General features: G+C 46.7%; 69 protein-coding genes, 2 rRNA genes and 1 pseudogene. 69 read left to right on the top strand and 3 right to left on the bottom strand.

Features of this window, described 5'->3' with window-relative positions; genetic code table 11:
- Together BUA75_RS12465 and rrf are read left to right on the top strand one after the other, a co-directional pair.
- A 23S ribosomal RNA gene (locus BUA75_RS12465) occupies positions 1-321 on the top strand; the annotation flags it as partial.
- 42 nt (positions 322-363) lie between these two features.
- Positions 364-480, top strand: a 5S ribosomal RNA gene (gene rrf / locus BUA75_RS12460).
- A gap of 178 nt (positions 481-658) precedes the next feature.
- On the opposite strand, the gene BUA75_RS12455 is transcribed toward rrf, so the two are convergent.
- Positions 659-1,231, bottom strand: a complete 573-nt coding sequence (locus tag BUA75_RS12455; RefSeq protein ID WP_072874926.1) for a TetR/AcrR family transcriptional regulator — start codon at positions 1,229-1,231, stop codon at positions 659-661.
- A 410-nt stretch (positions 1,232-1,641) separates the two neighbouring features.
- Here BUA75_RS12455 and BUA75_RS12450 point away from each other — a divergent pair, with 410 nt between their 5' ends.
- From BUA75_RS12450 to ltrA, 67 genes are all read left to right on the top strand, one after another.
- Positions 1,642-2,133 (top strand): CtsR family transcriptional regulator, encoded by a 492-nt coding sequence (locus BUA75_RS12450; RefSeq protein ID WP_072874925.1) that lies wholly within the window; start codon positions 1,642-1,644, stop codon positions 2,131-2,133.
- A gap of 35 nt (positions 2,134-2,168) precedes the next feature.
- The gene (locus tag BUA75_RS12445; protein WP_072874924.1) at positions 2,169-2,693 is read left to right on the top strand and encodes a UvrB/UvrC motif-containing protein; all 525 of its coding nucleotides are present in this window, start codon (positions 2,169-2,171) and stop codon (positions 2,691-2,693) included.
- Positions 2,694-2,752: 59 nt separating this feature from the next.
- Positions 2,753-3,829: a protein arginine kinase gene (mcsB, locus tag BUA75_RS12440; protein WP_072874923.1), complete on the top strand. Its 1,077-nt coding sequence runs from the start codon at positions 2,753-2,755 to the stop codon at positions 3,827-3,829.
- Positions 3,830-3,831: 2 nt separating this feature from the next.
- A complete protein-coding gene (locus BUA75_RS12435; protein ID WP_072874922.1) occupies positions 3,832-6,261 on the top strand; it encodes an ATP-dependent Clp protease ATP-binding subunit in 2,430 nt (809 codons plus the stop codon).
- A gap of 145 nt (positions 6,262-6,406) precedes the next feature.
- Positions 6,407-7,780: a DNA repair protein RadA gene (gene radA, locus BUA75_RS12430; protein ID WP_072874921.1), complete on the top strand. Its 1,374-nt coding sequence runs from the start codon at positions 6,407-6,409 to the stop codon at positions 7,778-7,780.
- 4 nt (positions 7,781-7,784) lie between these two features.
- Positions 7,785-8,864 carry a DNA integrity scanning diadenylate cyclase DisA gene (gene disA, locus BUA75_RS12425; protein WP_072874920.1) on the top strand — a complete coding sequence of 360 codons (1,080 nt, stop codon included), beginning with the start codon at positions 7,785-7,787 and terminating at the stop codon, positions 8,862-8,864.
- A gap of 89 nt (positions 8,865-8,953) precedes the next feature.
- Positions 8,954-9,685, top strand: coding sequence for a CDP-diacylglycerol--serine O-phosphatidyltransferase (gene pssA / locus BUA75_RS12420; protein ID WP_072874919.1), 732 nt, complete (start codon positions 8,954-8,956; stop codon positions 9,683-9,685).
- A 257-nt stretch (positions 9,686-9,942) separates the two neighbouring features.
- Positions 9,943-11,061, top strand: coding sequence for a PIN/TRAM domain-containing protein (locus BUA75_RS12415; RefSeq protein ID WP_072874918.1), 1,119 nt, complete (start codon positions 9,943-9,945; stop codon positions 11,059-11,061).
- A 172-nt stretch (positions 11,062-11,233) separates the two neighbouring features.
- Positions 11,234-11,935: an IspD/TarI family cytidylyltransferase gene (locus tag BUA75_RS12410; RefSeq protein ID WP_072874917.1), complete on the top strand. Its 702-nt coding sequence runs from the start codon at positions 11,234-11,236 to the stop codon at positions 11,933-11,935.
- Complete coding sequence (gene ispF / locus BUA75_RS12405; RefSeq protein WP_072874916.1) at positions 11,932-12,411, top strand: 2-C-methyl-D-erythritol 2,4-cyclodiphosphate synthase; 480 nt, start codon at positions 11,932-11,934, stop codon at positions 12,409-12,411. Before BUA75_RS12410 ends, ispF begins: the two co-directional genes overlap by 4 nt.
- 65 nt (positions 12,412-12,476) lie before the next feature.
- Entirely contained in the window at positions 12,477-13,922 is a 1,446-nt protein-coding gene (gene gltX, locus BUA75_RS12400) for a glutamate--tRNA ligase (RefSeq protein WP_072874915.1), read from the top strand.
- Positions 13,923-14,314: 392 nt separating this feature from the next.
- Entirely contained in the window at positions 14,315-15,739 is a 1,425-nt protein-coding gene (gene cysS / locus BUA75_RS12395; RefSeq protein ID WP_072874914.1) for a cysteine--tRNA ligase, read from the top strand.
- Positions 15,736-16,149, top strand: coding sequence for a Mini-ribonuclease 3 (locus BUA75_RS12390; RefSeq protein WP_072874913.1), 414 nt, complete (start codon positions 15,736-15,738; stop codon positions 16,147-16,149). The genes cysS and BUA75_RS12390 overlap by 4 nt, the downstream gene beginning before the upstream one ends.
- A gap of 41 nt (positions 16,150-16,190) precedes the next feature.
- Positions 16,191-17,003, top strand: coding sequence for a 23S rRNA (guanosine(2251)-2'-O)-methyltransferase RlmB (gene rlmB / locus BUA75_RS12385; RefSeq protein WP_083574329.1), 813 nt, complete (start codon positions 16,191-16,193; stop codon positions 17,001-17,003).
- Positions 16,978-17,538 (top strand): NYN domain-containing protein, encoded by a 561-nt coding sequence (locus tag BUA75_RS12380; protein ID WP_072874912.1) that lies wholly within the window; start codon positions 16,978-16,980, stop codon positions 17,536-17,538. Before rlmB ends, BUA75_RS12380 begins: the two co-directional genes overlap by 26 nt.
- Positions 17,539-17,597: 59 nt before the next feature.
- Positions 17,598-18,245 (top strand): RNA polymerase sporulation sigma factor SigH, encoded by a 648-nt coding sequence (sigH, locus tag BUA75_RS12375; RefSeq protein WP_370541540.1) that lies wholly within the window; start codon positions 17,598-17,600, stop codon positions 18,243-18,245.
- 162 nt (positions 18,246-18,407) lie between these two features.
- The gene (rpmG, locus tag BUA75_RS12370) at positions 18,408-18,557 is read left to right on the top strand and encodes a 50S ribosomal protein L33 (protein ID WP_072874910.1); all 150 of its coding nucleotides are present in this window, start codon (positions 18,408-18,410) and stop codon (positions 18,555-18,557) included.
- 49 nt (positions 18,558-18,606) lie between these two features.
- Positions 18,607-18,834, top strand: a complete 228-nt coding sequence (gene secE, locus BUA75_RS12365; RefSeq protein ID WP_072874909.1) for a preprotein translocase subunit SecE — start codon at positions 18,607-18,609, stop codon at positions 18,832-18,834.
- 42 nt (positions 18,835-18,876) lie between these two features.
- Entirely contained in the window at positions 18,877-19,422 is a 546-nt protein-coding gene (gene nusG / locus BUA75_RS12360; RefSeq protein ID WP_072874908.1) for a transcription termination/antitermination protein NusG, read from the top strand.
- A gap of 71 nt (positions 19,423-19,493) precedes the next feature.
- Positions 19,494-19,646 (top strand): hypothetical protein, encoded by a 153-nt coding sequence (locus BUA75_RS15950; protein ID WP_207549760.1) that lies wholly within the window; start codon positions 19,494-19,496, stop codon positions 19,644-19,646.
- Positions 19,627-20,055, top strand: coding sequence for a 50S ribosomal protein L11 (gene rplK / locus BUA75_RS12355; protein ID WP_165612014.1), 429 nt, complete (start codon positions 19,627-19,629; stop codon positions 20,053-20,055). Before BUA75_RS15950 ends, rplK begins: the two co-directional genes overlap by 20 nt.
- Before the next feature lie 76 nt (positions 20,056-20,131).
- Positions 20,132-20,836, top strand: coding sequence for a 50S ribosomal protein L1 (gene rplA / locus BUA75_RS12350; protein WP_072874906.1), 705 nt, complete (start codon positions 20,132-20,134; stop codon positions 20,834-20,836).
- Positions 20,837-21,036: 200 nt separating this feature from the next.
- The gene (gene rplJ / locus BUA75_RS12345) at positions 21,037-21,540 is read left to right on the top strand and encodes a 50S ribosomal protein L10 (protein WP_072874905.1); all 504 of its coding nucleotides are present in this window, start codon (positions 21,037-21,039) and stop codon (positions 21,538-21,540) included.
- An 80-nt stretch (positions 21,541-21,620) separates the two neighbouring features.
- Complete coding sequence (gene rplL, locus BUA75_RS12340) at positions 21,621-21,992, top strand: 50S ribosomal protein L7/L12 (protein ID WP_072874904.1); 372 nt, start codon at positions 21,621-21,623, stop codon at positions 21,990-21,992.
- 90 nt (positions 21,993-22,082) lie between these two features.
- Entirely contained in the window at positions 22,083-22,670 is a 588-nt protein-coding gene (locus BUA75_RS12335; protein ID WP_072874903.1) for a class I SAM-dependent methyltransferase, read from the top strand.
- A 288-nt stretch (positions 22,671-22,958) separates the two neighbouring features.
- A complete protein-coding gene (gene rpoB / locus BUA75_RS12330; RefSeq protein ID WP_423219876.1) occupies positions 22,959-26,477 on the top strand; it encodes a DNA-directed RNA polymerase subunit beta in 3,519 nt (1,172 codons plus the stop codon).
- Between the two features lie 36 nt (positions 26,478-26,513).
- Positions 26,514-30,137, top strand: a complete 3,624-nt coding sequence (rpoC, locus tag BUA75_RS12325; RefSeq protein WP_072874901.1) for a DNA-directed RNA polymerase subunit beta' — start codon at positions 26,514-26,516, stop codon at positions 30,135-30,137.
- 58 nt (positions 30,138-30,195) lie between these two features.
- Positions 30,196-30,501 carry a ribosomal L7Ae/L30e/S12e/Gadd45 family protein gene (locus BUA75_RS12320; protein WP_242650321.1) on the top strand — a complete coding sequence of 102 codons (306 nt, stop codon included), beginning with the start codon at positions 30,196-30,198 and terminating at the stop codon, positions 30,499-30,501.
- Between the two features lie 109 nt (positions 30,502-30,610).
- A complete protein-coding gene (rpsL, locus tag BUA75_RS12315) occupies positions 30,611-31,030 on the top strand; it encodes a 30S ribosomal protein S12 (RefSeq protein WP_072874899.1) in 420 nt (139 codons plus the stop codon).
- A gap of 69 nt (positions 31,031-31,099) precedes the next feature.
- A complete protein-coding gene (gene rpsG, locus BUA75_RS12310) occupies positions 31,100-31,570 on the top strand; it encodes a 30S ribosomal protein S7 (RefSeq protein ID WP_072874898.1) in 471 nt (156 codons plus the stop codon).
- A 30-nt stretch (positions 31,571-31,600) separates the two neighbouring features.
- Positions 31,601-33,676 carry an elongation factor G gene (fusA, locus tag BUA75_RS12305; protein ID WP_072874897.1) on the top strand — a complete coding sequence of 692 codons (2,076 nt, stop codon included), beginning with the start codon at positions 31,601-31,603 and terminating at the stop codon, positions 33,674-33,676.
- Between the two features lie 22 nt (positions 33,677-33,698).
- Positions 33,699-34,886: an elongation factor Tu gene (tuf, locus tag BUA75_RS12300; RefSeq protein ID WP_072874896.1), complete on the top strand. Its 1,188-nt coding sequence runs from the start codon at positions 33,699-33,701 to the stop codon at positions 34,884-34,886.
- 263 nt (positions 34,887-35,149) lie between these two features.
- Entirely contained in the window at positions 35,150-35,458 is a 309-nt protein-coding gene (gene rpsJ / locus BUA75_RS12295; RefSeq protein WP_072874895.1) for a 30S ribosomal protein S10, read from the top strand.
- Between the two features lie 38 nt (positions 35,459-35,496).
- Entirely contained in the window at positions 35,497-36,126 is a 630-nt protein-coding gene (rplC, locus tag BUA75_RS12290; RefSeq protein ID WP_072874894.1) for a 50S ribosomal protein L3, read from the top strand.
- A 29-nt stretch (positions 36,127-36,155) separates the two neighbouring features.
- Positions 36,156-36,776, top strand: a complete 621-nt coding sequence (gene rplD, locus BUA75_RS12285) for a 50S ribosomal protein L4 (RefSeq protein WP_072874893.1) — start codon at positions 36,156-36,158, stop codon at positions 36,774-36,776.
- On the top strand, positions 36,776-37,063 hold the full coding sequence (gene rplW / locus BUA75_RS12280) for a 50S ribosomal protein L23 (RefSeq protein ID WP_072874892.1): 288 nt from the start codon (positions 36,776-36,778) through the stop codon (positions 37,061-37,063). Before rplD ends, rplW begins: the two co-directional genes overlap by 1 nt.
- A 35-nt stretch (positions 37,064-37,098) precedes the next feature.
- A complete protein-coding gene (rplB, locus tag BUA75_RS12275; protein ID WP_072874891.1) occupies positions 37,099-37,929 on the top strand; it encodes a 50S ribosomal protein L2 in 831 nt (276 codons plus the stop codon).
- 34 nt (positions 37,930-37,963) lie between these two features.
- A complete protein-coding gene (rpsS, locus tag BUA75_RS12270; protein ID WP_072874890.1) occupies positions 37,964-38,245 on the top strand; it encodes a 30S ribosomal protein S19 in 282 nt (93 codons plus the stop codon).
- Between the two features lie 29 nt (positions 38,246-38,274).
- The gene (gene rplV / locus BUA75_RS12265; RefSeq protein ID WP_072874889.1) at positions 38,275-38,616 is read left to right on the top strand and encodes a 50S ribosomal protein L22; all 342 of its coding nucleotides are present in this window, start codon (positions 38,275-38,277) and stop codon (positions 38,614-38,616) included.
- A 16-nt stretch (positions 38,617-38,632) separates the two neighbouring features.
- Positions 38,633-39,298, top strand: a complete 666-nt coding sequence (gene rpsC / locus BUA75_RS12260; RefSeq protein ID WP_072874888.1) for a 30S ribosomal protein S3 — start codon at positions 38,633-38,635, stop codon at positions 39,296-39,298.
- Between the two features lie 3 nt (positions 39,299-39,301).
- Positions 39,302-39,736, top strand: coding sequence for a 50S ribosomal protein L16 (rplP, locus tag BUA75_RS12255; RefSeq protein WP_072874887.1), 435 nt, complete (start codon positions 39,302-39,304; stop codon positions 39,734-39,736).
- A complete protein-coding gene (gene rpmC, locus BUA75_RS12250; protein WP_072874886.1) occupies positions 39,726-39,923 on the top strand; it encodes a 50S ribosomal protein L29 in 198 nt (65 codons plus the stop codon). The genes rplP and rpmC overlap by 11 nt, the downstream gene beginning before the upstream one ends.
- 31 nt (positions 39,924-39,954) lie before the next feature.
- The gene (rpsQ, locus tag BUA75_RS12245) at positions 39,955-40,215 is read left to right on the top strand and encodes a 30S ribosomal protein S17 (RefSeq protein ID WP_072874885.1); all 261 of its coding nucleotides are present in this window, start codon (positions 39,955-39,957) and stop codon (positions 40,213-40,215) included.
- 28 nt (positions 40,216-40,243) lie between these two features.
- Positions 40,244-40,612 carry a 50S ribosomal protein L14 gene (rplN, locus tag BUA75_RS12240; protein WP_072874884.1) on the top strand — a complete coding sequence of 123 codons (369 nt, stop codon included), beginning with the start codon at positions 40,244-40,246 and terminating at the stop codon, positions 40,610-40,612.
- 37 nt (positions 40,613-40,649) lie between these two features.
- Positions 40,650-40,961 carry a 50S ribosomal protein L24 gene (rplX, locus tag BUA75_RS12235; protein WP_072874930.1) on the top strand — a complete coding sequence of 104 codons (312 nt, stop codon included), beginning with the start codon at positions 40,650-40,652 and terminating at the stop codon, positions 40,959-40,961.
- A 26-nt stretch (positions 40,962-40,987) separates the two neighbouring features.
- Positions 40,988-41,530, top strand: coding sequence for a 50S ribosomal protein L5 (gene rplE, locus BUA75_RS12230; protein WP_072874883.1), 543 nt, complete (start codon positions 40,988-40,990; stop codon positions 41,528-41,530).
- Positions 41,531-41,557: 27 nt separating this feature from the next.
- Positions 41,558-41,743, top strand: coding sequence for a type Z 30S ribosomal protein S14 (locus BUA75_RS12225; protein ID WP_072874882.1), 186 nt, complete (start codon positions 41,558-41,560; stop codon positions 41,741-41,743).
- Positions 41,744-41,771: 28 nt separating this feature from the next.
- Positions 41,772-42,170 (top strand): 30S ribosomal protein S8, encoded by a 399-nt coding sequence (rpsH, locus tag BUA75_RS12220; RefSeq protein ID WP_072874881.1) that lies wholly within the window; start codon positions 41,772-41,774, stop codon positions 42,168-42,170.
- A 29-nt stretch (positions 42,171-42,199) separates the two neighbouring features.
- Positions 42,200-42,739 carry a 50S ribosomal protein L6 gene (gene rplF, locus BUA75_RS12215; RefSeq protein ID WP_072874880.1) on the top strand — a complete coding sequence of 180 codons (540 nt, stop codon included), beginning with the start codon at positions 42,200-42,202 and terminating at the stop codon, positions 42,737-42,739.
- Between the two features lie 24 nt (positions 42,740-42,763).
- Entirely contained in the window at positions 42,764-43,132 is a 369-nt protein-coding gene (rplR, locus tag BUA75_RS12210; RefSeq protein WP_072874879.1) for a 50S ribosomal protein L18, read from the top strand.
- An 18-nt stretch (positions 43,133-43,150) separates the two neighbouring features.
- Positions 43,151-43,648, top strand: coding sequence for a 30S ribosomal protein S5 (gene rpsE, locus BUA75_RS12205; RefSeq protein WP_072874878.1), 498 nt, complete (start codon positions 43,151-43,153; stop codon positions 43,646-43,648).
- A gap of 12 nt (positions 43,649-43,660) precedes the next feature.
- Positions 43,661-43,864 (top strand): 50S ribosomal protein L30, encoded by a 204-nt coding sequence (gene rpmD, locus BUA75_RS12200; RefSeq protein ID WP_072874877.1) that lies wholly within the window; start codon positions 43,661-43,663, stop codon positions 43,862-43,864.
- Positions 43,865-43,878: 14 nt separating this feature from the next.
- Positions 43,879-44,322 carry a 50S ribosomal protein L15 gene (rplO, locus tag BUA75_RS12195; protein WP_072874876.1) on the top strand — a complete coding sequence of 148 codons (444 nt, stop codon included), beginning with the start codon at positions 43,879-43,881 and terminating at the stop codon, positions 44,320-44,322.
- 1 nt (position 44,323) lies between these two features.
- Positions 44,324-45,607 (top strand): preprotein translocase subunit SecY, encoded by a 1,284-nt coding sequence (secY, locus tag BUA75_RS12190; RefSeq protein WP_072874875.1) that lies wholly within the window; start codon positions 44,324-44,326, stop codon positions 45,605-45,607.
- Between the two features lie 18 nt (positions 45,608-45,625).
- Positions 45,626-46,276, top strand: a complete 651-nt coding sequence (locus BUA75_RS12185; RefSeq protein ID WP_072874874.1) for an adenylate kinase — start codon at positions 45,626-45,628, stop codon at positions 46,274-46,276.
- Between the two features lie 10 nt (positions 46,277-46,286).
- Positions 46,287-46,595, top strand: coding sequence for a KOW domain-containing RNA-binding protein (locus BUA75_RS12180; protein ID WP_083574327.1), 309 nt, complete (start codon positions 46,287-46,289; stop codon positions 46,593-46,595).
- Positions 46,588-46,806 (top strand): translation initiation factor IF-1, encoded by a 219-nt coding sequence (gene infA / locus BUA75_RS12175; protein WP_021296639.1) that lies wholly within the window; start codon positions 46,588-46,590, stop codon positions 46,804-46,806. The genes BUA75_RS12180 and infA overlap by 8 nt, the downstream gene beginning before the upstream one ends.
- 107 nt (positions 46,807-46,913) lie before the next feature.
- Positions 46,914-47,027 carry a 50S ribosomal protein L36 gene (rpmJ, locus tag BUA75_RS12170; protein ID WP_021296640.1) on the top strand — a complete coding sequence of 38 codons (114 nt, stop codon included), beginning with the start codon at positions 46,914-46,916 and terminating at the stop codon, positions 47,025-47,027.
- Positions 47,028-47,158: 131 nt separating this feature from the next.
- Positions 47,159-47,527, top strand: coding sequence for a 30S ribosomal protein S13 (gene rpsM / locus BUA75_RS12165; protein ID WP_072874873.1), 369 nt, complete (start codon positions 47,159-47,161; stop codon positions 47,525-47,527).
- A gap of 15 nt (positions 47,528-47,542) precedes the next feature.
- Complete coding sequence (rpsK, locus tag BUA75_RS12160) at positions 47,543-47,956, top strand: 30S ribosomal protein S11 (RefSeq protein ID WP_072874872.1); 414 nt, start codon at positions 47,543-47,545, stop codon at positions 47,954-47,956.
- A gap of 97 nt (positions 47,957-48,053) precedes the next feature.
- Entirely contained in the window at positions 48,054-48,680 is a 627-nt protein-coding gene (rpsD, locus tag BUA75_RS12155; protein ID WP_072874871.1) for a 30S ribosomal protein S4, read from the top strand.
- A gap of 49 nt (positions 48,681-48,729) precedes the next feature.
- On the top strand, positions 48,730-49,668 hold the full coding sequence (locus BUA75_RS12150; protein ID WP_072874870.1) for a DNA-directed RNA polymerase subunit alpha: 939 nt from the start codon (positions 48,730-48,732) through the stop codon (positions 49,666-49,668).
- A gap of 107 nt (positions 49,669-49,775) precedes the next feature.
- A complete protein-coding gene (gene rplQ, locus BUA75_RS12145) occupies positions 49,776-50,141 on the top strand; it encodes a 50S ribosomal protein L17 (RefSeq protein ID WP_072874869.1) in 366 nt (121 codons plus the stop codon).
- Between the two features lie 130 nt (positions 50,142-50,271).
- Entirely contained in the window at positions 50,272-51,045 is a 774-nt protein-coding gene (truA, locus tag BUA75_RS12140; protein ID WP_072874868.1) for a tRNA pseudouridine(38-40) synthase TruA, read from the top strand.
- 81 nt (positions 51,046-51,126) lie between these two features.
- Entirely contained in the window at positions 51,127-51,564 is a 438-nt protein-coding gene (rplM, locus tag BUA75_RS12135; RefSeq protein ID WP_072874867.1) for a 50S ribosomal protein L13, read from the top strand.
- 17 nt (positions 51,565-51,581) lie between these two features.
- Positions 51,582-51,974 (top strand): 30S ribosomal protein S9, encoded by a 393-nt coding sequence (gene rpsI, locus BUA75_RS12130; RefSeq protein WP_072874866.1) that lies wholly within the window; start codon positions 51,582-51,584, stop codon positions 51,972-51,974.
- Positions 51,975-52,614: 640 nt separating this feature from the next.
- Positions 52,615-53,823 (top strand): group II intron reverse transcriptase/maturase, encoded by a 1,209-nt coding sequence (ltrA, locus tag BUA75_RS12120; protein WP_242650322.1) that lies wholly within the window; start codon positions 52,615-52,617, stop codon positions 53,821-53,823.
- A 27-nt stretch (positions 53,824-53,850) separates the two neighbouring features.
- Here ltrA and BUA75_RS12115 read toward each other — a convergent pair.
- Both BUA75_RS12115 and BUA75_RS12110 read right to left on the bottom strand, forming a co-directional pair.
- A pseudogene (locus BUA75_RS12115) lies at positions 53,851-54,986 on the bottom strand (IS256 family transposase).
- A gap of 96 nt (positions 54,987-55,082) precedes the next feature.
- Positions 55,083-55,323 (bottom strand): ATP-binding protein (locus tag BUA75_RS12110; RefSeq protein WP_165612013.1); only part of this gene is annotated, 241 nt, incomplete at its 5' end.

Genomic DNA, 55,323 nt, shown 5'->3' with positions numbered 1-55,323 from the left:
TGGGTTCAGAACGTCGTGAGACAGTTCGGTCCCTATCTGCCGTGGGCGGAGGATACGTGAGAGGGTTCGTCCTTAGTACGAGAGGACCGGGATGAACCGACCGCTGGTGGACCAGTTGTCCTGCCAAGGGCACAGCTGGGTAGCCAAGTCGGGGAGGGATAAGCGCTGAAAGCATCTAAGCGCGAAGCCTGCCTCAAGATAACGTATCCCATTCCGTCAAGGAAGGAAGACCCCTTATAGACGATAAGGTAGATCGGTCCGGCGTGGAAGCGTCGTGAGGCGTGGAGCGGACGGATACGAATCGGTCGAGGCCTTCACCAAGGAAAATCCCTCTTGCTGAGACAGTTGGAAAGGGAAGAAGAGTCTGGTGACCATAGCGGAGGGGATACACGCGTACCCATCCCGAACACGACCGTGAAGACCTCCAGCGCCGAGCATACTTGGGGTGAAGACCCCTGGGAACCTAGGTCGTTGCCAGGCAACAGGAGTACAGGTGGCTGTTAAGTGTAGAGTTTCCCTCCTTGGGGACTCTACCTTACGGCCATTTTTTCTTTGCCTCGATGTAAACACTAAATGTAAACAATAAAAAACCTCCTATCTTAGGATTGCCACAATGGGGCATCTCGGTAGGAGGCTTTTTATATCATGATATTTGAATTTAGTTGCTGAGAAGTCCATTTAAAAAGAGATCAGCAAAAATTTGCGAAATTTGTTGAACCGTAAGAGAACCATCAGTTTGATACCAACGATATAGCCAATTGCAGGCTCCCAGTATGGCAAGTGCAGAAATCTTAGGGTGTTTTACAGAAAACTCGCCTTTTTGTTGCCCTTCCTGGAGTATGGACGTAACGAGATCAGTATATTTATCGGTTAATTCAATAATTGTACGGTGTTGAGTTTCTTCTAGCGCAAACGCGTCTCGCAAGAGTACAGTAATGGCTTCTCGGTTGACGGCGGAAATAGTGAGGTGATTTTCAATCATCTTTGCTAATTTTTTTTGAGGAGAAATATTTTCGTGGTTAATTTTTTCTAATGTTCGGTTGAACTCGCTGATGGCCTGATGAGCAATCTGCATCAATAGGTCTTCTTTGCTGTGAATATAGTGATATAAGCTGCCTTTTTGCAATCCTACGGCATCGGCAATATCTTGGACGGATGTAGCTCTGTAACCCTTTTGTTCAAACAACCTGACGGCTGCTTGGGCAATTTCAGTATGTTTGCTGGAGGACATCGACGAATTCAACCTTTCCTTATCCATTGAATACACCTAATCATGGAGTGTTCAATGTTCGAACTTTCTTTTCGACAAAGTTTGCATGTATCGAAAAGTTTACTGCCAATATGATTAACTTGCAATGATCTGCAATTCCTTCCACAGCTAAACATGTATGCGATTCAGTATAGCAAAAAACGGTATGGGGAATTCTAAAAGGTATTGGATTATATCTTTTTTAACCAACCCTTGCATATCAAACCCGACGTGTTATAATAAAGTCAAGGAAAGTCAAAGTCAAAAGAATTCCCATTACACGTTTACCAAACAGCATACGTGTTTCTTATTCAATGGCTTGTTCCCTTCTGATGTTGTTTGATGAACCGTTGCTAAGCAAACATCTTGCAACAGTGGGCAGGGAGGTCTGCATGGCTAGAAATATTACAGATATCATCGAAAGTCACTTGAAATCCATTATGAATCAAAGTTGCAATGGCATTATTGAATTGCAACGCAGCGAGTTGGCCGATCTCTTTAAATGTGTTCCGTCGCAAATCAATTATGTCATCAGTACCCGATTTACACTTGAGAAAGGGTACATTGTGGAATCCAAGCGAGGTGGAGGAGGATATATTCGAATTCGCCAAATTGAATCTCTTGACGATCCGCTTATGCAGGTTTTACAAGATTGGCCGAGCGAGATAAGTCAAAGAGAAGCAGAAGACATGATTGAGCGCTTGGAAAGGGAACAAGTCATGACGGAGAGAGAGGCAAACTTGATGCGTATGATGGTGAAAAGGGAAGTTTTGGCTGTCGATCTTCCCATACGCGACAGGCTTCGATCCAGATTGCTGAAATTTGTCTTGCAGGTTTTTTTGATGGAAAACGGCAATGAGGAAGAAAAGCGTCAAAAGGATTAATGCTCTCAGTCTCACTCCGTTTAGGAGGGATATTCGTGCTATGTCAAAAATGTCATGAACGACAAGCGAATGTTCATGTCAATCAAATTATCAACGGAAAATTAAGTGCCCTACATCTTTGTGAACAATGCGCAAAAGAGAGTGGCGATTTTTTGACCCAGTTTACAGGGGGGCAAAATCCATTTGATTTTCATCAGTTGCTCAGTGGACTGCTGAATATGGAGTCACCGACAGGGGTGAGTTCACCAAGTGTTTCCACACAAGTGCAATGCCAAAACTGCGGTATGACATACGCCCAGTTTAGCAAAGTAGGACGATTTGGTTGTCCGGAATGCTATGACAACTTTGAACAGCGTCTGGAGCCGTTGCTCCGACGTATTCAAAGTAACACCATGCATACAGGAAAAGTTCCCAATAAATCGGGAGAGCGTGTGAAAATGCGCAAGACGCTGGAAACTTTGCGCAGAGAACTACAACAAGCAATAGCTGCAGAACAGTTTGAACAAGCTGCGCAGTTGCGTGACAAAATTCGCGCTCTCGAATCGCAGATGGGAGAATGAACGCGGTCAATGCTCTTATGAAAGGCTGAAAAGACTGCGAAGCAAGGAGATGAAGCAGCATGTCACTCGGTGATTTTTTGCAAAGAGCAACCAGCCGCTGGATGAAAGAAGGCGGTCCGGAAGACGATATTATTTTAACGAGTCGTATCCGTGTGGCACGCAATTTGCAAGGGATGCCTTTTCCTATACTCCAGACAGACTCTCATGCGCATCAGGTGTTGGAGTCTATTCATACTGCTGTACAGCATCCTAGTATGCAAAAACTGGGTAACTTTGAGTGGATTAACTGCAAGGATCTAAGTGCCATTGATCGCCAAGTATTTGTAGAAAAACACCTCATCAGTCCAGATTTAGCTGAGTCGTACAAGCATGGAGCCGTCGTTCTGCGTGAAGATGAAGTCATCTCCATTATGATTAATGAGGAAGATCATCTGCGGATTCAGGTGATTATGCCGGGATTCCGATTGCAAGACGCCTGGCAATTAGCAAGTTCCGTAGACGATGCGCTTGAACAAAATGTAATGTACGCGTTTCATGATCGATTTGGCTATTTAACCGCTTGTCCAACCAATGTAGGAACAGGCATTCGGGCTTCGGTCATGATGCACTTGCCAGGGTTGGTTTTATCAGGGAATATTCAGCGATTGTTAAATGCCGTCTCACATGTCGGGCTCGCGGTCAGAGGAATTTATGGCGAAGGAACCGAGTCCTACGGCAATCTATTTCAAGTTTCCAATCAAATTACATTAGGCGAGACGGAAGAAGAAATTATTGGAAACTTGTCAAGTGTTGTACAACAACTGATTGATCATGAGCGTGCAGCTCGCAAAATGCTGCTTCAGCAAAACCGGGAAGCTCTTGAAGATCGTATTTGTCGGTCTTTTGGAATTCTCGCCTATGCGCGCAGAATGGATTCCAAAGAGACGCTGGAACGTCTGTCGGACGTTCGGTTAGGTATCGATCTCGGTATTTTGAAAGGTGTGTCGGCGGGCATTTTAAAGGAATTGATGGTGATGACCCAGCCAGCCTTTTTACAAAAATATTTCCATGAAGATTTATCTCCCGGGGAACGGGATGTACGTCGCGCGGCGCTTATCCGCGAACGTTTGAGACTTGATGATTCGGAGGTGCGTTAACTATGTATGCACGATTTACTGAACGAGCTCAAAAAGTATTGGCACTTGCTCAAGAAGAGGCAACCCGTCTTCACCATCCTGGTGTAGGGACGGAACATATTCTGCTAGGATTGGTGCGCGAAGGTGAAGGTATAGCAGCCAAAGCTTTAGCTGCGCTTGGAGTCAGTACGGAGAAAGTGCAGACAGAAGTTGAAAAAATGATTGGCCAAGGTCAAGGGGCAATTTCTGGACTTACCTATACACCGCGCGCCAAAAAAGTCATTGAACTCTCTATTGATGAAGCTCGCAAATTGAATCATAGCTTTGTTGGGACAGAGCATCTTTTACTCGGACTGATCCGAGAAGGAGAAGGTGTGGCTGCTAGAGTTTTAAACAATATGGGTGTTGGCCTGAACAAGGCTCGCCAACAGGTACTGCAATTGCTCGGTGGGGATGCAGCAGATTTGAGTTCGGAAAAAGAAAATTCTGCTGGAACTCCGACCCTGGACAATTTAGCACGCGATTTGACGCAAATGGCAAGAGATGGGAAACTCGATCCGGTGATTGGCAGGGCTGAAGAAATTGAACGTGTGATTCAAGTTTTGTCGCGTCGAACCAAGAATAATCCAGTCCTCATTGGCGAACCAGGTGTGGGTAAAACTGCTATTGCAGAAGGCTTGGCACAGCGCATAGTGTTGGGGGATATTCCAGAGACACTGCGTAATAAGCGTGTCATGGTACTTGATATGGGGACTGTCGTAGCAGGAACCAAGTATCGCGGTGAGTTTGAAGATCGTTTGAAAAAAATTATGGAAGAGATTCGTCAGGCGGGTAATGTCATCCTTTTCATTGATGAATTGCATACATTGATTGGTGCAGGTGGCGCAGAAGGAGCGATTGACGCCTCCAATATTCTTAAACCGGCGTTAGCTCGCGGTGAATTGCAGTGCATTGGCGCGACAACATTGGATGAGTACCGGAAGCATATTGAAAAAGATGCAGCACTGGAACGCCGCTTTCAGCCCATCACTGTGGATCAGCCTACACCTGAGGAAGCCATTCAAATTTTACACGGACTACGTGACCGATACGAAGCCCATCATCGTGTGAAAATTACCGATGAGGCGTTAGAAGCAGCTGTACGACTGTCAGATCGATATATTACAGATAGATTCCTTCCAGATAAGGCGATTGACTTGATTGATGAAGCAGGTTCGCGTGTGCGCTTGCGTACGCATACGGCCCCACCGAATCTTAAGGAATTAGAGAAAAAATTAGAAAAAATACGCGGTGAAAAAGATGCTGCAGTGCAGGCTCAAGAGTTTGAAAAAGCTGCTGCATTGCGCGATCAGGAACAAAAGCTGAAAAAAGAATTGGAGTCTCTGAAGAATGAATGGCAGAAAAACCAAGATCATCATGATGTCAAAGTGACGGCTGACGATATTGCGCACATTGTTGCTTCGTGGACGGGAATCCCGGTGAAACAGTTGGCACAAGAAGAATCGGATCGGCTGATGAATATGGAGAATGTTTTGCATAACCGTGTTGTTGGTCAAGAAGAAGCGGTGACAGCGGTTGCTCGTGCAATTCGTCGTGCGCGGGCTGGATTAAAAGATCCGAAGCGGCCGATTGGTTCATTTATCTTTCTTGGGCCGACCGGGGTTGGTAAGACAGAACTTGCACGGGCGCTTGCCGAGTCCATGTTTGGCGATGAGGACGCCATGATTCGAATTGACATGTCGGAATTCATGGAACGTCACTCGACGGCGCGTCTCGTCGGTGCACCTCCAGGTTATGTCGGATTTGACGAGGGTGGTCAACTGACGGAAAAAGTTCGGCGTAAACCTTATTCTGTGGTTTTACTTGACGAAATTGAAAAAGCACATCCTGAAGTTTTCAATATTTTGCTCCAAGTACTGGATGATGGTCGCTTGACTGACGGTAAAGGAAGGACAGTAGATTTTCGGAACACGGTTATCATCATGACTTCAAACGTTGGAGCCGAGTCAGTACGCAAAGGTGGCACACTTGGATTCAAGCCAGATCGAAGCAGTGAATATGAAGGTATGAAAAATAAAGTAATGGATGATTTGAAAAGGTCGTTCCGTCCAGAGTTTCTTAACCGGATCGACGAAATCATTGTCTTTCATCCACTTGATGAGAACCAGATTGGCCATATTGTGGATCTGATGGTTATTGACCTGCAGAAACGTCTACGCGAGCAAGATATAGAATTTACGCTAACAGACGAAGCTAAGGCGTTCCTGGCAAAAGAGGGATTTGATCCGCAATACGGAGCTCGACCGTTAAAACGCGCTATCCAACGCCATATTGAAGATAAATTGTCTGAGGCGCTTTTGTCAGGCATGCTCAAGAAGGGACAACGCGTAAAAATTGGTGTGGGCCCGGGTGGCTTGCAATTACAGCCAGCTGACGAAACCAGTTTAGTATAAGTTGGGTTTCATATGAAAAGTCCGGCAGGAAAACCTGCTGGATTATTTTTTGAGACATACTTTGACAACCTTTTATCGACAATTTGTCTAGATACGTTATGATGAAGGATAGCAATAGGTAGGGTAACGGTTGGAGTGAGGTTGGTTGGTCAAAGTCAAAACAAAGTTTGTCTGTCGCGAATGTGGCACGGAGTCGGTCAAGTGGTTGGGGCGATGTCCGGGTTGCGGTGAATGGAACACATTTGATGAAGAGCGAATGTCGCTTCCAGATAAGCGTCGGCCGCAATTTGCAGCGGCAAACATTGGTGTTGTCCGGACATCGATTGTGGATATTGAAGGTCATACGGAAGAACGCTCATCCTGCGGACTGCGCGAATTGGATTTTGTACTCGGTGGAGGTATCGTACCAGGCTCGTTGCTACTCTTCGGAGGAGATCCTGGTATAGGTAAATCAACGCTTCTTTTACAAATTGCCTATCATATCTCACAGCAGGGGAAGCGAGTGCTTTATGTATCTGGGGAAGAATCTGCGGCACAAATTAAGATGCGGGCTGAGCGGCTGGGAGCGTTGGCTCAAAGTCTCTATGTATTGGCTGAAACCGATCTCGATATCATTTTGCAGCAGGTAGAGGAGATGCGACCAGAGTTCATGATTGTGGACTCTATTCAGACAGTCTATCTACCTTCTCTATCATCAGCAGCTGGGAGCGTTTCACAAGTCAGGGAGTGTACAGGACTGCTCATGCGAGTAGCCAAACAAAATCGAATAGCAACTTGTATTGTTGGTCATGTCACTAAGGATGGAATGTTGGCAGGTCCGCGCGTGCTTGAACATATGGTTGACACGGTACTATACTTTGAGGGTGATCGGCATCATGATCAACGTGTCGTGCGTGCTGTCAAGAATCGTTTTGGTTCCACGAATGAACTGGCAGTATTTGAGATGCGGGAAAATGGTTTGCAAGAAGTCGTCAATCCGTCTGAGCTTTTTCTAGCAGAAAGGCCAACCAAGACGCCAGGCTCTGCCGTGGTTGTTGCATTGGAAGGTAGTCGTCCACTGATGCTGGAAATACAGGCGCTTGTTGCAATGTCCAGTTTTGGGACACCGCGTCGTTTGGCGACTGGTGCTGACGGATTGCGAATGAATATGTTACTTGCAGTGTTGGAAAGACGACTGGACATGCATTTACAGACATCGGATGCATATGTCAATATAGCTGGCGGTGTTCGGTGTGATGAACCCGCTTTGGATTTGGGAATGGCGATGGCTTTGGTTTCAAGTCACCGCAATCGTCCATTGCCTACAGGGGATGTTTATTTAGGGGAAATTGGTCTGACGGGTGAAGTACGGCGGGTTTCCAAACTTGAACAGCGCATCAAGGAAGCGGAGCGGCTTGGATTTGAACGCTGCATAGTGCCTCGTCAGAATGGACAGAGCGTATCACGCACGCATGGAAGCATTGAAGTAGTAGGTGTTCAGTCGGTTGTAGATGCGTTGAATTTAGCCTTTTTGGGGTGAAAATATGCGGGAAGACGCAAAGCGCGAGGCCATGGTTACTAAAATTTTGCGCATGGTCGCGCCAGGGACAGTGCTTCGGGAAGGGATAGAAAACATCCTGCGTGCAAAAACGGGCGGTCTGATTGTGGTGGGTGCCTCCGATACCGTTCTGTCCATTATGGATGGAGGTTTTTCTATACAATGCGAACTCACGCCAGCCAGCCTTTACGAACTGGCTAAAATGGACGGCGCCATTATAGTCAGCGACGATTTGAAACGTGTGCTTTATGCTAACACGAATCTCAATCCAGACCATACGATTCAGACGTCGGAGACAGGCACGCGCCATCGTACAGCCGAGCGAGTCGCCAAGCAAACCAATCAATTGGTTGTCTGCATCTCGCAACGGCGCAATGTAATTACGCTTTATCACGGATCTTTCAAGTATAGCCTGAAAGACATTGGTGTCATTTTGACAAAGGCAAATCAGGCCATTCAGACACTTGAAAAATATAAAGCAGTGCTCGATCAGGCATTAACCAATCTCAGTGCTCTCGAATTCGAAGAATTGGTAACTTTGCATGAGGTGACCAATGTTTTACAACGTTTTGAAATGGTTTTAAGGGTGCGAGCAGAAATTCGCCGTTATATTACAGAGCTTGGCAGTGAGGGTCGCCTCATTTCCATGCAGCTAGATGAATTGGTTTCGCGGGTGGATGAAGAAGCATACTTGCTGGTTAAAGATTTTGCTGTTACAGATGCTGAAGTTACACCGCATCAAATTCTTTCAAAAGTTCACGATCTCGGCACAGAGGAACTGCATGATGATCTTACGTTATCTCGTCTCTTGGGATACAGTGCAAATGTAGATCTTGCCGACGAGATAGTTCCTTCGCGGGGATATCGCATACTGAATAAAATTTCCCGTTTGCCACAGCCTGTTATTGAGAATCTGGTCGAGTATTTTGAAACCTTGAGCAATGTTCTTGCGGCTTCGGTAGAGGAACTGGATGAAGTTGAAGGCATTGGCGCTGTTCGAGCACGCATGATTCAAGATGGATTAAAACGCATTCAGGAGCAAGTATTTATCGATCGCCACATATAAAAAATCTATGCGTAGAGACGCTTTTTTCATATGGGTTTGATGGCAGTTTGACGGGGATAGAATTTGCTATTTGGAGAGAGGGTGTCAGCATGAGCAGGTGGGTTCCTAGTCTATTGACCCTGACCAACCTCTTTTTTGGACTGATTGCCATAGCTTTGTCCGAAAATGGGCGTGTGGGGGCTGCCTCTATCCTTATACTTTCGGGAATGCTCATTGATGCGTTTGATGGTCGTGTTGCGCGTTTTCTAAAAGCGGAAAGCGAATTTGGTCGACAATTGGATTCTTTGGCTGATGTTGTGACGTTTGGAGTTGCGCCCATGGCAGTACTCTATTCTCTATGTTTACGCAATCTTGGAATTTTTGGGGCGCTCGTCGGTTTAATTTTTCCTGCTTGCGGTATTTTGCGTTTGGCGCGCTTTCATGTAGAAAATGGTCCGCGACGATATTTTATTGGACTTCCAATTACAGCAGCCGGAGGCGTTTCTGCAGCATTGGCACTTTGTTACAACCTGCTTCCAGAGCCATCTGTCTTTCTTCCTGTTTGTGTCCTTTTGCTTTCCTTTTTAATGGTAAGCCATGTGCGCTATCCAAATTTTAAACGTATCTCTTTCCCTCAGTCTGCCTTGATTGGTATTCCTCTTTTGGCTTTGGGGGTTTACCTGGTTGTTCGCTATGGCCATTCGTTTGCCGGAAGCCTTGTTGTTCTGGCCTTTCTAATCTATCTTGTGTTTGGAGCAGCACGTGCTCTTCGCAAGCAACGTTTTGACAAAGAAGAGAGCTTAGACGAAAAATCACTGCCACCATCGAATGTAAATCCTTAGGGGCGGATCAAAAAGTCGCAGTTGAACAGTAACCTTTGACGCTTATAGTTAGGCGTGATAGACTAAAATTGGTTGACCATAATATTCAAAATACTTTTCCATAGGCTCCAGCAAGCTCATGTAAAATACAGTGAGTTTTTATGGAGCTTATCACGTCTATATCCATAGTTTAATTTTACGGGTATGAAGATTAGCAGGGTAGGGTGTTTGACTATACTGATGGATAAGCTTGGTTAGCTGCAGGAGGTGACAGGAACGTGTTGAAAAAAGTCGTTCATCTGTTTTTTGCCATCATAGGTTTTGCTTTGGGGTATGCATTAATTCCGCACTTATTCCGCTCAATATTTCATATTGTGAAAAACCCGGTCCTGGACTCCCATCTTTTTGGAGCGGCACTGGGTGCGGCGATTTTCATTCTCGCTACCATGTGGCTGGTCAACTATGTAACAGCGCTCATTCGCTGGGTAGAAGAGCGACTGAAATTATCTCCTTTGGCCGATGTGCTGGGCGGTACGGTAGGTGTTGTTCTGGGGCTTTTGGTCGCCTATCTCTTTTCTGCAGAAATACGAGTGATTCCGATTGTTGGAATACCTTTGCAATTCTTTTTCTCCTTGCTATTGGCTTACCTTGGTTTGCGAATTGGGTTTACGAAAAGAGAAGATTTTATCAATCTTTTTTCCGGCAGGCTTGGTAATCGAGATCGGGATAAAGAAAAAGAGAGAGACAAGGATGCGAAAGAACGTGCAAAGAATCAAGGCTTTCGCGTTGGAGAAGCGAAGTTGCTTGACACTTCTGTCATTATTGATGGCCGTATAGCTGATTTGGTGCAAACAGGGTTTTTGGATGGCGTGCTCGTGATACCGTCGTTTGTGCTCAATGAATTGCAGCATATTGCCGACTCCTCTGATGTCCTCAAGCGCAATCGAGGTCGACGGGGATTGGATGTGCTCAATCGAATTCAGAAAGAATTGAAAGTGAAAGTTCAGGTTATGGAAATCGATTTTGAAGATATTCCAGAAGTGGATAGTAAACTTGTCAAATTGGCCAAACAGTTGAACGGCAAGGTTGTTACAAATGATTTCAATCTCAACAAGGTGTGTGAATTGCAAGGTGTTGCTGTCTTAAATATTAATGATTTAGCCAATGCACTTAAGCCTGTGGTGCTACCTGGAGAGGAGATGTGCGTGCAGGTGATAAAAGACGGCAAGGAACAGAATCAAGGTGTTGCTTATCTGGATGACGGAACCATGATTGTGATAGAAGGCGGTCGCGATTATATTGGTGGGAAGCTGGACGTTTTGGTGACGAGTGTCCTGCAAACTTCGGCGGGTCGAATGATTTTTGCTAAGCCCAAACTTTTGGAACGCGCGTTGTAATTCCGTTTTGCAATGGCTGGCCGCAGGAATCTGACAAAGGTTCCTGCGGCCATCTGTATGATGGAATATGTGCAGAACTTGCATCTTTGTACAAAGAAGTGTAGAAACGAGGATAGGTCTGTGAGGCTATCGGTATCCACGAGACAAATGCTGGAGAGGCGGGGGCAACAGCATGAGTTCGCGGCTGAGTGTATTGTTGGCTGCTGGCAGCGGTCGAAGAATGGGGTTTGTAAAACAGTTTCAAAAGCTTGGCAATCGTCCGGTTTGGAAGTGGTCGCTGGAAACGCTGTTTGCCGCTGGTGTGAGTCGCGTTGCCTTCATTGTGCCTGAAGATGATGTGCCTCTGATGGAAGAGGCTCTGCGAGATGATCCAAACAGTGAGCGGGTACTGGTTGCGGCGGGTGGCAACACGCGAGGGCAATCCAGCCAACGCGGTATTTTACGATTGTTAGCAGACATCGCCATCGAGAATTGGCAGAGCACGTATATTTGTGTTCATGATGCTGCGCGCCCCTTTTTAACCGTACACGATACGGTGCGGGTTTTTGAACGAGCAGAAGTAACAGGGGCTGCTATACTTGCGCAGCGTTGCAAAGACACTGTCAAAGAAGAACAAAACGGCGTAATTGTCCGGACGTTGCCGAGAGAAGCGCTCTGGTTAGCACAGACTCCGCAATGCGCTCGTGCGGATTGGTTTGTGGATGCTTATAAAAAGTGTGATGTGGACTGTGTTACAGATGAAGCGATGCTTCTTGAGGCTTGCGGGCGCAAGGTGGAACTTGTGGAAGTTCAATCATTTAACGGCAAGTTAACCGTTCCTGAAGATTGGAAATACGCGGAATGGCTTGTTATGGAAAAGGGGCAGAGCGAATGAGAATCGGATATGGTTTTGATGTTCATTCTTTTGCTGAAGAACGTCCCTTGTTACTAGGCGGGGTACGAATAGCTGAACATGGTGGTTTGTTGGGTCATTCCGATGCGGATGTACTTTTACACGCCATCATGGATGCTTTGCTCGGAGCCTTGGCGTTGGGAGATATCGGAAAACATTTCCCAAACACAGATCCGCAATATCGAGATGCTGACAGTTTATTACTCTTGCGCCACGTGTATGCTATGATTCGCAACGAGGGCTATAAACTTGGCAATTTGGATACGATGGTACTTGCAGAACAGCCTAAAATTGCACCGCATATTTCTGCCATGCAAAGACAAATTGCCCATGCTCTAGAGTCACACGAAGGCCAAATATCTATCAAGGCTACAACAATGGAAAAGATGGGGTTTGTAGGTCGTGGAGAAGGAATCGCTGCTCAAGCGGTTGTGCTCTTGTTGGCAGATACGGATTGACGTAAATGACTATGAGTCATGAGTCACTCTCAATAGGGAAAAGTATGAAAGGGGAAACATGATTGATGACAGTAAGAGTTCGTTACGCCCCGAGTCCCACGGGTCATTTACATATTGGTGGAGTGCGTACAGCCCTTTTTAACTATTTATTTGCTAAGCGGCACGGTGGAGACTTTATACTGCGCGTCGAAGATACGGATTTAGATCGCAATGTGCCTGGTGCTGAACAGGAAACAATGGAAGGCTTTCGTTGGTTAGGTCTTTCATGGCAGGAAGGTCCGGATATAGGTGGGCCGCATGCGCCGTATCGCTGCACAGAACGTCTTTCGCTCTATGAAGAAGCGTTGCAAAAACTTTTAAATACAGGCGCAGCTTATCCGTGTTTCTGCACAGAAGAAGAATTGGCAGCCGAGCGTGAACAAGCCGCCGCCGTTGGACAGATGCCCCGATATAGTGGAAAATGTCGGGGGTTGAGTGCTGAAAGGCAACAGGAGTTGATAGCACAAGGTAGAAAGCCAAGCTATCGACTGGCCGTGCCTCAAGGTATACAACTTTCTTTCGACGACCATATTCGTGGCCACGTAGAATTTTTAAGTGACGATCTCGGTGATTTTGTCATTTATAAATCGAATGGCATGCCTACGTATAATTTTCAAGTTGTCATTGACGATGCGGCCATGCAAATTACCCATGTGATTCGTGGTGAGGAACATTTATCCAATACTCCTCGCCAATTGCTTGTCTATCGAGCGTTGCAATTAACACCGCCTGTTTTTGCTCATTTACCCCAGGTATTAAATACGGATCGAAAGAAATTGAGCAAGCGCGATCCGAATGTACAGCCTGTAGATGCTTATCGGTATGAAGGGTACCTTCCTGCGGCGATTGTCAATTTTCTCGCTCTTCTTGGTTGGTCGCCGGGTGGAGAAGAAGAAATTCTCAGTTTACAGTCTCTAGAAGAAAAGTTTAGTTTAGAACGAGTCAATCGCAGCGGTGCTGTATTTGATGTGGACAAGCTGCGCTGGATGGCAGCTCAGTACATCAAAGCTTCAAGCCGTGAAGAACTTTTGCCCTTGGTAGAAAAACAATTGCATGAAAAGCACTGGCCGCTTCCGCAAGGCAAGGATTTGGACTGGTTGTGGGCAGTGGTGGAGCTTGTGCGTGAGGGGGCGGCTTCAGCTCGTCAAGTGATTGAAGCGGCTGCAGGTTTCTTCCAGACATCTGTCGATTATCCGGAAAGTATACGAATGGCGTTGCAAGAGACTACAGCGAAACAAGTGGTAGAACGATTTGCCGAGAAGTTTGCAGAAATTCCCTGTTGGACCCCTGAAGTGGGAAAAGAAGCTTTGAAAACTTTATCCAAAGAACTTTCCCTAAAAGGGAAACCACTTTTTATGCCCATTCGTATGGCGGTGACCGGAAGTGAACACGGACCTGATTTGCAACAAACATTAACGCTGCTTCCCCGAGAATGGGTTTTACAGCGATTAGCTGCTGCAAGCCAAGTTTGACAAAGGTTTGATTTCTGAACACAATAGGTATGAAATTGAGGAATGGATCGAAAACAGTGCGAAGAGTAGTTCAGAGAGAGTCAGGCAGAGAGACGGCGTCCCGTTGACTCAGTGGTGACGTGGGCTGTGAGCGCCGTTTGGCAACTTTGAATGAAGTGCGCGCGCTGCTTTATTGGGAGGAACGGCTGCTTGCTCAGTAAAACCCAACGGTAGGTCGACCCGTTATCGTCGCAGAAAGATTCACTGTGCTGTTATCACAGTGAAATCAGAGTGGAACCGCGATTGAGCCCGCCTCTGAATACAGGGGTGGGCTGTTTGCATGAAATGGACATCAAGCGGTGTGGCAGATATAGAATGAGGCAAGCAGGAAAGACGGAAAGGAGAGTTACACGGTGAGTATTCGCTTGTACAACACTTTGACGGGTGAAAAAGAGTTATTGGAGACTTTAGAACCAGGCGTAGTCAAGTTTTACGCCTGCGGTCCTACTGTTTATAACCTTTTTCATATTGGCAATGGCCGGATGTTTGTGGTTTTTGATACGATTCGCCGTTATTTGGAATATCGTGGCTATGAAGTGAGATATGTTCAAAATTTTACAGATGTGGATGATCGCATTATTCAACGTGCCAATGAGACCGGTGAAGGGGTGCGATCGGTTGCCAATCATTATATTGAAGCGTATTTTGAGGATGCCGATCGACTGAATATCCGCAGAGCGACGGTTCATCCACGTGTTACGGAATGCATCCCTGATATTATTCGCTTTATTGAGGAACTCATGGCTAAAGGGCATGCATACGAACGGGGTGGTACAGTCTATTTCGATACGTACACGTTTAGCGACTACGGTAAACTTTCAGGTCAGTCACTGGATAGCATGCGAGCAGGGTTTCGCGTTGACGTGATTGAAGATAAAAAACATCCAACAGATTTTGCTCTCTGGAAAGCAGCTAAACCAGATGAGGAATTTTGGCCGAGCCCATGGGGAAATGGGCGTCCAGGTTGGCACATTGAGTGCTCGGTGATGAATGAAAAATATCTTGGAGAGCAAATCGATATCCATGCTGGTGGACGTGACTTGGTCTTTCCTCATCATGAAAACGAGATCGCCCAAACGGAAGCGAAAACTGGAAAACTGTTTGCCCGATACTGGCTTCATAATGGCACGTTGAATATCAATGGCGAGAAAATGTCCAAATCAACCGGGAATTTCATTATGACGCGCGATTTGTTGAATCAAAAGGACCCTCGCGCCATTCGCTTGTTTTTGCTTAGTGCTCATTATCGTCATCCGTTGAACTATACGGAAGAAGCTCTCGGTCACTGGGAAAATGCGTTGGGCAGAATTGACCGTACACTGCGCAATTTGGAATTCCGTCGTCAAGCCATTCTCCAGGCTCCGGAGTTTCTCTCGATCCGTTCTGGGCCGCAGAAATCAACTGAGCAGGAAGTGGAATCCACGCGCAGTGCGTTTATACGTGAGATGGATGACGATTTTAATACTGCGGATGCCATTGCAGTCTTGTTTGAAGGGGTGCGTTTAGCGAATCAAACACTGGCCGATGATACGGCTACTTTAGGAGATGTGGAAATTTGGAGTCAGCTATTGACTGAATGCCTGGATGTTCTTGGAATTGGTCTGCCTCAAGAACAGTCGCAAGTAGAAGTTGCTGAGATTGAACAACTTTTGGAGGAGCGACGTCAGGCGCGTCTCCAACGTGATTTTGCGCGTGCTGATGAGATTCGGGCTTGGCTTTTGGAGCGGGGAATAGTGATTGAGGACACGGCGCAAGGCACGCGCTGGATACGCCAATGATAGGAGATGTATGGAGTGGATTGCGCAAGGATTGGATGACACCGCTGGTTTATGCGTTTGTTGGCGATGCCGTCTGGGAAGTGTATGTGCGGGCACATGTACTGGCCAAGGGAGCTGGCAAAATGCGCGATATTCATTTGCGGTGCAGCCGCTATTCGCGCGCGTCGGCGCAAGCATCGGTTTTGCGATTCTTGGAATCTAGGTTGACTGAGGAGGAAAAGGAATGGGTACGCCGTGGACGTAACGCCAAGTCAGGGCATGTTCCCAAAAACGCAGATCTGATGGAATATCGCTATAGCACAGCTTTTGAAGCCTTGCTCGGTCATCTTTCAGTAGATGGGCAGAATCAGCGTTTAGAATATATTGTCCAATCTGCGCTCGCTTGGTTGGATGAGCAAGATCATCATTAGGATTGGTGAACAATGGAATACAAAGGTGAGGAGGTCAAGGAATGCAAAAATCATATACAGGCAAAGAATCGAATCGGCGTCAAAGGGCGTCATCTTTGAATAAGAAAGAAGTGGGAGTTCTCTCAGAAAACGAAGCAAGTGATGTGTTGGTTGGGCGTCAACCTGTTTTGGAAGCGCTGAAGTCTGGTCGTTCAATGAACAAAATTATTTTAGCGGAAGGCGCAGAAGGTGGTTCTCTTAAGGAAATTATCGGTAAAGCCAAATCAGCGGGGGTGGTGCTACAAACTGCGCCGCGGGCAAGTCTTCAAGCTTATGGCGAGAATCATCAAGGTATAGTGGCGTTTGTCTCTCCATACAGTTATGTTGAACTGGAAGATATCGTGAAACGAGATACGGGATATGCTCCGCTCGTTGTACTTTTAGATGAATTGTCTGATCCGCATAATCTCGGCGCCATTTTGCGAACCGCTGAAGCGGCGGGTGTACAAGGTGTGATTATTCCTAAGCGTCGCGCAGTTCCATTGACAGGGACGGTAGCTAAAGCTGCAGCGGGAGCATTGGAGTATATGCCGGTATCTCGCGTCACGAATTTGGTGCAAGCCATGGAATGGCTTAAGGAACGCGGCTATTGGATAGTTGGTACGTCTATTGGCGCAACTGCCCGACCGAGTGACGTTGATATGAGAGGAAAGACGGCGATTGTGATAGGTGCGGAGGATAAGGGACTCGGTCGACTAGTGGCAGAACGCTGTGATTTTATGGTTTCCTTGCCCATGCTTGGTCACATGCAGAGTCTGAATGCGTCCGTGGCAGCGGGCGTCCTGCTTTATGAAGCGGTCAGACAGCGGACGTAATCGGACGATGGGACGCAGCGCGCTGTTGGTGGTAGATGGCTATAATCTATTGCCGGCACTTTTTTCAATGCCGCTTACCAAACTTTCGAATTTGGAATTGGCGCGTCAAGAATTGATTCATCGTCTTATTGAATATGCAGCGTTTGCGGATGAAGATGTATTGGTGGTTTTTGATGCTCACCATACTGGAGAGCAGGAGAAAAGTGAAAAACGGCGCGGTGTGGAAATTATTTTTACGGCCAAAGGAGAGACGGCGGACGAGCGTATTGAGCGTTTAATTCCGGATTTGTTGAAAGATTATCGGACTTTAACTGTTGCCACATCAGATGCTCTGGAGCAACAAATTACCTTTGGTGGAGGCGCTTTGCGCATATCGGCGAGAGAAATGGTAGAAAAACTGAATCGTATTCAGGAAAAAATTTCTGAGGTTGCTAAAAAAACACAAGTCAATTTAGGCAGAGACTGGACGCAAAATTTGTCAGACGATATTCTAAAAAAACTCGAAGCTTGGCGACGTAGTCAAAAAGATGATTGATTCTGTAGGGTTACATAATGTATAATTGCGGCATCTTACGCGGGCTCGGAGGGATTTTCTTGAGCATACAGCACGTTTCAGATTTCGCCGAGTTAGAGAACCTTCCAGACGAAACCCTCGTGGAACGTGTGCATGACGGTGATTCCCTAGCCCTTGAATACTTGATTCACAAGTATCGTAATTTTGTCCGCGCCAAAGCCAGATCGTATTTTTTGATTGGAGCGGATCGGGAAGATATTGTCCAAGAGGGAATGATTGGTCTCTATAAGTCGATTCGCGATTTCCGAGAGGACAAGCTTTCGTCATTTAAAGCGTTTGCAGAACTTTGCGTGACACGCCAAATTATAACTGCGATTAAGACAGCCACGCGTCAAAAGCATATCCCACTCAATTCTTATGTCTCATTGGACAAGCCTGTTTATGAAGGTGACTCAGACCGGACGTTGATGGACGTGATTTGTACGGCACGCGTCACCGATCCGGAAGAATTGGTCATACACCAGGAAGAGTTTGACGATATTGAGCTGAAGATGTCTGAGTTGTTGAGTGATTTGGAACGTAAAGTTTTGATGCTCTACTTAGACGGTCGATCTTACCAGGAAATTGCTGTCGATTTAGAACGTCATGTCAAGTCAATAGACAATGCGCTGCAGAGGGTCAAGCGTAAATTGGAAAAATACCTTGACTATCGAAATGTTTATGCGTGATGCCTAGAAGTGCTGTGTTCTCTAGCTTAGATGCTTGAGTTTCTAGTTGACGGTTTCCTATGACTATGCTAAAGTACTGTGGGTGCGCGAGTCCCTTGACTTGGGGTTCGTCTGTTTATGTTGGAGGACAGGTTTGCATCCTGCTAAAGGAGGTGCACCAACATGCGCGTCATCATTACGCTCGCTTGCACCGAGTGCAAACAGAGAAATTACACATCGATGAAGAACAAAAAGAATGACCCAGATCGGGTTGAACTGAAAAAGTTCTGCCGATACTGCAATGGACACACTGTTCATCGTGAAACGCGCTAATGCATGTTGAGATTCACTGAACGCTGCAATCGAAGAGGGGTTGTGCCAAATGGCGAAGCCAGACGAAACGACCTTGGAACCTCGCGAACAAAGCAGGGGTTTGCTTGCGTTCTTCTCTGATTCTTGGCGTGAACTTCGCAAGGTGCGCTGGCCCAATCGTCGTGAAGTGGTCAATTATACGGCGGCGGCGCTCATCACCTGTTTGGTCCTTGGACTGCTGGTCTGGGGATTTGATATCGGGATCGCCAAACTCTTATCTTTGATTGGCGTTGTCTAACCTAGGGTAAAAGGGGGTGCGGGGCAAACCGCCCTTCTCGTGATGGAGAATTTAGAAAAGAATTGGTACGTCATCCACACATACTCGGGCTATGAAAACAAGGTAAAAAACAACCTTGAGAGCCGGGTTCAGACAATGGGGATGGAAGACAAGATCTTTCGCATTCTCGTGCCAACCGAAGAAGAAATTGAAGTGAAGAATGGCAAGCGCAAGGTAGTGCAAAAAAAGGTGTTCCCTGGTTATGTGCTGGTGGAAATGATTATGACAGACGACTCATGGTATGTCGTCCGCAATACGCCAGGCGTCACTGGATTTGTGGGTTCGTCTGGAGCTGGTTCCAAGCCTACTCCTCTATTGATGGACGAGGTTCAGTCTATCATGCGCCAAATGGGCGTAGAGGAAGCCAGACTGCAATTGGAGTTTGCGGTTGGTGAGGCGGTTCGTCTTGTGGGCGGCGCGTTTGCAGACATGATTGGGACTGTGGAAGAGGTTCATGAAGAAACGCAGAAATTGCGCGTTTTAGTATCCATGTTTGGCAGAGACACGCCGATGGAACTAGATTATTCCCAGGTGGAAAAACTCACCTGAATTTCTGTTGGGTGAGTGTTGATTTGAGGCAGAAGAGAGCAAGGCGGTGGATACTCTCAGTTGAATCTGCTTTGGTCTTTCTGTGGCGTTGGACGGATAAAGTTCATCGCCCTATAGATGTAAGTGGCGCGCCTTATGGAGGTGTGCGAGTGGGAGGGTGGAAACCCGTTTCTACCACATCAAGCGGCAAAGGAGGTGGACGCGTTGCCGAAGAAGATTGTTAAAGTTGTAAAACTGCAGATTCCTGCGGGCAAGGCAACTCCGGCGCCGCCGGTTGGACCAGCGCTCGGTCAAGCTCAGGTAGGCAACATTATGGGCTTTTGTAAAGAATTTAATGCACGCACAGCCGATCAAGTTGGCTTGATTATTCCTGTCGTGCTCTATGTTTACGAAGATCGCTCTTACACTTTTGACCTTAAAACGCCTCCGGCGGCTGTGCTCCTGAAGAAAGCGGCTGGCATTGAGTCGGGTTCTTCAGAGCCTAACAAAAAGAAAGTTGCGACGGTTAAGCGTGCAAAAGTGCGTGAGATTGCTGAACAGAAAATGCCTGATTTGAATGCGGCTTCTGTGGAAGCGGCTATGCGCATGGTGGAAGGTACAGCGCGCAGTATGGGTATCGTCATTGAAGACTAGTTCATAACGGTCTCTCTTTTGACGGGCGTAAAAGTGGGAGGTCACTTGACCTTTGACCACAAGGAGGTGTAAGAGTATGGCGAAAAAATCAAAACGTATGCTGGAAGCTGCTAAGCTTATTGATCGCAGCCAGTTGTACGATGCTTCTGAGGCGCTTGGATTGGTGAAAAAGACGGCTACTGCCAAGTTTGATGAAACGGTCGAAGTTGCAGTTCGACTGGGTGTAGACCCGAAAAAACAAGATCAACAAGTGCGCGGAGCGGTTGTGCTTCCGCATGGTACTGGTAAAACAGTGCGCGTCTTGGTATTTGCTAAAGGCGACAAGGCGAAAGAAGCTGAAGCTGCGGGTGCTGACCATGTCGGGGACGACGATCTCATTCAGAAAATCAGTCAGGGGTGGCTGGATTTCGATGTGGCCATTGCCACACCGGATATGATGGGGGCGGTTGGTCGCCTTGGACGTGTGTTGGGTCCTAAAGGGTTGATGCCCAACCCCAAAACTGGCACGGTTACGTTTGAAGTTGGACGTGCAGTGCAAGAATCAAAAGCTGGTAAGATTGAATATCGCTTAGACAAAGCGGGTATTGTACACGTGCCGATTGGCAAGGTTTCCTTCGAGGTTTCCGCCTTGTTGGGTAACTTCCAGACCTTGCTGGATGCGTTGCAGAAGGCCAAGCCGTCAGGTGCCAAAGGTCAATATATCCGTAGCATAACGGTTGCCTCCACAATGGGACCGGGTGTGCGAGTCAATGCGTTGCGCGTTGGTGCGGTTGCTGAATGATTTTACGACAGTAATAGATTGGTTGGATGGATAGAAATTCATAATCCAGAACCGTAGACCGTAGGTCCGTTTTAACGGAGAATGGCTAAGCCGCCTACCGAGGTTCGTTCAAGTGGGTAGAGTTGTGCTTGGGCGTTCTCTCGGGTAGAGGGCGCCCATCTTTAATCTATTGGGCTAAGGTTCATGCAGGAGGTGTCAAAATGTCTGTTCAAGCTCATGAAGAAAAAGCTAAGTTGGTAGAAGAAATCGTCGATCGGTTGAATCGCAGTAAAGGAACTGTGGTAACTGACTATCGTGGACTCAATGTAGCTGAAATTACAGAGTTGCGTAAACAGTTGCGTGAAGCGGGTATAGAGTTTCAGGTGTTGAAAAACACGCTGACTCGTCGTGCCACAGAAAAGACATCGTTGACTGAGCTTGATGCTTATTTGACGGGTCCAACAGCCATTGCATTTGGGTATGACGATCCGGTCAAGCCTGCCAAGATTCTGAATGACTTTGCTAAAAAGCACAAAGCGCTTGAACTGAAAGGTGGAGTAGTGGAAGGCCGCGTCATTTCTTCGTCGGAAGTGGTAGCTTTGGCGGGTCTGCCTTCACGCGAAGGACTCCTTTCCATGTTGCTTAGTGTATTGCAGGCTCCGATGCGCAATTTGGCTTATGCTGTGAAGCAAATCGCTGAAAAACAGGAGACGGCTGCAGAGTAATTTCTCCATCAATGATATTTGCGTGCCATTAATTAAAGACAATAGCCTGTGATGCTATTGAATTGAGGAGGATCTATATCATGACAAAAGAAGAAATGATTGAAGCGATTAAATCCATGAGTGTTTTGGAATTGAATGATTTGGTAAAAGCCATTGAAGAAGAATTTGGTGTAACTGCTGCAGCTCCAGTAGCTATTATGGGTGGAGCAGCTGCTGGTAGCAGCGAGGAAGCTGCTGAACAAACAGAATTTGATGTAATTCTGGCTAACGCTGGTGGTTCTAAGATCAATGTTATCAAAGTTGTTCGTGAAATTACCGGTCTTGGCTTGAAAGAAGCGAAAGAATTGGTTGATGGAGCTCCGAAACCCATCAAAGAGAAAGTTTCCAAAGAGGATGCTGAAGGTATCAAAGCGAAACTTGAAGAAGCAGGAGCCACTGTGGAAATCAAGTAAGTTGGACGCACGAATTTGTTGTGAATGTAACGTAGGGCGGAGCTATCTCCGCCCTATGTCTTTCTGATCGACTCAAGAGGAGCGGGCGGTATGACTCAATATTTTGATAAACAGCCAGATGTCCCTTCCCACAAGCAAAAAATTGTTTTTCACGTAAGAGGACGCACGTATTCACTGTGGACGGATTCGGGAGTCTTTTCTAAGCGCGGGCTTGATTTTGGAACACGACTTTTGATAGAGTCAGCAGAATTGCAAAATGCTAGGAACGCCCTCGATCTTGGTTGTGGCTATGGGCCGGTCGTTGCTGTGCTGGCAGATCTATTTCCCAAAGTGCGCTGGCTGGCCGTCGATGTAAACGAGCGGGCTGTAGAGTTGGCTAAAGAAAATACATCACATTTTGCGCAAGTCCATTGCAAGGTCAGCGATGGTTATGCAGAAATTTCTTCAGAAACGTTCGATGCTATATTGTTAAATCCGCCGATACGCGCAGGAAAGAAAGTAGTTTATTCGCTTTTTGAAAACTCTTTACACCATCTATCGGATCAAGGAATTCTTTGGGTGGTTATGGCCAAAAAACAAGGCATGGAAAGTGCTGAAAAATTTTTAAAAAACTTGTTTAGAGCTGTAATCAGAGTGGCGCATGACGGAGGATACACGGTTTTGAGCTGCCAAAAATGAATTCTTCAATTATTTTTCTACTTCTCAATTATTTTGCGTGAGATTATCTTTAAAATCTCTTGTAAACTTCAAATCATTGTGCTATTATCATTTATTGCATACAATGATAGATGGGACGGTTGTTGCGAGCGAATGAATAAAAACCGTACCGACTGGAAATAGGTGAATAACGTGAAGTAAGCACCAAAATGTGGTTACCTGTAGCCTCATTTTCTTTTTTGTTTATATGCGTGCTTTTGCCAGACGGTGAAGACCACAGTTCAAGGGGTGAAGAGTTTGCGGGGTCACATGGTCAAGTACGGGTGGCGGGAGCGTCGCTCCTACTCCAGGATCCAGGAAGTGCTCGAGCTTCCGAATCTCATTGAGATTCAACAGAAGTCTTATGAATGGTTCTTGCGCGAAGGATTGAGAGAGATGTTTGCGGATATTTCTCCTATCCAAGATTTTACTGGCAACTTGGTTTTGGAATTTATTGATTACAGTCTTGGGGAGCCCAAATATGATGTGGATGAATCAAAAGAGCGTGATGTAACGTACGCTGCTCCACTTCGTGTTAAGGTTCGTCTCTTAAACAAGGAAACAGGGGAAGTGAAAGAGCAAGAGGTTTTCATGGGTGACTTCCCTCTGATGACTGAAACAGGAACTTTTATTATCAATGGCGCAGAACGTGTCATTGTCAGTCAGTTAGTTCGCTCTCCAAGTGTTTATTACAACGCTAAAATTGACAAAAATGGCAAACGGACATTTTCAGCCACAGTCATCCCTAATCGAGGAGCTTGGCTGGAATTTGAGACTGACGCCAAAGATGTGGTTTATGTACGTATTGACCGCACACGCAAACTACCCATCACTGTCTTGCTGCGGGCTCTGGGTCTATCAACAGATGCTGAAATCATCCAACTGTTGGGGGAGGATGAGTATCTGCAGAATACGCTCGATAAAGACACGACAGATTCCACTGAGCGTGCTTTGATTGAAATTTATGAGCGTTTACGCCCTGGAGAACCGCCAACTTATGAAAATGCTCGCGCTTTGTTGGCTGCTCGTTTCTTTGATCCAAAGCGATATGACTTGGCTAATGTAGGTCGCTACAAAATCAACAAAAAATTACACCTAAAAAATCGTTTATTGAATCAAAGGTTAGCCGAAACGTTGGTGAACTCAGAAACTGGAGAAATCATAGCGGAAGCCGGAGCGGTTATCGATCGGCGCTTGCTCGATCGCATTATTCCTGAGTTGGATGGAAGTGTTGGTCGCTTCAGTATTTCTGCTACTCCGGATTTGTCTGGCGCAGATACCATTCCGTTGCAGATGGTGAAAATTTTCTCGCCCAGTGAAGATGGTAAAGTATTGCACGTTATTTCTAACGGAGAACTTGACCGTTCCATTAAACATATCACGCCGAGCGATATTCTTGCAGCGGTTTCCTACTTTTTCAATTTGTTGCGCGGAGTGGGCACAACGGATGATATTGACCATCTTGGCAACCGTCGATTGCGCTCGGTGGGAGAATTGTTGCAAAACCAATTTCGGATTGGATTGTCTCGCATGGAACGTGTCGTTCGTGAGCGGATGTCCATCCAAGATGCTACAACAATTACACCGCAAGCTCTGATCAATATTCGGCCGGTTATTGCGGCGATTAAAGAATTTTTTGGTTCTAGCCAGCTTTCGCAATTTATGGATCAGACAAATCCGTTGGCGGAATTGACGCATAAAAGACGTTTGTCTGCGCTTGGGCCAGGAGGATTGACTCGAGAACGTGCTGGTTTTGAGGTTCGCGACGTGCACTATTCTCATTATGGTCGTATGTGTCCGATTGAGACTCCTGAAGGTCCAAACATTGGACTCATCAATTCATTGTCAACGTATGCGCGCATCAATGAATATGGCTTCATTGAAACGCCCTATCGTCGCGTTGATCCGGAAACGGGTGTGGTAACCAGTCAGATAGACTACTTGACAGCTGACGAAGAAGAGAATTACGTGGTTGCCCAAGCCAACGAGCCGCTGGATGAAAATGGACGTTTCAAATCGGAAGAAATTACAGTTCGCTATCGTGAAGATGTCATTACCGTGCCTCGGGAACGGATCGACTATATGGACGTCTCTCCGAAGCAGGTTGTTTCAGTGGCAACAGCGATGATTCCCTTTTTGGAGAATGACGATGCCAACCGGGCATTGATGGGCTCCAACATGCAACGTCAGGCAGTCCCCTTATTGGTGACAGATTCACCATATGTGGGCACAGGGATGGAATATCGAGCTGCGCTTGACTCGGGTGTCTGTGTAGTGGCGCGTCGTTCTGGTGTGGTTGAGCGGGTGACTGCTCGGGAAATCTGGGTACGTCATGAGCAAGTGGTGGATGGCAAACCGGTACGTGGTGACTTGGATAAATATAAACTGCAAAAGTTTACACGTTCCAACCAGAATACCTGTATCAATCAGAGGCCGATTGTTCGCGAAGGAATGCGAGTTGAAAAAGGCACAGTGCTGGCTGATGGACCGGCAACCGACCATGGCGAGATTGCCCTTGGACGCAACGTGCTCGTGGCCTTCATGACTTGGGAAGGCTACAACTACGAGGATGCTATTCTGCTCTCGGAAAAAATGGTGAAAGAAGATGTCTATACTTCTATTCACATTGAAGAGTATGAGCTTGAAGCGCGTGATACAAAGCTCGGTCCGGAAGAAATTACTCGTGACATACCCAATGTTGGCGAAGAAGCGTTAAAAAATCTGGACGATCGCGGTGTTATCCGTATTGGTGCTGAAATTCGCACGGGAGATATTTTGGTCGGCAAGGTTACTCCTAAAGGAGTAACAGAATTGACTGCTGAAGAACGTCTGTTGCATGCTATTTTCGGCGAAAAAGCTCGTGAAGTGCGAGACACCTCTTTGCGTGTGCCGCATGGCGGAGCTGGCATTGTGGTGGATGTTAAGGTCTTTACACGAGAAAATGGAGATGAATTGCCGGCTGGGGTCAACCAGTTGGTGCGCGTCTACATTGCTCAAAAGCGGAAAATTTCCGAAGGCGACAAAATGGCCGGGCGGCATGGAAATAAGGGTGTGGTAGCGCGGATTATGCCTGAGGAAGATATGCCGTTCCTGGAAGATGGAACGCCTGTGGAAATCGTTCTGAATCCTCTCGGTGTGCCATCGCGTATGAATATCGGTCAGGTATTGGAAACGCATTTGGGTATGGCGGCAAAGGCGCTTGGCATTCGTATCGCAACACCAGTCTTCGATGGTGCGCATGCGGAAGATGTTTTTGGCACACTTGAAGAAGCTGGATACGATCGCGATGGAAAACATGTTCTTTACGACGGGCGAACTGGAGAAGCGTTTGATAACCGGGTCACGGTTGGATATGTCTATATGCTGAAACTTCACCACTTGGTTGATGATAAGATTCACGCTCGTTCCACAGGGCCTTATTCGTTGGTCACTCAGCAGCCGTTGGGCGGTAAAGCGCAATTTGGCGGACAACGCTTTGGCGAAATGGAAGTTTGGGCGCTTGAAGCGTATGGCGCAGCCTATACCTTGCAAGAAATTCTCACCGTCAAGTCGGACGATGTGGTGGGACGCGTGAAAACGTACGAAGCGGTTGTCAAGGGAGAAAATGTTCCTGAGCCGGGTGTGCCAGAATCGTTTAAAGTGCTCATCAAAGAATTGCAGAGTCTTGGCATGGACGTCAAGATTCTCACAGGTGACGAAGAGGAGATTGTTATTCGCGAGTCGGACGAAGAAGAGGATGCCGGCGAAAAGCTCAATCTCAACTTGGAGTACCACGAAATTGGCGAGTAACAACGCTGCTGCTGGAAGGAAACGGAGGGTGCGCGGTTGCTGGATGTGAATAACTTCGAGTTTATGAAGATTGGCTTGGCTTCTCCGGAAAAAATCCGCTCCTGGTCACATGGCGAGGTCAAGAAACCGGAAACCATTAACTATCGTACGTTGCGACCAGAAAAAGAGGGTTTGTTTTGTGAGAAGATTTTTGGCCCCCAGCGTGACTGGGAGTGCCATTGCGGAAAGTATAAACGGATTCGTTATAAAGGTGTCGTCTGTGATCGATGTGGAGTTGAAGTTACACGCGCGAAAGTCCGTCGTGAACGGATGGGCCATATTGAACTAGCAGCGCCAGTATCTCACATCTGGTATTTCAAAGGCATACCCAGCCGGATGGGTCTTGTGCTGGACATGTCACCGAGATCGCTCGAAGAAGTGATTTATTTTGCTTCCTATGTTGTGACCGATCCGGGTGATACTCCGCTCGAGAAAAAGCAGTTGCTCAGCGAGAAAGAGTATCGCTCATATCGTGAAAAGTACGGCTATGCTTTTCAAGCGGGCATGGGTGCGGAAGCGATTCGCAAGCTTTTGCTTGAGATTGATTTGGACAAAGAGGTAGAAGTGCTCAAAGAGGAGTTGCGCAGCGCACAAGGTCAGCGCCGCAATCGTGCGGTTAAACGTTTGGAAGTGTTAGAAGCGTTTCGTTCTTCGGGAAATCACCCGAGTTGGATGATACTCGAAGCACTTCCTGTTATTCCGCCTGATTTGCGTCCAATGGTGCAATTGGATGGTGGCCGTTTTGCCACATCTGATTTAAACGATTTGTACCGTCGCGTGATTAATCGCAACAATCGTTTGAAACGCCTGCTCGATTTGGGTGCACCAGATATTATTGTTCAAAATGAAAAACGTATGTTGCAGGAAGCGGTGGATGCGCTGATTGACAACGGTCGCCGTGGCCGTCCGGTAACTGGCCCAGGCAATCGTCCGCTCAAATCGCTATCTCACATGCTGAAGGGAAAACAAGGGCGCTTCCGTCAGAATTTGCTTGGTAAACGCGTGGACTATTCGGGACGTTCGGTTATCGTGGTAGGTCCCGAACTGCGCATGTACCAGTGTGGATTACCAAAAGAAATGGCGCTTGAATTATTTAAACCATTTGTTATGAAAGAGCTGGTGGCTCGTGGACTGGCGCACAACATCAAAAGTGCCAAACGGAAAGTGGAGCGTGTTTCGCCGGAAGTTTGGGATGTGGTGGAAGATGTCATTAAAGAACATCCAGTGTTGCTGAATCGCGCTCCCACGCTTCACCGCTTGGGTATTCAAGCGTTTGAACCGATTCTCGTCGAAGGTCGCGCCATTAAGCTCCATCCGCTGGTCTGTACAGCGTATAATGCCGACTTTGATGGTGACCAAATGGCTGTACACGTACCGCTTTCTGCTGAAGCGCAGGCAGAAGCCAGACTCTTAATGTTGGCGGCTCATAACATTTTGAATCCGAAAGATGGAAAACCGGTTGTTACACCAACCCAGGACATGGTTCTCGGTCCCTACTATCTGACGGTAGAAAAAGAGAGCGCGCCAGGAGAAGGTTCCGTATTTGCCGATCCGGCAGAAGCGCATTACGCATACCAGCAACAGAAGATATCATTGCACTCACGCATCGCTTTACCAGCGCGATCGCTCAATAAATCATCCTTTGATGAGAAACATCAATCTGCATTTCTCATCACGACACTTGGTAAGTTGATTTTTAACGAGATATTCCCGGCCGATTTCCCCTATTTGCATTCAGGGAGTCGGACTAACTTGCTTGAAGGTCCGCCGGATGAGACGTTTGTGTTTGAAAAGGGTGTCGATTTGCGCGAGAGAATCGTGCAACGTCCCATCCCCAAAGCGGTCATTAAGAAAGACCTTGGCAATATTCTGGGTGAATGCTTCCGTCGTTACGGAACAACGATGACAGCAGAAATTCTCGATCGTGTGAAACGGCTAGGGTTCAACTATTCAACCAAAGCGGGTATTACAATCTCGGTTGCCGATATTATTGTTCCTGAAGAAAAATATCGGATTGTTGAAGAAGCAGATGCTCGTGAGCATAAATTGGCTCAGCAATACAGACGCGGATTGATAACCGAAGAAGAACGGTATATCAGCTTTAGTCAAATTTGGTCGGAAGCGAAAGAACAGATTTCCCAGACGCTGATGACCAGCATGGATCAATTTAACCCAATTTACATGATGGCTACCTCGGGTGCTCGTGGTTCTAATTCACAGATTACCCAATTGGCGGGTATGCGTGGACTTATGGCGAATCCTGCGGGTGAAATTATTCAGTTGGCTATTAAATCCAATTTCCGTGAAGGCTTGACGGTGTTGGAGTACTTTATCTCAACGCATGGTGCTCGTAAAGGGTTGGCGGATACAGCGCTGCGTACAGCTGATTCTGGTTATCTGACGCGCCGCTTGGTCGATGTTGCTCAGGATACAATTGTTCGCGAGCATGATTGCGGAACGGATAAAGGTATGAAAGTGGCGGAAATCCGTGACGGACGAGAAGTCATCGAAGAACTCGGCGATCGTCTCGAAGGACGCATTGCCTTTCAAGATGTGTATCATCCGGAAACAGGTAAATTGCTTGTTGCCAAGAATCAGTTAATTGATGAAGAAATCGCCAGTCAAATTATTAAAGCAGGCATCAAAGAGGTTTACATTCGCTCTGTACTCACTTGTCGAACACGTCACGGCGTATGTATCCAATGTTATGGACGAAATTTGGCTACTGGTAAAATGGTCGAAATTGGTGAAGCGGTAGGTATTATTGCAGCGCAATCCATTGGTGAACCGGGTACTCAGTTGACCATGCGCACGTTCCATACCGGCGGTGTTGCTGGCGACGATATTACCCAAGGTTTACCCCGTATTCAGGAACTGTTTGAAGCGCGTAATCCGAAGGGTCAAGCAGTGATTGCCGAATTTGATGGAAAGATTACAGAAATTCGTGATGGCAAAGACAAACGAGAAATTGAGTTGACAGGTGAAAGCGAAACAAAGGTATATCCAATTCCATATGGGTCTCGCATTCGTGTCCATCTCAATCAGGAAGTGGAAGCGGGCGATGAACTGACTGAAGGATCGGTCGATCCCAAAGAGATGTTGCGTGTCCGTGGCCTGCAAGGTGTGCAAAATTATTTGTTGCGCGAAGTTCAACGCGTCTATCGCTTGCAAGGTGTGGATATTAACGACAAACATATCGAAGTGATGGTACGCCAAATGCTTCGCAAAGTGCGTGTTTTGGATGCTGGCGATACAGAACTGTTGCCTGGCACTTACGTGGATTTGTTTGATTATGAAGCGGCAAACCGCACAGCATTGCTGTCGGGAGGAGAACCTGCGGTAGCGCGCCCAGCTCTGTTGGGCATTACAAAGGCTTCTCTGGAGACGGATTCATTCCTTTCCGCTGCCTCCTTCCAGGAAACAACACGTGTTCTTACTGAAGCAGCAATTAAGGGCAAGGTCGATCGTCTGCTCGGCTTGAAAGAAAATGTGATTATTGGTAAATTGATTCCTGCTGGAACGGGAATGGGGCGTTATCGCCATCTTCAGCTCATCGATACTAGAGAGCAGGAATCTGCAGAATTACAAGATAAAGAACAACAATTGACGGCAGTTGATTGACAATTTTCACTCTCATGTCAACAGGGCGTTAAGCTCTGTTGACATGGGCAAATATCAGATGATAGAATCACATGGTGTGCCAGGACATGGTTTGTATATCGAGGAGGCTGTTGCGGTGTCTCTAGATCGCATACGCCTTGCAAAAAAGCGAATCATTGGTACAAACCAAACGTTGAAAGCAGTGCAACAGTCTGCTGTAAAAGAAGTGTTTGTTGCCAAGGATGCTGAAGCGCGCGTTATCGGTCCGGTTCTGCACTATGCTGAACAGAACGGGATTCCAGTAACATGGGTGGAGACAATGAAAATGCTTGGCAAAGCATGCGGGATTGAAGTGGGAGCAGCAACTGCAGCCATCCTTGAGTAAAACCATAACGGTTTGCTGTGGCGAGTTGTGGCTTATGCTTTTTTGTGTTTGAGGATGAACCACCAGGCACTGTGGGCTTGAAAAGAGTTGAAAAGAAGGAGGTGCAGCAATGCCGACCATTAACCAGCTCGTGCGTAAAGGTCGCAAGCCGGTCATTGATAAGTCAACAGCTCCGGCGCTGCAAAAAGGTTATAACAGTTTTGAAAAAGAACAAACCGATTTACCTTCACCGCAAAAACGTGGAGTTTGCACGCGTGTGGGTACAATGACACCCAAAAAACCCAACTCAGCGCTTCGTAAATACGCTCGTGTGCGTCTTACCAATACCATTGAAGTGACTGCCTATATTCCGGGTATCGGTCATAACTTGCAGGAGCACTCTGTGGTGCTGGTGCGCGGAGGTCGTGTAAAGGACCTGCCGGGTGTCCGCTATCATATTGTTCGTGGAGCGCTTGATACTGCAGGCGTGAAAGATCGTATGCAAGGCCGTTCTAAGTACGGTGCTAAAAAACCGAAAGCAAAAAAGTAATCCATAAGCGTGTAGTGTTGATATTAAATCATGCAATCTGTGTTACATGGATTGAAAGGAGGCGTTATTATGCCGCGTAAAGGGCCTGTTCCAAAAAGGGATGTTATGCCCGACCCGATTTATGGGAACAAGCTGGTGACTCGTCTCATCAATAAAGTGATGTTGGACGGTAAACGTGGTGTAGCGCAGAAGATTGTTTATAATGCGCTAGATACAGTGCGTGAACGCACAGGGAAAGATCCAATGGAAGTTTTTGAGGGGGCAATGCGCAATATTATGCCCGTCCTTGAAGTTAAAGCTCGTCGTGTGGGTGGTTCCAATTATCAGGTTCCAGTAGAAGTACGTCCGGATAGACGTACAACATTGGGCTTGCGCTGGTTGGTGAATTATGCTCGCCTACGCAGTGAAAAGACGATGGAACAAAGATTGGCCAATGAATTGCTGGATGCCTTTAACAATGCGGGTGGAGCAGTGAAAAAACGCGAAGACACGCATCGTATGGCCGAGGCTAACAAAGCATTTGCTCATTATCGCTGGTAGAAGTTATTAAGAAGATGAGGGGGTTGGCTTGTGAGCCGCCAGTTTCCGCTGGAAAAAACCCGGAACATCGGTATTATTGCGCATATTGACGCCGGTAAAACAACCACGACTGAACGTATTCTGTTTTATACTGGCCGTGTCCATAAAATTGGCGAAGTTCATGAAGGTGCCGCTACGATGGACTGGATGGTGCAAGAACAGGAACGTGGAATTACTATCACTTCCGCAGCAACTACAGCGCAGTGGAAGGGTCATCGTATCAATATCATTGATACGCCAGGCCACGTGGACTTTACGGTAGAAGTGGAACGTTCCTTGCGCGTTCTTGATGGCGCCTGTGGCGTGTTCGATGCCAAGGGTGGCGTTGAACCGCAATCAGAAACAGTATGGCGCCAAGCTGATAAATACCATGTTCCGCGTATTGCTTATGTAAACAAAATGGATATCATTGGTGCAGACTTCTTGATGTGCGTGGAACAAATGCGTACACGCCTAGGGGCGAAAGCTGTGCCTATCCAATACCCGATTGGAGCGGAAGATAACTTCAAGGGTATGGTTGACTTGGTTGAAAACAAGGCCATCATCTATACCGACGATCTTGGTACGACATCAGATGTCGTTGATGTTCCGGAAGATCTCAAAGAGATTGTTGAGAAATTAAGGACGGAAATGATAGAGGCGTGTGCTGAAGTCGATGAAGATCTGATGGTCAAGTACTTGGAAGGTGAAGAAATTACTGTTCCTGAAATTAAAGCGGCACTTCGCAAAGGTACATGTAATGTGCAACTTTTTCCGGTGCTATGTGGATCTTCTTATAGAAATAAAGGTGTACAGCCGATGCTTGATGCTGTGGTCGATTATTTACCCTCGCCAATCGACGTTCCAGCTATTAAAGGCGTAACGGCTGACGGTGAAGAAATTGAACGCCATTCAAGTGATGAAGAGCCGTTCTCAGCGTTGGCGTTCAAGATTATGACCGATCCGTTTGTAGGTAAATTAGCTTTCTTCCGTGTATACTCTGGAATTCTCTCGAGTGGTTCTTATGTGCTGAACTCTACCAAGGGTAAGCGCGAACGTATTGGCCGTATTCTACAAATGCATGCCAATCACAGAGAAGAAATTGACAAAGTCTACGCTGGAGACATTGCTGCTGCGGTTGGTTTAAAAGATACAACCACGGGCGACACGCTTTGTGATGAAAAGAATGTAGTAGTATTGGAGTCAATGGAATTCCCTGATCCAGTTATCTCGGTATCTATTGAGCCGAAGACAAAAGCGGATCAGGACAAAATGGGTGTTGCACTAGGTAAGCTCACCGAGGAAGACCCAACATTCCGCACGTATACCGATCAAGAGACGGGTCAAACCATTATTTCGGGTATGGGTGAATTGCATCTCGAGATTATTGTTGACCGCCTTCAACGGGAATTCAAAGTAGAGTGTAATGTGGGTCGTCCGCAGGTTGCTTATAAAGAGACCATTACGCAACGTGTTGATCAGGAAGGCAAATTTGTTCGCCAATCTGGTGGTCGCGGTCAGTATGGTCATGTTAAAATCATCCTCGAGCCTCTCGAACGTGGCCAAGGCTACATGTTTGAGAATAAGGTTGTGGGTGGCGCAATTCCAAAAGAATATATTGCGCCAGTGGATGAAGGTATTCAGGAAGCAATGCGCAGTGGCGTGTTGGCTGGATACCCAATGGTTGACGTAAAGGTCACTCTCTATGATGGTTCGTACCACGATGTGGACTCCTCTGAGATGGCATTCAAGATTGCTGGTTCAATGGCGCTCAAAGAGGGTTCAAAGAAAGCTGGTCCAGTACTGCTTGAACCTATTATGAAAGTGGAAATTACGGTTCCGGAAGAGTATATGGGCGACATCATGGGCGACATCAATTCTCGCCGTGGCCGCATTGAAGGCATGGAACAGCGTGCTAACGCTCGTGTCATTCGCGGTTATGTGCCACTGGCAGAAATGTTTGGTTATTCGACATCACTTCGCTCTCGCACGCAGGGTCGTGGAACTTTCGCTATGGAACTTGCTGCGTATGAAGAAGTGCCAAAGTCGATAGCTCAAGAAATCATTGCCAAAAGTAAAGGCGAATAACACTAAGGAGTGAATCATTCAGATGTCAAAAGAAAAATTTGACCGTTCGAAACCCCACGTTAACGTTGGAACCATTGGTCACGTTGACCATGGCAAAACTACTTTGACTGCAGCTATTACTTCTGTACAGGCTTCGAAGGGTAAAGCAAAAGCCCAGAAGTATGATGAAATTGACAAAGCTCCAGAAGAGCGTGAACGTGGTATTACCATTAATACTGCACACGTTGAATATGAAACCGATGCACGCCACTACGCTCACGTTGACTGCCCAGGCCATGCTGACTATGTGAAAAACATGATTACCGGTGCAGCTCAAATGGATGGCGCTATTCTTGTTGTATCAGCTGCTGATGGTCCGATGCCGCAAACTCGTGAACATATTCTTCTTTCCCGCCAGGTTGGTGTGCCGCATTTGGTGGTATTCTTGAACAAATGTGACATGGTGGATGACGAAGAACTGTTGGAACTCGTTGAAATGGAAGTTCGTGAATTGTTGTCTGAGTATGAATTTCCTGGAGATGACATCCCGGTTATTCGTGGATCTGCATTGAAGGCTCTCGAAGGCGATCCGGCTTATGTTGCTAAAATTGAAGAATTGATGAACGCTGTGGATAGCTACATCCCAACCCCCGAGCGTGACACTGACAAGCCATTCTTGATGCCTGTTGAAGATGTGTTTACCATCACCGGGCGCGGAACCGTTGCTACCGGACGTGTCGAACGCGGTACGCTGAAAGTTGGCGATGAAGTAGAAATCGTTGGCTTAACGGAAGAAAGCCGTAAGACAGTTGCAACTGGTATTGAAATGTTCCGCAAACTGCTCGATCAAGCTCAGGCTGGTGACAATATTGGTGCGTTGTTGCGTGGTGTTGAGCGTAAAGATGTTGAACGCGGACAAGTGTTGGTCAAACCGGGATCCATTAAACCACACACAAAATTTAAAGCTGAGGTTTATGTTTTGACCAAAGAAGAAGGTGGCCGTCATACTCCTTTCTTCAACGGTTATCGTCCACAGTTCTATTTCCGTACAACCGACGTAACTGGTGTTGTAGAGTTACCGGAAGGTACTGAAATGGTAATGCCTGGCGATAATATCTCCATGGAAGTTGAATTGATTGCCCCAATCGCTCTGGAGGAAGGTACACGCTTCGCTATCCGCGAGGGTGGACGTACAGTTGGCGCTGGTGTAGTCGCTGCTATTGAGAAGTAAATCATTCAATAGAATGATATAAAAAGGGAGCTCTGAGTAGCTCCTTTTTTTATGAAAAATTTTTCTTGTACTTTTACCTGTCATTTAGTATAATATCGAACGTTGGTCTCAGACAGCGATGAGGCAGGAGGTTGCTTATGTGCTTTTAGCCATAAAGAGCACCGCTGAGGAAATTTCTGCTGAGTATGTCCATCAAATTGGGCGCTTACTCCTGATACGGTTTATGTATTGAGAGAGCCCGCCATGAAGAGGGGGGAAATGTTATGGCAAACCAAAAGATTCGCATCCGATTAAAAGCGTATGATCATCAAATTCTTGATCAGTCTGCTGAACGCATTGTAGAAACAGCTAAGCGTTCAGGCGCCGGAGTATCTGGCCCTATTCCGTTGCCCACAGAAAAGGCAATCTTTACGATTCTTCGCGCGCCTCACAAATATAAGGATTCGCGTGAACAATTTGAAATGAGAACACACAAGCGTTTAATTGATATTTTAAATCCTACGCCACAAACGGTTGATTCGTTAATGCGTCTAGATCTGCCATCCGGCGTTGATATTGAAATTAAACTTTAAATGAATTACAACCTAAGAAAGATTGAGGAGGTGTGCGCGTGAAAGGAATCCTTGGCAGAAAGCTTGGTATGACTCAAGTTTTTTCGGAAGATGGAATTGTCATTCCGGTCACAGTCATCGAAGCCGGACCGTGTACGGTTCTGCAAATTAAACAAAGCGAAATAGACGGATACGAGGCAGTTCAAATCGGGTTTGCCGATAAGAAGCCAAGCCGCTCAACCAAAGCCGAACAAGGGCACGCGCAAAAAGCTAATACTGCTGCAAAACGATATATTCGTGAACTGCGCGGCGTTGATGTTCAACAATATGAAATTGGTCAACAAATCAAAGCGGATGTTTTTGAGCCAGGAGAAATCGTGGATGTAATCGGTGTCTCCAAAGGTAAAGGCACAGCTGGTCCAATTAAGCGTCACAATCAGGCTCGTGGACCTATGGCTCACGGTTCGAAGTATCACCGTGGTGTGGGTTCGTTAGGCTCTATTGCGGCTAACAGAGTGTTTAAAGGACAAACCATGGCTGGACGTATGGGTCATGAAAAAGTGACTGTCCAAAACCTTGAGATTGTAAAAGTGGATGCCGATCGCAATTTATTGCTTGTGAAAGGCTCTGTTCCAGGTCCTAAAAACTCATTTGTTACAATACGTACGGCGACTAAGTCGAATTCGTAATTGATCTCAAAAGAAGGGAGGCAACTGGGATGCCGAAATTGCCTGTATATAATATGCAAGCTGAACAGGTTGGAGAAGTGGAACTGAATGAAAAGCTTTTTGCTGCACCTGTTCGCACGGATTTGATGCATGAAGTGGTATTGATGTACTTGGCTGGTCAAAGGCGTGGAACACATAAGGTCAAAGGCCGCTCTGAAGTGTCTGGCGGTGGTCGTAAACCATGGCGTCAGAAAGGTACGGGACGTGCAAGACAAGGTAGCATTCGCGCTCCGCAATGGAAAGGCGGCGGTGTTGTGTTTGGTCCAACACCACGCAGCTATAAATATAAACTCACGAAAAAAGTTCGTCGAGCTGCTCTTTATAGCGCATTGACATCCAAAATCGATGAGGGTAAAGTGATTGTTCTAGATCAACTAAACCTTTCTGATATTAAGACGAAACACATGGTCGCGTTGTTAAAGAGATTTGAATTAAACAAAGCGTTACTTGTGGATGCAGAAAAAATTGAGAACGTTTGGTTGTCGGCGCGTAATATTCCAGGAATCAAATATGTTCCGGCAAATGGTGTTAATGTATACGATTTGTTGAGACATGAGCACCTGGTTTTAACCAAGGACGCTGTTGCCAAAGTTGAGGAGGTGTTTGCTTAATGGATCCGCGTGATGTGATTAAACGCCCCATTATTACAGAAGCCTCGACTGCTGGCATGGAATTGAACAAGTACGTGTTTGAAGTCGATAAACGGGCGAACAAAGTTGAAATACGCCAAGCGGTCGAAAAAATCTTTGGTGTAAAAGTGTTGAAAGTAAATACAATGCGTACACCCGGTAAGAAAAAACGCGTAGGGCGTTTTGTGGGAATGACTTCGGAAAAGAAAAAAGCAATTGTAACATTGACAGCTGATTCGAAGCCGATTGAATTTTTTACACAAGGTTAATACGTTCGCATGACAGTCAAGAGGAGGAGTAAGAGTTGGCAATTAAAAAATATCGCCCAACTTCTCCTGGCCGCAGATTTATGTCTGTTTCTGCCTTTGATGAAATTACTACGGATACTCCTGAAAAATCTCTGCTGGCTCCATTGCATCGCAGAGCGGGACGAAATCATCAAGGCAAAATCACCGTGCGGCATCAGGGGGGCGGCCACAAGCGCCGTTATCGCTTGATTGATTTTAAACGCAATAAAGACAGTGTACCGGCTAAAGTGGCAACGATTGAGTACGATCCAAACCGTTCAGCTCGTATCGCGCTCTTGCACTACCTTGATGGAGAGAAAAGATACATTATTGCTCCTCATGGTTTAAAAGTAGGAGACAGGGTTGTTTCAGGTCCGGATGCTGACATTCGTGTAGGTAATGCCTTACCGTTAGCTAACATCCCGGTTGGTACAGTTGTGCACAATATTGAATTGCAACCTGGTAAAGGCGGTCAGTTAGCCCGCGCAGCTGGTGCGTCTGCACAGCTGATGGCGAAAGAAGGGGCGTATGCACAAGTGCGCTTATCTTCTGGAGAAGTGCGCCTAGTTCGTCTCGAATGCCGTGCAACCATTGGTCAAGTAGGCAATCTGGACCATGAAAATATCAATATAGGTAAAGCTGGTCGATCCCGTTGGCTAGGTCATCGTCCTACCGTTCGTGGTGTGGTTATGAACCCGGTTGATCACCCGCATGGTGGTGGTGAAGGGCGTGCGCCGATTGGACGCAAATCACCTATGTCACCTTGGGGTAAGCCGACTTTGGGTAAAAAGACTCGCAAAAAGAATCACCGTACGGACAAATACATTGTTCGTCGTCGTAAAAAGTAATCATTTTGCAATGTAAGGAAGGAGGTCAGGTAGTATGGGTCGTTCTTTGAAAAAAGGACCTTTTTGTGATCACCACGTGATGAAGAAAGTTGAAGCTTTAAACGAGTCCGGTGAAAAACGTGTTATTAAAACTTGGTCTCGCCGCTCCACCATTTTTCCGCAGTTTGTCGGTCATACATTCGCTGTGCATGATGGCCGAAAGCATGTGCCGGTCTATGTGACAGAAGATATGGTTGGACATAAGCTGGGTGAGTTTGTTCCCACTCGAACATTTAAAGGTCATGCGGGTGATGAGAAGACATCCCGTTCTCGTTAATGAACGCTATTTAGAAAGGAGGAACTGACATGCAAGCAACAGAGACACGTGCAGTTGCCAAGTACATCCGTATTGCGCCGCGAAAAGTGCGTCTTGTAGTCGATCTTATCCGCGGTAAAAACATTCCGGAAGCTTTGGCTATTTTGCAATTTACGCCCCGTGGAGCTTCACCTGTGGTGGCTAAAGTTGTTCGTTCAGCAGTCGCTAATGCGGAAAACAACCACAACATGGATGTCGATAAGTTGTATGTAAAAGAAATCTACGTTGATGAGGGACCGACACTGAAACGGTTCCATCCTCGTGCGCAAGGCCGTGCCTACAGCATTCTTAAGAGAACCAGTCACATTACTGTAGTTGTGGCGGAAAGATAAGGAGGGATAAGAGTTCATGGGTCAAAAAGTCAATCCAGTTGGTTTGCGTATTGGCATTATTCGTGACTGGGAATCCAAATGGTTTGCGAATAAAAAAGACTATCAGAATCTACTTCATGAAGATTTGCAAATTCGTAATTATGTGTTCCGTCGGCTGAAGGATGCTGCGGTAGCTCGTGTTGACATTGAAAGAGCTGCAAATCGCTTGAATATTACTGTACACACAGCCAAGCCTGGAATGGTGATTGGTAAGGGTGGTACAGAAGTAGACACTTTGCGGAACCAGTTGAATGCTTTGACAGGAAAAAGAGTTCATATCTCGATTTCAGAAATTAAAAATCCGGATCTTTCAGCTCAGCTGGTTGCTGATAATATTGCGTTGCAACTATCTCGCCGTGTATCGTTCCGTCGTGCTATGAAACAGGCGATTCAACGGACAATGCGTTCGGGAGCAAAAGGAATTCGCGTTCAGGTTTCAGGACGTCTAGGTGGCGCTGAAATTGCTCGTACAGAAGGATATGCCGAGGGAACTGTTCCGTTGCATACTCTTCGTGCAGATATTGACTATGCACTGAGTGAAGCCCACACCACGTACGGTAGAATTGGCGTCAAAGTATGGATTTATCGTGGCGAAGTTCTCCCGCAACGGACGAGAAAGGGCGCCGAAGAAGGGGGTAAGTAAGCAATGTTGATGCCGAAACGTGTAAAGTATCGCAAAGAACATCGCGGTCGCATGAAAGGTGAATCCAAAGGCGGCAATCAAGTTGCTTTTGGCGAATTTGGTCTACAAGCTTTAGAGCCAGCTTGGGTAACCAACAGGCAAATTGAAGCAGCTCGTATTGCAATGACACGTTATATCCGTCGTGGCGGTAAAGTTTGGATTAAAATTTTCCCGAGTAAGCCTGTAACGCAAAAACCTGCTGAAACTCGTATGGGTAGCGGTAAGGGTTCTCCTGAAAAATGGGTTGCTGTTGTCAAGCCGGGGCGTATCTTGTTTGAACTTGCGGGCGTTAGTGAAGAGGTAGCTCGTGAGGCCATGCGTCTCGCTGCGCACAAACTGCCCATTAAAACGAAATTTGTCAAGCGTGGCAGTGAGGTAGGTGAGTCTGATGAAAGCTAAGGATATTCGGGAATTGAGCACGGAAGAAATTGAAAAGCGCGTAGACTCCCTGAAAGATGAATTGTTTAATTTGCGTTTTCAACACGCCACAGGGCAATTGGAAAATCCGATGCGTATTCGTCAGGTTCGCAAAGATATTGCTCGTGCAAAAACAATTCTCAAGCAACGGGAACTAGGAATTAGCTGATTTCAACATTTGGTAAGTGAGGAGGGTGACAATGGAACGCAATGAAAGAAAAGTTCGTGTTGGCAAAGTTGTAAGCGACAAAATGGATAAGACGATTGTCGTAGCGGTAGAGGAGAATATCAAACATCGTCTCTACGGAAAAACCATTAAAAGAACAAAAAAGTTTAAAGCGCACGATGAAAATAATGAAGCAAAAATTGGTGATGTTGTGCGCATTATGGAAACCCGTCCACTTTCTAAAGAGAAGCGTTGGCGTCTTGTTGAAATCGTTGAAAAAGCTGTCATTATCTAATTTGTAAGCTTGGAAGGAGGTAACCGTCGTGATTCAACCACAAACCAGGTTGGTTGTTGCAGATAATTCTGGCGCCAAGGAAATTATGTGTTTCCGTGTGTTGGGAGGATCCAATCGCAAGACTGCTAATATTGGCGATATCATTGTTGCGTCTGTCAAAAGTGCAACACCAGGTGGCGTTGTCAAGAAGGGCGATGTTGTAAAGGCTGTTATTGTACGTACACGTCGTGGATTGCGCCGTCCAGACGGTTCGCATATTCGTTTTGATGAAAATGCGGCTGTTATCATTCGTGAAGATAAAAGTCCAAGAGGTACGCGTATTTTTGGACCTGTCGCTCGTGAGTTGCGTGAAAAAGATTTCATGAAGATTATTTCCTTGGCTCCTGAGGTACTGTAATTCGTTTGATGCAAAGGAGGTGCAGATCGTGGCAGGCATGTTTGTAAAAAAGGGCGATCAAGTTATTGTGATCAGCGGTAAAGATAAAAACAAAAAAGGGCAAGTATTAGCGGTTTTACCGAAGAAAAATCGTGTGATTGTTGAGGGTGTCAATGTGGTAAAGCGTCACACGAAACCAAACCCTAATCAACCTGAGGGCGGAATCATTGAAAAAGAAGCTTCCATTCATGCTTCGAATATCATGCTTGTTGACCCGAAAACAGGACAGGCAACAAGAATCGGTCATAAATTTTTGGAAGATGGAAAGAAAGTCCGTTACGCCAAAAAGTCTGGCGAAATTTTGGACTAAAGGTTTAGTTGAAAGGAGGTCCAGATATGAATCGTTTGCAAGAACGTTATCAACAACAGATTGTGCCTGAACTGATGAAAAAATTTAATTATACAACCGTCATGCAAGTTCCGCGTATTGAGAAAGTTGTTTTAAATATGGGGCTTGGTGAGGCGACTCAAAACCCTAAAATTATTGATTCAGCAGTTGGGGACTTGACTCTGATTACAGGACAAAAACCTGTTGTTACTCGGGCGAAAAAATCTATCGCTCAATTCCGTCTGCGTCAGGGAATGCCTATTGGTGCTAAAGTAACATTGCGTGGTGAGCGCATGTTTGAGTTTGTTGATAAATTAATTAATGTTGCATTGCCGCGCGTTCGAGATTTCCGCGGTGTTTCGCCTAAGGCGTTTGATGGTCGAGGCAATTATACGCTCGGGTTACGTGAGCAGCTCATATTCCCTGAAATTGACTACGATAAAGTAGACAAAGTACGTGGACTTGAAGTTGTATTTGTAACGACAGCCCGGTCAGATGAAGAAGCTCGCGAGTTACTCGGGTTACTTGGTATGCCGTTTCGACGTTCATAAATCCTGAAAAGAGGGAGGTAACAAGAATTGGCTAAAACCTCGATGATTGTTAAGGCACAGCGTAAGCCCAAATTCAGTACTCGCGCTTATACACGTTGTAGAATTTGTGGTCGTCCACACTCTGTGCTGCGCAAGTTTGGGATTTGCCGTATCTGCTTTAGAAACTTGGCTTATAAAGGTCAATTGCCAGGTGTTAAGAAGGCTAGCTGGTAAACGGTTGATTTGAAAGGAGGTTCGATTCATGGTAGTGAGTGATCCGATTGCTGACATGCTAACCCGTATTCGCAATGCGAATGAGGTGGGGCATGAAAAAGTTGAAATTCCAGGTTCTAACATTAAACGTTCGATTGCTGAAATTCTGAAGAACGAAGGTTTTATTCGTGATGCGGAATTCATTTCGGATGAAAAACAAGGCATTATACGTCTGTTCCTGAAATATGGAAAAGGTCAAGAGCGAGTCATTACAGGATTAAAGAGAATTTCTAAACCTGGTCTGCGTGTGTATGTCAATCATGACAATATTCCGCGCGTACTTGGTGGATTAGGTATCGCGATTCTTTCGACATCGTCGGGTGTAATGACTGATAAGGAAGCACGTAAGCGCCGCATTGGTGGAGAAGTGCTTTGTTATATCTGGTAATCCATTGGCTTTAAGAGGAGGTGCAAGCTATGTCACGTATTGGACGCAAACCCATCGCGATTCCAAATGGTGTGGAAGTTAAGATGGATGGTCAGCTTCTGAGCGTTAAAGGTCCCAAAGGGTCGCTTCAACGCAATATCCATCCAGACATGAAAATCGTGATCGGCGAAAATGAGTTGGTTGTGGAGCGCCCGAGCGACCAAAAATTGCATCGCAGTCTGCATGGAACTACGCGCAGTGTGATTCAAAATATGGTGCAAGGTGTCACGGAAGGTTTTACAAAAGGATTGGATTTGGTTGGCGTTGGCTATCGTGCTGCTAAATCTGGTAACAAAGTTACTTTATCGCTCGGATTTTCTCATCCTGTAGAATTGCCGGCTGTAGATGGTATTGAAGTGGATGTTCCTTCCCAGACAAAGTTGATTATTAAAGGAATCAGTAAAGAACTGGTTGGCGAGTATGCTGCAAAAGTTCGTGATATCCGTCGCCCTGAGCCGTACAAAGGCAAAGGTATTCGATATGAAAATGAAGTGGTACGTCGTAAGGTCGGTAAAACTGGCAAGAAATAATTTTAAAGAAAGGAGATTGAGACCTTGTTTACTAAAGAAAATCGCAACGTATCTCGGCAAAAGCGCCATCTGCGTGTTCGTGCCAAGGTTAACGGAACCGCTGAGCGTCCTAGGTTGAATGTGTTTCGTTCCAATAAACACATTTATGCACAAGTCATTGACGATGTACAGGGTGTTACCCTTTGCAGTGCGTCGTCTCTTGATAAAGAGTTGCGTGATGAATTGAGTAATGGTGGCAACGTGGATGCTGCGAAGAAAATAGGCGAATTGGTAGCGAAGCGAGCTCTAGCAAAAGGTATCCGTTCAGTAGTGTTCGATCGCGGAGGTTATCTTTATCATGGGCGTGTTCAGGCTCTAGCTGACGCTGCACGTGAAGCAGGGTTGGAATTCTAAAGGGAGGTAGGTGTAAGAATGCGGATTAATCCAAATGGCCTGGAGTTAACAGAACGCGTTGTTGCTGTAAATCGTGTGGCCAAAGTTGTTAAAGGTGGTCGTCGTTTTTCTTTCTCGGCACTCGTAGTTGTTGGAGATGGCAATGGCTATGTAGGGGCTGGATTAGGTAAGGCGCAAGAAGTGCCGGACGCGATTCGTAAAGGCGTAGAGGATGCGAAGAAAAATCTGATTCACGTTCCGATGAAAAATACTTCAATACCTCATGAGGCCTTGGGGCATTTTGGCGCAGGACGTGTACTGATTAAACCAGCCCCCGAAGGAAGCGGTGTAATCGCAGGTGGACCTGCACGTGCGGTATTGGAGTTGGCTGGAATTAAAGATATTGTGACAAAGTCTCTGGGTTCGAATAACCCGATTAACATGGTACATGCCACTTTGAACGCATTGTCGCAATTAAAACGGGCTGATGAAGTCGCTCGCTTACGCGGCAAAAGTGTTGAAGAGATTTTAGGCTAAGGAGGGTGCTGTATGGCAAACATGCTGTCGATTCGACTTGTCCGCAGTGTTATCGGAAGACCGGAAGCACAGCGGCAGGTGGTTGAAGCGCTTGGTTTACGCAAGTTGAACCAGACCGTTTTGCATGCGGATACTCCGACGATACGCGGTATGATTAATAAAATTCCGCACTTGTTAGAAGTACAGGAAACGGTTCTGTCGGATTCTGAGAAATAAGGAGGTGTCATACTGTGCAAATTCACGAACTAAAAGGTAACCCAGGATCTCGAAAAGCCCCAAAACGTGTAGGACGTGGAACGAGTTCTGGTCATGGTAAAACTTCTACTCGTGGGCATAAAGGCCAATGGGCAAGATCTGGCGGTGGTGTTCGTCCGGGGTTTGAAGGTGGACAGAATCCATTGTTTAAACGTCTTCCTAAACGGGGATTTTCTAATGAGCCATTTAAAAAAGTATATGCTGTTGTCAATCTTGAGAGTCTAAACCAGTTTTCTGAAGGTACAGTTGTCACACCTGAATTGCTCTTAGAAACACGTTTGGCGAGAAAGCTACTTGATGGCATTAAGATTCTCGGCGAAGGTGAATTGAATGTTAAATTGACCGTACAAGCACATGCCTTCTCTGCATCCGCTAAGGAAAAGATTGAGTCGGCTGGCGGCACGGTCGAGGTGATTTAAGATGGGAACGACCATCGCGAATTTGTGGCGACTGAAACATCTTCGCAATCGGATACTGTTTACCCTGTTCGTGCTGGCAGTTTATCGAATTGGATCTTACATTCCAATTCCAGGGATTAATCTCAATGCGCTGACGTCAGGGCAAAACAATGCTTTGTTCAATTTACTGAACATGTTTTCCGGTGGTGCGTTTTATCGATTCTCCATATTCGCGATGAGCGTTACCCCGTATATTACGGCGTCCATTATTGTTCAGCTTCTGCAATCAGGTGTAGTAGCCCGTTTTGAAGAGTGGCAGAAAGAAGGGGAATCTGGTCGGCAAAAACTGACTCAGGTAACTCGATATTTAACGGTAGTATTTGGTCTATTACAGGCTGGAGGACTAACGTTTACGTTTGCTCATAGTGGACTGCTCACCACCCATCAATGGTGGGGATATATCACCATTGTGATTGTACTGACAGCTGGTGATATTCTCTTAATGTGGTTTGGTGAGATGATAACAGAAAAGGGTGTTGGAAACGGTATATCGATTCTCATCTTTGTTGGTATCATCTCTCAGTTTGGCCAATTTGGTCAGGAAGTTTACTCCAAATGGTTTGTTGGTCAAAATCAGCATCTTTTTTTAAGTTTTCTACGAGTGGCTATACTGCTGATTGGGACCATCATTCTTTTTGCTGTAATCGTCTATGTTCAGCAGGCTGAACGAAGAATTCCAGTTCAATACGCAAAACGAGTTGTGGGTAGAACGGTTTACAGTGGTCAGCAAACGCATATTCCCTTAAAGGTTAATGCTGCTGGCGTAATTCCTGTAATTTTTGCAGTATCACTCTTAATTTTGCCTTACACAATTGCAACCTATTTTCAAGGTCGGGCTTGGTCGACTTTTATTTTACGCTATCTATACCCTTCATCCTGGTGGTTTATCGGCCTTGAAGTGCTGTTGATTATTGCGTTTACTTTCTTTTATACGCATGTGCAGATCAACCCACAACAATTGGCTGAACAGTTGCAGAAACATGCGGGATATATTCCTGGTGTTCGCCCCGGAGCTGAAACTGAAGCGTATATCGTATCAGTCGTGAATCGCATAACTGTGTTTGGTTCGCTTTTCTTAGGAGTGATTTCGGTTCTGCCCTTTGTGTTATTGGAAGGAATGAATCTTCAATCCTTCTCCATTACGGGAACGTCCTTGCTCATTATCGTTGGTGTGTCTTTGCAGACACTTCAGCAACTGGAAGGTCAATTGTTGCAACGTAACTATCGTGGCTTTATTCGCCAATAGAAAGAGGGGAAGATCAAAATGCAAATCATGTTGCTTGGATTGCCAGGGGCTGGCAAGGGTACACAGGCTGCCAAAATTCAAGAGCGTTATGGGATTCCCCATATTTCCACTGGCGATATGTTTCGGGCTGCGATAGCTGCAGGCACACCACTGGGGCTTGAAGTTCAAGACTATCTTAATAGTGGAAAATTGGTTCCTGATGAGCTAACCATCCGTGTTGTTCGAGATCGTTTAGAACAGCCAGATGCTAAAGATGGTTTTCTATTGGACGGATTTCCTCGTACTTTGCAACAAGCTGACGCGTTGCAAAAACTTCTGTCAGAATTAGAAAGAAATCTGAATGCGGTGCTGTACTTGCATGTCCCGCAAAACATCTTAATGGATCGACTGACAGGTAGGCGCATCTGTCGACAATGCGGCGCAACATATCACTTGGTAATGAATCCGCCTAAGGTGGAAGGTACCTGTGACGTTTGTGGCGGCGAACTTTATCAGCGAGCTGACGATACGCCTGAAGCAGTAAAGACACGTTTAGAACAATATGCTCAGACTGCGCCGCTCGTTGATTACTATCAATCTCAGGGTGTGCTGTATACTTTTGACGGCCTGCTTACGATTGATCATCTATTTGAGCAGATTGTGAATACCTTAGATAAGCTGCGAAAGTAGGGAACATCGCGTGGGTCATACTCGTGATTTGCCAGAACTCGCCAGCATCGTAGAGCTCTTGCGCGGTCGAGACAGTAAAAAACTTGCCGTTGTGATTGGCCATGACGGTGATCGTTTTGTGTGGGTCGCTGATGGGGATTTGCGCAAGGTTGAAAAACCTAAACGCAAAAACATCCTGCATATTCGTACTCTTGGATCGTACGCAGAGAGAACCAGGCAAACGCTTCAAGAAGGGAAGCAGGTCTCCAACGCCATGTTGCGATATGATTTACGCCGCTATTCAGAAGCAGGACAGGAGGAGAATGAAGTCCATGGCTAAGGATGATGTGATTGAAGTAGAAGGCAAGGTTATCGAGCCCCTACCCAATGCAATGTTTCGTGTTGAGTTAGAGAATGGTCACAAGATACTTGCCCATGTCTCTGGTAAAATACGCATGCATTATATTAAAATTCTTCCTGGCGATCGCGTTACTGTTGAATTATCGCCATATGATTTAAGTCGTGGTAGAATTACCTATCGTTACAAATAATGAAGTCTGGCTTGTAAAGTGATTTTACGTTATCATTTGGCGAGTGAGTTATGACACAGTTTCATAGAAACTGATGATAGAGCTTGCGAAACGAGGAGGGGAATTCCATGAAGGTGCGTCCGTCGGTGAAACCGATTTGCGAAAAATGCAAGGTCATCCGCCGCAAGGGCAACGTCATGGTGATTTGTGAAAACCCGAAACACAAACAGCGTCAGGGTTGATTTAGCTTCAATTTTGTATCAACCTTAGCTCTGCTTGATTCATGGATAGCAGCGCGGCTGCCCGATTACGGGGCTGTTTCCATGTTTTCAATATAGATTTTCTCATTGAATCTTGGAGGTGGACGATTGGCATGGCCCGTATTGCAGGTGTTGACTTGCCGCGCGATAAGCGCGTTGAAATTGGCCTGACTTATATTTATGGTATTGGCCGGACAACCTCAAACAAAATTTTGCAGGCTACCGGCATTGATCCTAACCGTCGAGTGAAAGATTTGACGGAGGACGAAGTCGTACAACTGCGTGATTATATTGACAAGAACATTAAAGTTGAAGGCGATCTTCGTCGCGAAATTGCTCTAAACATCAAACGTTTAGTTGAAATTGGATGTTATCGCGGCTATCGTCATCGCCGCGGATTGCCTGTGCGCGGTCAGCGTACAAAGACAAATGCACGTACGCGCAAAGGTCCACGTCGTACCGTTGCAGGTAAGAAGAAGTAAGGAGGAGTGTGACAAATGGCGAAGGTCAAGCAACAACGTAAAGGCGGGCCGGCGCCGCGCACCCGGCGCCGTGACAGAAAAAATGTCGAGGTGGGTGTCGCGCACGTCCGCTCCACATTCAATAACACAATTGTATCCATCACCGATCTTGCAGGTAATGTAATTTCTTGGTCGAGTGCTGGCAATGTTGGATTTAAGGGCTCGCGTAAAAGCACACCTTTTGCTGCCCAGATGGCGGCTGAGGCAGCTGCGCGCACAGCAATGGAACATGGCATGAAGCAAGTGGAAGTTTCTGTAAAAGGTCCTGGCGCTGGTCGTGAAGCAGCCATTCGTTCACTTCAAGCTGCTGGTCTAGAGGTAAGTGGTATTCGCGACGTTACGCCAATTCCGCATAATGGTTGCCGTCCACCCAAACGTCGCCGCGTGTAATTTAGAACAAGTCTTACGAAGAACGTATTATGATAGACAGTTATTAAAAAATTATGCATGAATTTGTATAAGCAATTATGGAGGTGTCAAGACTAGAATGGCAAGATACACCGGTCCAGTTTGTCGTCTTTGCCGCCGTGAGGGTATTAAGCTCTACTTGAAAGGTGAGCGGTGTTACAGCGAGAAATGCGGTGTCGACAAGCGCCCGTTTCCGCCTGGACAACACGGTCAGGGACGTAAAAAGTCGTCAGAGTATGGTATGCAATTGCGTGAAAAGCAAAAGGCAAGACGTTTTTATGGTGTTATGGAAAAGCAGTTTGAACGCTATTTTGAAGAAGCAGCACGTCATAGTGGCGTCACAGGTGAGAATTTGCTCGCCATCTTAGAGAGCCGCCTGGACAATGTTGTCCATCGCATTGGGTTGGGGGCTTCTCGTGCTGAAGCTCGCCAAATTGTTCGACATGGACATATTTTGGTAAATGGTCGGCGCGTAGACATACCATCCTATTTGCTTCGTCCTGGAGATGTTGTCGCTGTTGCAGAAAAGAGTGCGGGTCTTACCCGTATTAAGGAACTGCTTGAAGCTGCAGCCAGCAAAACCATTCCACAGTGGTTGGAATTTGACGCCGAGAAGGCGCAAGCAAAAGTTTTGCGCAAGCCTGTGCGTGATGAAATTGACACACCGGTTGCTGAACAGATGATCGTTGAACATTACTCGAGATAATTAAGTTGATTGGACGGTCAATCTGCAGCGTCGAAGAGGAGGGTATCGGATGATCGAAATGGAGAAGCCCAGCATTCAGACGGTCGAACACAGCCCGACGTATGGCAAGTTTGTCGTAGAGCCGCTTGAGCGGGGTTATGGAACGACACTGGGGAATTCACTGCGTCGCATTCTGCTCTCCTCTATCCCGGGCGCGGCGGTGCGCTCGGTGAAAATAGAGGGAGTTTTGCATGAATTCTCCACAGTGCCTGGTGTGGTTGAGGATACGACCGAAATCATTCTGAATCTGAAGCGCCTCTCGTTAAAGATTCACTCCGACGAGGAAAAATTATTAGTCATCGACGCGAATGAACCGGGCCCTGTGACAGCAGGAGACATTCGAGCAGATTCGGACGTGGATATCATCGATCCTGAAATGCACATTGCCACTTTAACTGAAGGTGGAAGAATTTATGCTGAATTACGTGCAGGACGGGGACGTGGTTACCATCCAGCCAATCGCAACAAGATGGATGAGCAAGAGATAGGAGTCATCCCTATTGACTCTTTGTACTCTCCCATCACTCGGGTGAACTTTACCGTTGAAAATACACGGGTTGGACAAATCACAGACTATGACAAGCTAACGCTGGAAGTGTGGACGGACGGGTCAGTGCAACCGGATGAAGCTGTTTCAATTGCTTCTCGTATTTTGGTTGAGCATCTTTCTCTGTTCACAGGTTTGTCTGATTCGGGGCGCGGTCACGAGCTTGCAGTTGAAAAAGAAGAGAGCACAAATGAGCGAGTCATGGATATGCCCATTGAAGAGCTTGATTTGTCGGTGCGTTCTTATAATTGCCTCAAACGAGCTGGTATCAATACGGTAGCGGAACTTTGTGCGCGTTCAGAAGATGAGATGATGAAAGTACGTAATTTGGGTCGCAAGTCATTAGAAGAGGTTATAGAAAAGCTAGAAGCTCTTGGCTTGCATTTGCGTCAAGAAGATTGATCGATTGCAGGTAGATGATGTTTTAACAAATTCATTAGACGAGATCGACAATATAAGATGTGCAGTACTTGTTTTCATTAAACTCGCTGAGTGAAGGAGGGTTTAAGGTGCCATACCGTAAATTAGGGAGAACGTCTTCGGCTCGTAAAGCGCTCTTTCGTTCTCTGGTCACCGATTTGTTCTTGTATGAGCGGATTCAAACAACTGAAGCAAAAGCCAAAGAGTTACGATCGATTGCTGAAAAATTAATTACGCTGGCAAAACGTGGCGACTTGCATGCACGCCGTCAGGTTGCGGCTTATGTTCGTCGAGAGTTTCTGAATGAGACAGCAGATCAGGACGCTATTCAAAAGTTGTTTTCTGAATTGGCTCCACGCTTTGCTGATCGCAATGGTGGCTATACCCGCATAACGAAAATTGGCCCAAGACGTGGCGACGCTGCGCCAATGGTTTTGCTGGAATTAGTTCGATAAAATGTTGTCCGGGACAGATAGGATGAATCAGTCAGTTGGTTAACTGTTGCCTATTTGTTTCGGACAAGACTTTTTTCTTGAGATGATACTTGTCCCCGCTTGGGGACAATGATTTTTTAGGTGTGACTGTATGCGAGTGAAACTACTGATTGCCTATGATGGAACGAATTTTCATGGATTTGCACGACAGAATAACTTGCGTACTGTACAGGGTGAGTTGGAAGCCTGTTTATCCAGGGTGACTGCAGCACCTGTACTTATCCACGGTTCCGGGAGAACTGATGCAGGTGTTCATGCTCGTGAACAAGTCGTTCATTGGGATCAGGAGCATGGTCCACCAGTTGAAAAATATCCGTACGTATTGCGGCGCATTTTACCGCCCGATCTGATTGCCATTCATGCAGAAGAAGCTACAGATCAGTTTCACTCAAGATTTTCTGCTGTAGGCAAAACCTATCGATATACCTTTCAAACTGCTCCAGTTGCAGATATTTTTACCCATCGTTTTACATGTCATTCACCAGGTCGTCTAGATTTGCAAAAAATGCGTGAGGCGGCTTGCCATTTGGTAGGTACGCACGATTTTACCAGTTTTTGTGCGGCTTCTACTCTAGTAGAAGATAAGATACGAACGATTTTTGATATCAGTGTGAAGGAATCTGGATCATACGTGTCACTTTATGTAACTGGAAATGGATTTTTACAAAATATGGTTCGTATCATTGCGGGGACTCTTCTTATGGTTGGGCAAGGTAAATTTACAGAACAACAAGTTATAAAGTCTATTCAAGCATGTGACAGAAGGACTGCTGGATGGACTGCACCGCCGTCTGGTTTGGCACTTTGGCAGGTTTATTATGAAGAATCGAATTTATGGCTTGCAGTTAAGCAAGGTTTTGAGTAAACTGAGGATTAGTGCATTCTGCCCACTTTAAGCCCCGTTAAAGTGGTTGATTAGCATGAACCGTTTTCGGGAGGGACTCATATGCGAACGACGTACATGGCGAAACCGAACGCTGTGGAACGTAAATGGTTGTTAATAGATGCAACCGGCTGGCGGGTAGGCCGCTTGGCCACAGAAATAGCAAAGCTATTACGCGGCAAACATAAACCTGAGTTTACGCCGCATGTGGATACTGGTGACTTTGTTGTAGTAACAAATGTTGAAAAAGTAGTATTCACAGGTCGTAAGTTACAAAAGAAATTATATCGCCGCCACTCCGGCTATCCTGGTGGACTCAAGGAAGTGCGTGCGGTCGATTTGTTAAAGAAACATCCTGAGCGAGTTCTGTATTTTGCAGTTCGTGGTATGTTGCCACATACATCGCTGGGAAGACAGCAACTGACTAAATTGCGTCTTTACGTGGGTCCGGAGCATCCGCATGCCGCTCAGAAACCGGAACCATATCAACTGACGAAGTGATAAGGAGGGGACTATAGGTGGCTCAATTACAATATTGGGGAACCGGACGTCGTAAGCACTCCGTCGCTCGCGTTCGGTTGATGCCTGGTGATGGTGAGATTCGTATTAATAATCGGGAAATGGACGATTATTTTGGACTAGAAACCTTAAAGCTGATTGTTAAGCAACCCCTGATGCTCACAGATACGCTTGGACGCTATAACGTGATTGCTAACGTTTATGGTGGAGGCATTTCAGGTCAGGCTGGTGCTATTCGTCATGGTATCGCTCGTGCTCTCTTGAGAGTAGATCCAGAATTGCGTCCTGTTCTCAAAAAAGCGGGTATGTTAACTCGTGACGCACGTATGAAGGAACGTAAGAAGTATGGTTTGAAGGCTGCACGCCGTGCACCTCAATTTTCAAAGCGCTAATCGTAAACATAATTTTTCCAACAATAGAGAGCCAGAGGCTCTCTTTTTCAGGCTGTCGAGAAAGTCTCGACAGCCATTCTGTGCGCCCGGCATGGGCGCTATCTATACGGTGAAAGTCCGGAATGGTGAAGGTAGCAGTAGCCATTAGCTTAAGTCAAGGGTGTCCTCCGTAAGGTGGAATCTGAAGGAAGGCGGCGGCAAACCTTCGGCCCGAGGGTCACGAACTTCAATTGAGGCTAGCAACAGTTGGGTGAGTCTGCAGAACAAGACAAAGCCCTTGCTACCGAAGGCTGTTGAAAGTAAATGGAGCGGGTATATGAAGGGAAAGACAGTGCTCTTACCCGGGGAGGTCTGCCGGCACGCCAGCAAGGCTGGTAACCATCGTCGCAAGGCGATGCTGAACGGCAGAAGTCAGCAGAGGTCATAGTACCTGCAAAGAGACGTCTAAGCAGGGAAGGACCGAACATGATAGTGAGGGTTGTTTATGGCAAGTTCGAGAGAGAAGCACAGACAGCCGAAAATCCCGACAGGGAGCTATCCTCAGGAAGAAGTGGTGAATCCACGGGGGACTGAGGAAGTGCCGAGTTTCTCTCCGGCACGACCCAATGAACCAGCCCGCGAGGAAAGTTGTATTGACCTGATGGAACAGGTAGTAGAGCGCGAAAACGTGCTCGGGGCCTTGCGCCGGGTAGAGGAGAACAAGGGTAAGCCCGGCGTAGACGGGATGGAAGTCACAGAACTTCGCCCGTTCTTAGTGCAACAATGGGCTAACATCCGAAGCGAACTCCTACAGGGTACCTACCAACCGACGCCTGTCCGCCGAGTCGAAATCCCGAAACCAGACGGTGGTGTTCGTTTGCTAGGAGTGCCCACGGTGCTCGACCGCCTGATTCAGCAGGCCCTTCAACAAGTACTAACACCCATCTTTGACCCGGAATTTTCACCACATAGCTACGGATTCCGAGCCGGATATAGTCAGCACAATGCAGTACAGCAAGCGCAAAACTATATCGCGCAGGGATACCGTTGGGTAGTAGACGTTGACTTAGCGCAATTCTTTGATCGAGTGAATCATGACATGTTGATGGCACGAATCGCCCGGAAGGTCAAGGACAAGCGAGTCCTCAAGCTCATCAGAAAGTACCTACAGGCAGGCGTTATGACTGGCGGTGTATGTGTGGTCTCCGAAGAGGGGGTTCCACAGGGAGGTCCGTTGAGTCCGTTACTCTCCAACATTATGTTGGATGACCTAGACGGAGAACTGATGAAACGAGGCCACCGATTCGTCAGATATGCTGATGACTGTAACGTCTACGTTCGAAGTAAACGAGCTGGAGAACGAGTCATGGAGAGTGTTACCCAATTTGTAGAAGGACGACTAAAGCTCAAGGTAAACAGGGAGAAAAGTGCCGTTGACAGGCCGTGGAAACGCAAGTTCCTTGGATTTTCCTTCACCCACCACCGACAACCCAAGGTTCGAGTATCTTCAAAATCCCTTAAACGCTTCAAGGACAAAGTCCGAATCACAACGAAGCGTAGCCGGGGTCAATCCATGGCAGAACGTCTCGATATACTCAACAAGTATCTGCACGGATGGAGTGGATATGACCGAAGGGCAGAGACGAGAAGTGTGTTTGTGGAACTGGATGAATGGATACGCCGGAGGCTTCGGATGTGCTTACTAAAACAGTGGAAGCAACCTAAAACGAAGCGCAAGAAACTGGTTTCTCTCGGCATCCCCGAGGAATGGGCTAGAAATATTAGCGGTTCTCGCAAGGGATACTGGCGTCTGGCATTGACTCCGCAAATGAACAAAGCCCTTGGCCTCGCCTTGTCCCGCTCTTCGTAGATTTTCGTGACGGCCTTTTTCTTCAATTTACGCAGTTATGGATGATTCTTCCTGGTATTGCTCCGGATGCGCACATTGATGTAGTGCTTTCATGAGCACCGGGATTTGACGATAGCCTTTCACGGTACGGAATTTGCTCTCTGCTTCAAGGAACCCCGCCGCCGCCCAACGCAGCACCTGTTCACCGTTTTGCCAACGCTTTACGTTCCTGCTAGCCATGCGCACCTTCTCGTTCGCTGATTCGATTGCGTTGGTTGAGCGTAGAGTCGTCCGCAACAGCTCCGGCACTCCGAGCCGGATGACCGTTACGGTCTCTTCCATGCCCTCTCGCAGACTTGCCGCAGCACCGGGGTACTCCTCTTCTCGAGGTGGCCAGCCAATCGCCTCAGTGACGCCAGTGCATCCTGTTCGTTGCCATGGCTCCAAGCCTCACGCAGCTTCCTCTTTACCCAATCCCGGTGCTTTTCCGGCAGGTGCTCCAGAACATTGAGCTCCTTGTGTACCTGGCAGCGTTGGACAATCGCCGTGTCACCTAGAACGTCTCGCACCGCCGCCCGCAGTGCCTTGCTTCCGTCAATTACGACCAGAATTCCGTCGTCGGTCTTCAGGCCACGTTCCACTAGGTCGGATAGGAGTGCCTTGCACACAGCGGCGTTCTCGGTGGCTCCGTGCCATACCCCAAGCATCTGCTTCTTGCCCTCTGCGTCAATACCCAGGGCCGCTACCACGGTGTGCTCTGCCATCACGATGCCGTCGATGATGAGGGCCACGTATCTACGACTGTCCAAGCGCCTTTGCATCAACTCAGCCAGCAGCTTCTTCGTGGCTACAATGAACCGACGGCTGACAGAGCTCTTACTCGTACCAGAGGACTCCAATTCCTCTCCGACCGGCTCCAGACCGTACGCGTAGTTGCGGGTGGACAGTCCATGGAGCATCCGCTCCAACGCAGCTTGCGTCAACAGCTCCGGATCTTGCAGGGCCTGATACGTCTCGAGTGGAATCTCCCGGCCATCCACGCTGCGTACTCGCACCTTCTCCACAGCCACCTTGCGACCGCCGAGGATGACGAAACCTTTCTCTTTTCCATGCCGTACGGCCTTGCGCTCCGGATTGTGCTTTCCCTTGGGACCGACGAGCGCATCCACTTCCTCCTGCATCATGGCCTGGATGACTCGCAAGCCGGTTTGTACCGCTAGTGTCAAGAGCAATTGAAAATTCCCCAAAAACATCAATCGAAAACTCCCCAGTTTCATCAACTAAGCGTCCGTAGATAGATTCGCTGGCGGGATCAATTGATCACCGTTTGAAGAGTCTATCTTGAAGAATCCAGCTTTCTTTTTTTCCCGTATCCGATAACTCTCACCCTTAATATTTACGGTACTGGAGTGATGCAAAAGACGGTCGAGAATTGCGGTTGCTAGCACGGTGTCACCAAAAATTTCTCCCCAAGCCCCATATGACTTGTTAGAGGTGAGAATAATCGCTCCCTTCTCATAA

The organism is Alicyclobacillus tolerans (assembly GCF_900142255.1).
Lineage (GTDB): Bacteria > Bacillota > Bacilli > Alicyclobacillales > Alicyclobacillaceae > Alicyclobacillus_I > Alicyclobacillus_I tolerans.
This window is presented reverse-complemented; position numbering and strand designations above follow the sequence as displayed.

What these genes read in the sequence shown, in the direction of transcription:
- gltX (WP_072874915.1), top strand. Translation starts at nt 12,477, where the DNA reads ATGACAGTAAGAGTTCGTTACGCCCCGAGTCCCACGGGTCATTTACAT.
- infA (WP_021296639.1), top strand. Translation starts at nt 46,588, where the DNA reads ATGGCTAAGGATGATGTGATTGAAGTAGAAGGCAAGGTTATCGAGCCC.
- rlmB (WP_083574329.1), top strand. Translation starts at nt 16,191, where the DNA reads ATGCAAAAATCATATACAGGCAAAGAATCGAATCGGCGTCAAAGGGCG.
- rpsD (WP_072874871.1), top strand. Translation starts at nt 48,054, where the DNA reads ATGGCAAGATACACCGGTCCAGTTTGTCGTCTTTGCCGCCGTGAGGGT.
- rpsM (WP_072874873.1), top strand. Translation starts at nt 47,159, where the DNA reads ATGGCCCGTATTGCAGGTGTTGACTTGCCGCGCGATAAGCGCGTTGAA.
- BUA75_RS12150 (WP_072874870.1), top strand. Translation starts at nt 48,730, where the DNA reads ATGATCGAAATGGAGAAGCCCAGCATTCAGACGGTCGAACACAGCCCG.
- rpmC (WP_072874886.1), top strand. Translation starts at nt 39,726, where the DNA reads ATGAAAGCTAAGGATATTCGGGAATTGAGCACGGAAGAAATTGAAAAG.
- rplM (WP_072874867.1), top strand. Translation starts at nt 51,127, where the DNA reads ATGCGAACGACGTACATGGCGAAACCGAACGCTGTGGAACGTAAATGG.
- rpsH (WP_072874881.1), top strand. Translation starts at nt 41,772, where the DNA reads ATGGTAGTGAGTGATCCGATTGCTGACATGCTAACCCGTATTCGCAAT.
- ispF (WP_072874916.1), top strand. Translation starts at nt 11,932, where the DNA reads ATGAGAATCGGATATGGTTTTGATGTTCATTCTTTTGCTGAAGAACGT.
- BUA75_RS12410 (WP_072874917.1), top strand. Translation starts at nt 11,234, where the DNA reads ATGAGTTCGCGGCTGAGTGTATTGTTGGCTGCTGGCAGCGGTCGAAGA.
- rplV (WP_072874889.1), top strand. Translation starts at nt 38,275, where the DNA reads ATGCAAGCAACAGAGACACGTGCAGTTGCCAAGTACATCCGTATTGCG.
- rpsJ (WP_072874895.1), top strand. Translation starts at nt 35,150, where the DNA reads ATGGCAAACCAAAAGATTCGCATCCGATTAAAAGCGTATGATCATCAA.
- rpsS (WP_072874890.1), top strand. Translation starts at nt 37,964, where the DNA reads ATGGGTCGTTCTTTGAAAAAAGGACCTTTTTGTGATCACCACGTGATG.
- rplF (WP_072874880.1), top strand. Translation starts at nt 42,200, where the DNA reads ATGTCACGTATTGGACGCAAACCCATCGCGATTCCAAATGGTGTGGAA.
- rpsC (WP_072874888.1), top strand. Translation starts at nt 38,633, where the DNA reads ATGGGTCAAAAAGTCAATCCAGTTGGTTTGCGTATTGGCATTATTCGT.
- BUA75_RS12450 (WP_072874925.1), top strand. Translation starts at nt 1,642, where the DNA reads ATGGCTAGAAATATTACAGATATCATCGAAAGTCACTTGAAATCCATT.
- rplP (WP_072874887.1), top strand. Translation starts at nt 39,302, where the DNA reads ATGTTGATGCCGAAACGTGTAAAGTATCGCAAAGAACATCGCGGTCGC.
- ltrA (WP_242650322.1), top strand. Translation starts at nt 52,615, where the DNA reads ATGGAACAGGTAGTAGAGCGCGAAAACGTGCTCGGGGCCTTGCGCCGG.
- rplJ (WP_072874905.1), top strand. Translation starts at nt 21,037, where the DNA reads ATGTCTGTTCAAGCTCATGAAGAAAAAGCTAAGTTGGTAGAAGAAATC.
- mcsB (WP_072874923.1), top strand. Translation starts at nt 2,753, where the DNA reads ATGTCACTCGGTGATTTTTTGCAAAGAGCAACCAGCCGCTGGATGAAA.
- rpsL (WP_072874899.1), top strand. Translation starts at nt 30,611, where the DNA reads ATGCCGACCATTAACCAGCTCGTGCGTAAAGGTCGCAAGCCGGTCATT.
- rplL (WP_072874904.1), top strand. Translation starts at nt 21,621, where the DNA reads ATGACAAAAGAAGAAATGATTGAAGCGATTAAATCCATGAGTGTTTTG.
- BUA75_RS12335 (WP_072874903.1), top strand. Translation starts at nt 22,083, where the DNA reads ATGACTCAATATTTTGATAAACAGCCAGATGTCCCTTCCCACAAGCAA.
- nusG (WP_072874908.1), top strand. Translation starts at nt 18,877, where the DNA reads ATGGAGAATTTAGAAAAGAATTGGTACGTCATCCACACATACTCGGGC.
- secE (WP_072874909.1), top strand. Translation starts at nt 18,607, where the DNA reads ATGGCGAAGCCAGACGAAACGACCTTGGAACCTCGCGAACAAAGCAGG.
- rplE (WP_072874883.1), top strand. Translation starts at nt 40,988, where the DNA reads ATGAATCGTTTGCAAGAACGTTATCAACAACAGATTGTGCCTGAACTG.
- rpmD (WP_072874877.1), top strand. Translation starts at nt 43,661, where the DNA reads ATGGCAAACATGCTGTCGATTCGACTTGTCCGCAGTGTTATCGGAAGA.
- rplA (WP_072874906.1), top strand. Translation starts at nt 20,132, where the DNA reads ATGGCGAAAAAATCAAAACGTATGCTGGAAGCTGCTAAGCTTATTGAT.
- rpsE (WP_072874878.1), top strand. Translation starts at nt 43,151, where the DNA reads ATGCGGATTAATCCAAATGGCCTGGAGTTAACAGAACGCGTTGTTGCT.
- BUA75_RS12455 (WP_072874926.1), bottom strand. Translation starts at nt 1,231, where the DNA reads ATGTCCTCCAGCAAACATACTGAAATTGCCCAAGCAGCCGTCAGGTTG.
- BUA75_RS12390 (WP_072874913.1), top strand. Translation starts at nt 15,736, where the DNA reads ATGATAGGAGATGTATGGAGTGGATTGCGCAAGGATTGGATGACACCG.
- rpsK (WP_072874872.1), top strand. Translation starts at nt 47,543, where the DNA reads ATGGCGAAGGTCAAGCAACAACGTAAAGGCGGGCCGGCGCCGCGCACC.
- rpoB (WP_423219876.1), top strand. Translation starts at nt 22,959, where the DNA reads ATGGTCAAGTACGGGTGGCGGGAGCGTCGCTCCTACTCCAGGATCCAG.
- rplX (WP_072874930.1), top strand. Translation starts at nt 40,650, where the DNA reads ATGTTTGTAAAAAAGGGCGATCAAGTTATTGTGATCAGCGGTAAAGAT.
- rplD (WP_072874893.1), top strand. Translation starts at nt 36,156, where the DNA reads ATGCCGAAATTGCCTGTATATAATATGCAAGCTGAACAGGTTGGAGAA.
- rplW (WP_072874892.1), top strand. Translation starts at nt 36,776, where the DNA reads ATGGATCCGCGTGATGTGATTAAACGCCCCATTATTACAGAAGCCTCG.
- BUA75_RS12380 (WP_072874912.1), top strand. Translation starts at nt 16,978, where the DNA reads ATGAAGCGGTCAGACAGCGGACGTAATCGGACGATGGGACGCAGCGCG.
- pssA (WP_072874919.1), top strand. Translation starts at nt 8,954, where the DNA reads ATGAGCAGGTGGGTTCCTAGTCTATTGACCCTGACCAACCTCTTTTTT.
- BUA75_RS12185 (WP_072874874.1), top strand. Translation starts at nt 45,626, where the DNA reads ATGCAAATCATGTTGCTTGGATTGCCAGGGGCTGGCAAGGGTACACAG.
- BUA75_RS12435 (WP_072874922.1), top strand. Translation starts at nt 3,832, where the DNA reads ATGTATGCACGATTTACTGAACGAGCTCAAAAAGTATTGGCACTTGCT.
- rpsQ (WP_072874885.1), top strand. Translation starts at nt 39,955, where the DNA reads ATGGAACGCAATGAAAGAAAAGTTCGTGTTGGCAAAGTTGTAAGCGAC.
- secY (WP_072874875.1), top strand. Translation starts at nt 44,324, where the DNA reads ATGGGAACGACCATCGCGAATTTGTGGCGACTGAAACATCTTCGCAAT.
- disA (WP_072874920.1), top strand. Translation starts at nt 7,785, where the DNA reads ATGCGGGAAGACGCAAAGCGCGAGGCCATGGTTACTAAAATTTTGCGC.
- rpmJ (WP_021296640.1), top strand. Translation starts at nt 46,914, where the DNA reads ATGAAGGTGCGTCCGTCGGTGAAACCGATTTGCGAAAAATGCAAGGTC.
- truA (WP_072874868.1), top strand. Translation starts at nt 50,272, where the DNA reads ATGCGAGTGAAACTACTGATTGCCTATGATGGAACGAATTTTCATGGA.
- tuf (WP_072874896.1), top strand. Translation starts at nt 33,699, where the DNA reads ATGTCAAAAGAAAAATTTGACCGTTCGAAACCCCACGTTAACGTTGGA.
- rpmG (WP_072874910.1), top strand. Translation starts at nt 18,408, where the DNA reads ATGCGCGTCATCATTACGCTCGCTTGCACCGAGTGCAAACAGAGAAAT.
- rpsG (WP_072874898.1), top strand. Translation starts at nt 31,100, where the DNA reads ATGCCGCGTAAAGGGCCTGTTCCAAAAAGGGATGTTATGCCCGACCCG.
- BUA75_RS12320 (WP_242650321.1), top strand. Translation starts at nt 30,196, where the DNA reads ATGATAGAATCACATGGTGTGCCAGGACATGGTTTGTATATCGAGGAG.